The organism is Streptomyces sp. VRA16 Mangrove soil, assembly GCF_017377775.1.
Taxonomy (GTDB): Bacteria; Actinomycetota; Actinomycetes; order Streptomycetales; family Streptomycetaceae; genus Streptomyces.
The window spans coordinates 284,487-326,006 of sequence record NZ_JAFVLN010000010.1 but is presented as its reverse complement, the minus strand read 5'-3'; the positions used below and the strand labels follow the sequence as shown (position 1 = coordinate 326,006).

General features: G+C 71.8%; 42 protein-coding genes and 1 riboswitch (1 of these 43 cut by a window edge). Of the genes, 21 read left to right on the top strand and 21 right to left on the bottom strand.

Annotated features, from left to right (window positions below):
* Nucleotides 1-194: 194 nt before the first annotated feature.
* A complete protein-coding gene (locus J3486_RS27000; RefSeq protein ID WP_207824750.1) occupies nt 195-1,028 on the bottom strand; it encodes a hypothetical protein in 834 nt (277 codons plus the stop codon).
* 169 nt (nt 1,029-1,197) lie between these two features.
* Here J3486_RS27000 and J3486_RS26995 point away from each other — a divergent pair, with 169 nt between their 5' ends.
* Nucleotides 1,198-1,473 (top strand): hypothetical protein, encoded by a 276-nt coding sequence (locus J3486_RS26995; RefSeq protein WP_229378677.1) that lies wholly within the window; start codon nt 1,198-1,200, stop codon nt 1,471-1,473.
* Between the two features lie 30 nt (nt 1,474-1,503).
* A complete protein-coding gene (locus J3486_RS26990) occupies nt 1,504-2,688 on the top strand; it encodes a glutathionylspermidine synthase family protein (protein WP_207824689.1) in 1,185 nt (394 codons plus the stop codon).
* A 16-nt stretch (nt 2,689-2,704) separates the two neighbouring features.
* Here the strand turns inward: J3486_RS26990 and rocD are convergent, their stop codons facing one another.
* Complete coding sequence (rocD, locus tag J3486_RS26985) at nt 2,705-3,919, bottom strand: ornithine--oxo-acid transaminase (RefSeq protein ID WP_207824744.1); 1,215 nt, start codon at nt 3,917-3,919, stop codon at nt 2,705-2,707.
* Between the two features lie 127 nt (nt 3,920-4,046).
* Nucleotides 4,047-4,133: riboswitch (ZMP/ZTP riboswitch) on the top strand.
* A 32-nt stretch (nt 4,134-4,165) separates the two neighbouring features.
* On the opposite strand from rocD, the gene J3486_RS26980 reads away from it, so the two are divergent.
* Nucleotides 4,166-5,614 carry a glycine hydroxymethyltransferase gene (locus J3486_RS26980; protein WP_207824687.1) on the top strand — a complete coding sequence of 483 codons (1,449 nt, stop codon included), beginning with the start codon at nt 4,166-4,168 and terminating at the stop codon, nt 5,612-5,614.
* 18 nt (nt 5,615-5,632) lie between these two features.
* Here J3486_RS26980 and J3486_RS26975 read toward each other — a convergent pair whose 3' ends face one another.
* Nucleotides 5,633-6,307: a hypothetical protein gene (locus tag J3486_RS26975; RefSeq protein ID WP_229378620.1), complete on the bottom strand. Its 675-nt coding sequence runs from the start codon at nt 6,305-6,307 to the stop codon at nt 5,633-5,635.
* Nucleotides 6,308-6,454: 147 nt separating this feature from the next.
* Here J3486_RS26975 and trpS point away from each other — a divergent pair, with 147 nt between their 5' ends.
* Nucleotides 6,455-7,468, top strand: a complete 1,014-nt coding sequence (gene trpS, locus J3486_RS26970) for a tryptophan--tRNA ligase (protein WP_207824685.1) — start codon at nt 6,455-6,457, stop codon at nt 7,466-7,468.
* 59 nt (nt 7,469-7,527) lie between these two features.
* Nucleotides 7,528-8,127 carry a 2'-5' RNA ligase family protein gene (locus J3486_RS26965; RefSeq protein ID WP_207824683.1) on the top strand — a complete coding sequence of 200 codons (600 nt, stop codon included), beginning with the start codon at nt 7,528-7,530 and terminating at the stop codon, nt 8,125-8,127.
* Between the two features lie 221 nt (nt 8,128-8,348).
* Here the strand turns inward: J3486_RS26965 and J3486_RS26960 are convergent, their stop codons facing one another.
* Entirely contained in the window at nt 8,349-9,104 is a 756-nt protein-coding gene (locus J3486_RS26960) for a decaprenylphospho-beta-D-erythro-pentofuranosid-2-ulose 2-reductase (protein WP_207824682.1), read from the bottom strand.
* A gap of 23 nt (nt 9,105-9,127) precedes the next feature.
* Nucleotides 9,128-10,525 carry an FAD-binding oxidoreductase gene (locus tag J3486_RS26955; protein WP_207824680.1) on the bottom strand — a complete coding sequence of 466 codons (1,398 nt, stop codon included), beginning with the start codon at nt 10,523-10,525 and terminating at the stop codon, nt 9,128-9,130.
* 132 nt (nt 10,526-10,657) lie between these two features.
* Here J3486_RS26955 and J3486_RS26950 point away from each other — a divergent pair, with 132 nt between their 5' ends.
* From J3486_RS26950 to J3486_RS26935, 4 genes are read left to right on the top strand one after another with little or no spacing between them, the layout of a single operon-like run.
* On the top strand, nt 10,658-11,176 hold the full coding sequence (locus J3486_RS26950) for a phosphatase PAP2 family protein (protein WP_207824678.1): 519 nt from the start codon (nt 10,658-10,660) through the stop codon (nt 11,174-11,176).
* On the top strand, nt 11,173-12,126 hold the full coding sequence (locus J3486_RS26945) for a decaprenyl-phosphate phosphoribosyltransferase (protein ID WP_207824675.1): 954 nt from the start codon (nt 11,173-11,175) through the stop codon (nt 12,124-12,126). The genes J3486_RS26950 and J3486_RS26945 overlap by 4 nt, the downstream gene beginning before the upstream one ends.
* Nucleotides 12,120-12,614, top strand: coding sequence for a GtrA family protein (locus J3486_RS26940; protein ID WP_229378674.1), 495 nt, complete (start codon nt 12,120-12,122; stop codon nt 12,612-12,614). Before J3486_RS26945 ends, J3486_RS26940 begins: the two co-directional genes overlap by 7 nt.
* Entirely contained in the window at nt 12,602-13,525 is a 924-nt protein-coding gene (locus J3486_RS26935) for a YihY/virulence factor BrkB family protein (protein ID WP_207824671.1), read from the top strand. Before J3486_RS26940 ends, J3486_RS26935 begins: the two co-directional genes overlap by 13 nt.
* On the opposite strand, the gene J3486_RS26930 is transcribed toward J3486_RS26935, so the two are convergent.
* Complete coding sequence (locus J3486_RS26930) at nt 13,446-14,666, bottom strand: D-alanyl-D-alanine carboxypeptidase family protein (RefSeq protein ID WP_374194775.1); 1,221 nt, start codon at nt 14,664-14,666, stop codon at nt 13,446-13,448. The genes J3486_RS26935 and J3486_RS26930 overlap by 80 nt on opposite strands.
* A 145-nt stretch (nt 14,667-14,811) precedes the next feature.
* Here J3486_RS26930 and J3486_RS44385 point away from each other — a divergent pair, with 145 nt between their 5' ends.
* From J3486_RS44385 to J3486_RS26920, 3 genes are all read left to right on the top strand, one after another.
* Nucleotides 14,812-15,054, top strand: coding sequence for an SCO4848 family membrane protein (locus J3486_RS44385; protein ID WP_229378618.1), 243 nt, complete (start codon nt 14,812-14,814; stop codon nt 15,052-15,054).
* A 12-nt stretch (nt 15,055-15,066) separates the two neighbouring features.
* Nucleotides 15,067-16,296: a metallophosphoesterase gene (locus J3486_RS26925; RefSeq protein ID WP_207824667.1), complete on the top strand. Its 1,230-nt coding sequence runs from the start codon at nt 15,067-15,069 to the stop codon at nt 16,294-16,296.
* Between the two features lie 140 nt (nt 16,297-16,436).
* Nucleotides 16,437-16,835, top strand: a complete 399-nt coding sequence (locus J3486_RS26920) for an ATP-binding protein (protein WP_207824665.1) — start codon at nt 16,437-16,439, stop codon at nt 16,833-16,835.
* On the opposite strand, the gene J3486_RS26915 is transcribed toward J3486_RS26920, so the two are convergent.
* Together J3486_RS26915 and J3486_RS26910 are read right to left on the bottom strand one after the other, a co-directional pair.
* Complete coding sequence (locus tag J3486_RS26915; protein WP_229378616.1) at nt 16,799-18,325, bottom strand: HAMP domain-containing sensor histidine kinase; 1,527 nt, start codon at nt 18,323-18,325, stop codon at nt 16,799-16,801. The two genes, J3486_RS26920 and J3486_RS26915, sit on opposite strands and share 37 nt — an antisense overlap.
* A gap of 20 nt (nt 18,326-18,345) precedes the next feature.
* Nucleotides 18,346-19,065 (bottom strand): response regulator transcription factor, encoded by a 720-nt coding sequence (locus J3486_RS26910; RefSeq protein ID WP_207824662.1) that lies wholly within the window; start codon nt 19,063-19,065, stop codon nt 18,346-18,348.
* A 163-nt stretch (nt 19,066-19,228) separates the two neighbouring features.
* On the opposite strand from J3486_RS26910, the gene J3486_RS26905 reads away from it, so the two are divergent.
* Nucleotides 19,229-21,625 carry an MMPL family transporter gene (locus tag J3486_RS26905; protein WP_207824740.1) on the top strand — a complete coding sequence of 799 codons (2,397 nt, stop codon included), beginning with the start codon at nt 19,229-19,231 and terminating at the stop codon, nt 21,623-21,625.
* Nucleotides 21,626-21,900: 275 nt separating this feature from the next.
* Here the strand turns inward: J3486_RS26905 and J3486_RS26900 are convergent, their stop codons facing one another.
* The 6 genes from J3486_RS26900 to J3486_RS26875 all read right to left on the bottom strand — a co-directional run bounded on the left by J3486_RS26900 (nt 21,901) and on the right by J3486_RS26875 (nt 26,290).
* Nucleotides 21,901-23,076, bottom strand: coding sequence for a D-alanyl-D-alanine carboxypeptidase family protein (locus tag J3486_RS26900; protein ID WP_207824660.1), 1,176 nt, complete (start codon nt 23,074-23,076; stop codon nt 21,901-21,903).
* A 54-nt stretch (nt 23,077-23,130) separates the two neighbouring features.
* Nucleotides 23,131-23,835, bottom strand: coding sequence for a TetR/AcrR family transcriptional regulator (locus tag J3486_RS26895; protein ID WP_374194774.1), 705 nt, complete (start codon nt 23,833-23,835; stop codon nt 23,131-23,133).
* Nucleotides 23,831-24,295: a DCC1-like thiol-disulfide oxidoreductase family protein gene (locus J3486_RS26890; RefSeq protein ID WP_307804951.1), complete on the bottom strand. Its 465-nt coding sequence runs from the start codon at nt 24,293-24,295 to the stop codon at nt 23,831-23,833. The genes J3486_RS26895 and J3486_RS26890 overlap by 5 nt, the downstream gene beginning before the upstream one ends.
* Before the next feature lie 86 nt (nt 24,296-24,381).
* Nucleotides 24,382-24,789 (bottom strand): hypothetical protein, encoded by a 408-nt coding sequence (locus J3486_RS26885; RefSeq protein ID WP_207824656.1) that lies wholly within the window; start codon nt 24,787-24,789, stop codon nt 24,382-24,384.
* A gap of 123 nt (nt 24,790-24,912) precedes the next feature.
* Nucleotides 24,913-25,314, bottom strand: a complete 402-nt coding sequence (locus J3486_RS26880; RefSeq protein ID WP_207824654.1) for a VOC family protein — start codon at nt 25,312-25,314, stop codon at nt 24,913-24,915.
* 46 nt (nt 25,315-25,360) lie between these two features.
* A complete protein-coding gene (locus J3486_RS26875) occupies nt 25,361-26,290 on the bottom strand; it encodes an SMP-30/gluconolactonase/LRE family protein (protein ID WP_207824651.1) in 930 nt (309 codons plus the stop codon).
* Nucleotides 26,291-26,360: 70 nt separating this feature from the next.
* On the opposite strand from J3486_RS26875, the gene J3486_RS26870 reads away from it, so the two are divergent.
* Genes J3486_RS26870 through J3486_RS26860 form a run of 3 tightly spaced genes read left to right on the top strand, consistent with a single transcriptional unit; the run spans nt 26,361 to nt 29,746 of the window.
* A complete protein-coding gene (locus tag J3486_RS26870) occupies nt 26,361-26,822 on the top strand; it encodes an Lrp/AsnC family transcriptional regulator (protein WP_207824649.1) in 462 nt (153 codons plus the stop codon).
* 30 nt (nt 26,823-26,852) lie between these two features.
* On the top strand, nt 26,853-27,248 hold the full coding sequence (locus J3486_RS26865; RefSeq protein ID WP_207824647.1) for a hypothetical protein: 396 nt from the start codon (nt 26,853-26,855) through the stop codon (nt 27,246-27,248).
* Nucleotides 27,248-29,746 (top strand): DUF4132 domain-containing protein, encoded by a 2,499-nt coding sequence (locus J3486_RS26860; RefSeq protein WP_229378615.1) that lies wholly within the window; start codon nt 27,248-27,250, stop codon nt 29,744-29,746. The genes J3486_RS26865 and J3486_RS26860 overlap by 1 nt, the downstream gene beginning before the upstream one ends.
* Nucleotide 29,747: 1 nt before the next feature.
* Here J3486_RS26860 and J3486_RS26855 read toward each other — a convergent pair whose 3' ends face one another.
* The 6 genes from J3486_RS26855 to J3486_RS26830 all read right to left on the bottom strand — a co-directional run bounded on the left by J3486_RS26855 (nt 29,748) and on the right by J3486_RS26830 (nt 34,814).
* Entirely contained in the window at nt 29,748-30,368 is a 621-nt protein-coding gene (locus J3486_RS26855; RefSeq protein WP_207824645.1) for a Uma2 family endonuclease, read from the bottom strand.
* A gap of 145 nt (nt 30,369-30,513) precedes the next feature.
* Nucleotides 30,514-31,278 carry a succinate dehydrogenase iron-sulfur subunit gene (locus J3486_RS26850; RefSeq protein ID WP_207824644.1) on the bottom strand — a complete coding sequence of 255 codons (765 nt, stop codon included), beginning with the start codon at nt 31,276-31,278 and terminating at the stop codon, nt 30,514-30,516.
* The gene (gene sdhA, locus J3486_RS26845; RefSeq protein WP_207824642.1) at nt 31,278-33,032 is read right to left on the bottom strand and encodes a succinate dehydrogenase flavoprotein subunit; all 1,755 of its coding nucleotides are present in this window, start codon (nt 33,030-33,032) and stop codon (nt 31,278-31,280) included. The genes J3486_RS26850 and sdhA overlap by 1 nt, the downstream gene beginning before the upstream one ends.
* A 19-nt stretch (nt 33,033-33,051) precedes the next feature.
* Complete coding sequence (locus J3486_RS26840) at nt 33,052-33,540, bottom strand: succinate dehydrogenase hydrophobic membrane anchor subunit (RefSeq protein WP_207824640.1); 489 nt, start codon at nt 33,538-33,540, stop codon at nt 33,052-33,054.
* Nucleotides 33,541-33,548: 8 nt separating this feature from the next.
* A complete protein-coding gene (sdhC, locus tag J3486_RS26835; protein WP_111663982.1) occupies nt 33,549-33,929 on the bottom strand; it encodes a succinate dehydrogenase, cytochrome b556 subunit in 381 nt (126 codons plus the stop codon).
* Nucleotides 33,930-34,079: 150 nt separating this feature from the next.
* Nucleotides 34,080-34,814, bottom strand: a complete 735-nt coding sequence (locus tag J3486_RS26830; protein WP_374194772.1) for a 2-oxo-4-hydroxy-4-carboxy-5-ureidoimidazoline decarboxylase — start codon at nt 34,812-34,814, stop codon at nt 34,080-34,082.
* A gap of 135 nt (nt 34,815-34,949) precedes the next feature.
* Here J3486_RS26830 and J3486_RS26825 point away from each other — a divergent pair, with 135 nt between their 5' ends.
* The 5 genes from J3486_RS26825 to J3486_RS26805 all read left to right on the top strand — a co-directional run bounded on the left by J3486_RS26825 (nt 34,950) and on the right by J3486_RS26805 (nt 40,528).
* Nucleotides 34,950-36,569 carry a glycoside hydrolase family 20 protein gene (locus J3486_RS26825; protein WP_207824638.1) on the top strand — a complete coding sequence of 540 codons (1,620 nt, stop codon included), beginning with the start codon at nt 34,950-34,952 and terminating at the stop codon, nt 36,567-36,569.
* A gap of 108 nt (nt 36,570-36,677) precedes the next feature.
* Complete coding sequence (locus J3486_RS26820) at nt 36,678-37,526, top strand: DUF4328 domain-containing protein (protein WP_207824636.1); 849 nt, start codon at nt 36,678-36,680, stop codon at nt 37,524-37,526.
* A gap of 96 nt (nt 37,527-37,622) precedes the next feature.
* Nucleotides 37,623-38,141: a hypothetical protein gene (locus J3486_RS26815; RefSeq protein ID WP_207824634.1), complete on the top strand. Its 519-nt coding sequence runs from the start codon at nt 37,623-37,625 to the stop codon at nt 38,139-38,141.
* A gap of 97 nt (nt 38,142-38,238) precedes the next feature.
* Nucleotides 38,239-38,799, top strand: a complete 561-nt coding sequence (locus J3486_RS26810; RefSeq protein ID WP_207824632.1) for a hypothetical protein — start codon at nt 38,239-38,241, stop codon at nt 38,797-38,799.
* A gap of 181 nt (nt 38,800-38,980) precedes the next feature.
* Nucleotides 38,981-40,528, top strand: coding sequence for an MFS transporter (locus J3486_RS26805; RefSeq protein WP_207824630.1), 1,548 nt, complete (start codon nt 38,981-38,983; stop codon nt 40,526-40,528).
* Here J3486_RS26805 and J3486_RS26800 read toward each other — a convergent pair.
* Nucleotides 40,488-41,520, bottom strand: partial view of an FAD-dependent oxidoreductase gene (locus J3486_RS26800; protein WP_374194771.1) — the 3' portion only. Its footprint extends 584 nt past the window's final position; only the last 1,033 of its 1,617 coding nucleotides appear in the window; its start codon lies beyond the right edge, outside the window; it ends in the stop codon at nt 40,488-40,490. The two genes, J3486_RS26805 and J3486_RS26800, sit on opposite strands and share 41 nt — an antisense overlap.

The window sequence follows — 41,520 nt, the reverse complement described above, 5'->3', positions numbered from 1 at the left end:
CCGACTTGGGCAATCTGCCGCCATGGGCGGCAGGGTGGGCAAGGCGGCACCCCAGCGCCGGGCAGGCGCTCCCGCAGGCCCCCGCCCACGGCCCGGCTCAGCCCTCCGGCCCAGCCCACGGCCCGGCTCAGCCCTCCGGCCCCGGCTCAGGCCCAGGCCCAGGCCCAGGCCCAGACCCCGGCCCCGGCCCCGGCTCAGCCCTCGGACTCCGCCTCCGGCGCCTCGCCGAAGCGGGCCAGCAACAGCGCCCCCACCACAGCCACCCCGAACCCGACGACCGCCAGCCACCCCAGACCGGCCCGCGTCCGATCCCCGAGCCACACCACCCCCACCAGCGCCGGCCCCACCGTCTCCCCGACCACCATCCCCGCCGTGGCCACCGTCACGGACCCCCGCTGAAACGCCGACGTCAGCAACATGAATGCCGCACCCCCACCGACCAACAGCGCATACGTCGCCGGATTCGTCAGCAGCGCCCGGGGCGCCACCGAGTCCACCAGCCGCACGCTCACCTCGACCACCCCGAACCCCACACCCGCCCCGAGCCCCAGCGCCAACGCCCGCCCCCGCCCCGGCAACCGCCCGGCCAGCACCCCCAACCCGAGCACTCCCACCGCCACCCCGAGCATCACCCAGCGCAGCACCTCGGACCCGCCCCGATCCCCCTCGGCCCCCGACGCGAGCCCCAGCATCGCCAGCCCCGCGCACACCGCCCCCACGGCCCCCCACTCGGCCCCGCGCAGCCGCACCCCCAGCAGTCGCGCCGCGACCACCGCGGTGACGGCCAGCGAGGCGGCGAGCGCCGCCCCCACCGCGTAGATCGGAATGCTGCGCAACGCCACGACCTGCAACACGAATCCGAGCCCGTCGAGCCCGAGCCCCGCGACATAACGCCACTGTCGCAACGCCCGAACCAGCAGCGCCGGATCGACCCCCGCCCCGGTCCCCGGCGACGCCGCCCGTGCGGCCATCGCCTGCAGCACGGACGCCGTACCGAAACACACCGCGGAACCCAGCGCGCAAAGCATTCCAAGAGTCACACAGGGAATCTAGGGGTACTCGGACGGCCGGACCCGCACGACGCCCTTCTACCCTGAACACCAGACCGGCCACGACATCACACACGGGGGACACCGAGTGACGGACATCAACGCGACCCGACGGCGCCTGCGCTCCGGCACCGTCGTGCTCGGCGGCATGGGCCTGCTCGCCGCCACGCTCGCCGCCTGCGACTCCGACCCGGACAAGCGCTGCGTCGAGCGCGACAGCTACACCTCGGGCAAGGGCTACAAGGTCGTCGACGACAAGTACTGCAAGGACGGCTCGACGTCCGGCCACACCTGGTACTACGGCGGCTCGAAGAGCGGCAGCCGCGTCAAGAGCGGCTCCTTCAGCAAGTCGTCGGGCGGCTCGGGCGGTTCGGGCGTCTCGCGCGGCGGATTCGGCGGCGGCAAGGGCAGCTCCGGCGGCTGAGACACCGGACGGCGGAGCGAACGGACCATCATGCGCCGACACACCATCACCCCGCGCCCCGGCTGGCAGCAGACCGTCGAGGAGCAGGGCCTCATCTACCCGCTGACCCGCTACCCGGACGACTCGCTGCGCCCGTACTGGGACGAGAGCGCCTACTACGCGTTCTCGCTGCCCGAGGTCGAGGCGCTGGAGGAGGTCGTCGAGGAACTGCACCGCATGTGCCTGGCCGCCGCCGCGCACATCGTCGACCACGACCGCTTCGCCGACCTCGGCCTCACCGACCCGCGCGTCGTGCGCGCGGTCACCGAGTCCTGGCACCGGCGGGCCGAACTCCCGTCCCTGTACGGGCGTTTCGACCTCCGCTACGACGGTACGGGCCCGGCGAAGCTCCTGGAGTACAACGCCGACACCCCCACCTCCCTCGTCGAGGCGGCCAGCCCCCAGTGGTTCTGGATGGAGGAGCGCTTCCCCGGCGCCGACCAGTGGAACTCCCTGCACGAACGGCTCGTCGACGCCTGGAAGCGGCAGGCGGCCCTGCTGCCGCCCGGCAGTCCGCTGTACTTCGCGCACTCCGCCGCCGACGAACTCGGCGAGGACCTGATGACGGTCGGGTACCTGAAGGAGACCGCCGAGCAGGCGGGCCTGCCCACCGACTGGATCTCGATGGAGGAGATCGGCTGGGACAGCCTCTCGGGCCGCTTCGTCGACAACCAGCTCCACTACATCCGCAGCTGCTTCAAGCTGTACCCGTGGGAGTGGCTGACCACCGACGCGTTCGCCGAGCACGTCCTGGACACCCTCGACAACGGCGGCGGCACCGGCTCCACCCTGTGGATCGAGCCCGCCTGGAAGATGCTGCTCAGCAACAAGGCACTGCTCGCGATCCTGTGGGAGCTGTACCCGGACCACCCGAACCTGCTGCCCGCCTACGTCGACGGACCGCGCGAACTCGCCACCGCCACCGGGTACGTGGCCAAGCCGCTGCTGGGCCGCGAGGGCGAGGGCGTCACCCTCCACGCGCCCGGCTCCCCGCCCCCGGTGAGCGAAGAGCCGTGCTGCTACCAGGAGTTGGCGCCGCTGCCCGACTTCGACGGCAACCGCACGGTCCTCGGCGCCTGGGTCGTCGACGGCGAGTCGGCGGGCCTCGGCATCCGGGAGTCCGCGGGGCCGGTCACGGACGAGTACGCCCGCTTCCTGCCCCACGTCATCCTCTGACGACAGGCGCCGGGCATCAGGCGCCGAGCACCGCCCGCAGCTGGTCGAGGCCCCAGTCCAGGTCCTCCTTGCTGATCACGAGCGGCGGCGCGATCCGGATGGTGGAGCCGTGGGTGTCCTTCACCAGGACACCCCGCTCCAGCAGCTTCTCCGAGATCTCCCGGCCGGTCCCGTACGCGGGATCGATGTCGACGCCCGCCCACAGGCCGCGGCCGCGCACCGCGCTCACCTTCCCGGCGCCCGCGAGGAGCCGCAGCTCGGCGTGCAGGTGCTCGCCCAGCTCGGCGGCGCGCTGCTGGTACTCGCCCTCCCGCAGCATCGCGATCACCTCCAGGCCCACGGCGCAGGCCAGCGGGTTCCCGCCGAACGTCGACCCGTGCTCACCGGGCCGGAACACCCCGAGCACGTCCCGGTCCGCGACCACCGCGGACACCGGCACGACCCCGCCGCCGAGCGCCTTCCCCAGTACGTACACATCGGGTACGACCCCTTCGTGCTCGCACGCGAACGTCTTCCCGGTCCGCCCGAGCCCCGACTGGATCTCGTCCGCGATGAACAGGACGCCACGCTCCCGCGTCAACTCCCGTACGCCCGGCAGGTATCCGGGCGGCGGCACCAGCACGCCCGCCTCGCCCTGGATCGGTTCGAGCAGCACCGCGACCGTCTCGTCGGTGACCGCGGCCCGCAGCGCGTCCAGATCCCCGTACGGGACGATGTCGAAGCCCGGCGTGTACGGGCCGTAGTCCGCCCGTGCCTCCGGGTCGGTCGAGAAGCTGACGATCGTCGTCGTACGCCCGTGGAAGTTGTCGCTCGCCACGACGATCCGGGCCCGGCCGTCGGGCACCCCCTTGACCCGGTACCCCCACTTCCGTGCCGTCTTCACCGCGGTCTCCACGGCCTCCGCGCCCGTGTTCATCGGCAGCACCATCTCCTTGCCGCACAGCTCGGCGAGCTGGGTGCAGAAGGCGGCGAACCGGTCGTGGTGGAAGGCGCGCGAGGTCAGCGTCACCCGCTCCAGCTGCGCCTTGGCCGCGTCGATGAGGCGCCGGTTGCCGTGCCCGAAGTTCAGCGCCGAGTAGCCGGCGAGCATGTCCAGGTAGCGGCGCCCCTCGACGTCGGTCATCCACGCGCCCTCGGCCGTCGCGACGACGACCGGCAAGGGGTGGTAGTTGTGCGCGCTGTGCGCGTCGGACGCGGCGATCAAATCCTGCGTGGCGGGGGCGGGAGTCACAGAAGTCACGGGATCTCCGTTCGTACGGCTCGTAGCGCTCTGTGCGGGACGGGCTTGTGGCCCGTTCCTATCGTGGCTCGCATCCTGGACGTGGAAACCTCGGCCGACGGCGCGCCCGGTAATGTGAGAGCAGAGCCGTGACTGGCGCGCTGGGATGGGACCGACCATCGGGGAGCGGCTCGTGAACTGTGTGCCGTGCGCCTGGGCCGACCACCCCGTGATCCACCGTGTCCGGAGGCAGTCCCCATGAGCAAGCCCGACCTCACCCCCGAATCCACCGCGTACCGCGCCGCCCTCGACGTCGTACGGGCCGTCGAGCCGCGTGTCGCCGACGCCATCGGGCAGGAGCTCGCCGACCAGCGCGAGATGCTCAAGCTGATCGCGTCCGAGAACTACGCGTCCCCGGCGACGCTGCTCGCGATGGGCAACTGGTTCTCCGACAAGTACGCCGAGGGCACCGTCGGCCGCCGCTTCTACGCCGGCTGCCGCAACGTCGACACCGTCGAGTCGCTCGCCGCCGAGCACGCCCGCGAGCTGTTCGGCGCCCGGCACGCCTACGTCCAGCCGCACTCCGGCATCGACGCCAACCTGGTCGCCTTCTGGGCCGTCCTCGCCGACCGCGTCGAGGTGCCGTTCCTGGCGAAGACCGGCGTGCGGCAGATGAACGACCTGACCGACGCCGACTGGGCCGAGCTGCGCCAGGCCTTCGGCAACCAGCGGATGCTGGGGATGTCGCTCGACGCCGGTGGCCACCTCACCCACGGCTTCCGCCCCAACATCTCCGGCAAGATGTTCGACCAGCGCTCGTACGGCACCGACCCGGCCACCGGCCTCATCGACTACGAGGCCCTGCGCGCCCAGGCCCGTGAGTTCAAGCCGCTGATCCTCGTCGCCGGCTACTCCGCGTACCCGCGCCTGGTGAACTTCCGCATCATGCGCGAGATCGCCGACGAGGTCGGTGCGACGCTCATGGTCGACATGGCGCACTTCGCCGGCCTCGTCGCCGGCAAGGTGCTGACCGGCGACTTCGACCCGGTCCCGCACGCCCAGATCGTGACGACCACCACCCACAAGTCGCTGCGCGGCCCGCGCGGCGGCATGGTGCTCTGCGACGACTCCCTCAAGGACCAGGTCGACCGCGGCTGCCCGATGGTGCTCGGCGGCCCGCTGCCGCACGTCATGGCCGCCAAGGCCGTCGCCCTCGCCGAGGCCCGGCAGCCCGCCTTCCAGGACTACGCGCGGCGCATCGTCGACAACGCCAAGGCGCTCGCCGAGGGTCTGACGCGCCGCGGCGCCACCCTCGTCACCGGCGGCACCGACAACCACCTCAACCTGATCGACGTCGCCTCCTCCTACGGCCTCACCGGCCGCCAGGCCGAGTCCGCGCTGCTCGACTCCGGCGTCGTCACCAACCGCAACGCGATCCCGGCCGACCCGAACGGCGCCTGGTACACCTCCGGCATCCGCATCGGCACCCCGGCGCTCACCACGCGCGGCCTCGGCGCCGCCGAGATGGACGAGATCGCCGCGCTCATCGACCGGGTCCTGACCTCGGCCGAGCCGGGCACCACCAAGTCCGGCGCCCCGTCCAAGGCGAGCCACACCCTCGACCAGAAGATCGCCGACGAGGTCGCCCAGCGCGCCTCCGACCTGCTCAAGCCCTTCCCGCTCTACCCGACGATCGACCTCGGCTGAGACACCGGCCGGATCGCCTCACCCGACGAGCTGCTGCCGTGGTTCCCGCGGCGGCAGCTCGCCGCGCATCCGGGTGCGGCGCCACAGCCACCCGGCCACCGCCGCCCCGGCGACCCCGGCGCCCAGACCGAGCGCCGCCCACCGGGCCTTGTCCTCGCCGCTCGGCCCGGCCGGGGCCGGAGCGGCCGCGAACAGCCCGGCGCGGGTGAGCGCGGCGACGTCCTCGCGGGACGCCCGGTGCCAGCGGATGTCGTCGTCGTTCACGTCGAGCGCCGGGTCCGTACGGATCCAGGGCGTGCCGTCGTCCGCGTAGAACACCTGGTCCTGGCGCTCGACGGCGGTGTCGCCGCCCGGCGCCCGGTGCGTCTGCGGCCAGCCGCCGATCCCGGTCAGCCCCCACACGACCGTGCCCACCACCGGCGGGATGTGCCCCTCCTGCCAGGCGTCGGGCACCTGCTCGGTCACCGTGGCGAACGACGTCGTGAGCCGCTCCAGACGGTCGAACTCGGCGTCCTTCTCGTGCACGCTGACGGTACGGCCGGTGCCGCCCGCGATCACCACCGCCAGGTCGGGGACGTCCATGCCGCCGGGACCCACGGGACGGGCGCTCGCGCCGCCGCCTCCCCCGAGCACCAGCAGCACCGCGGCCAGCACGGCGCAGCCGCTCGCCCGCCACCTTCGCGTCCCGCTCATCGCCCACCCCCGACGCCGCCCCCGTGTGACTCCTGTCACCGGATCAAGCTAGCGGCGCCCACGGACACATGAACAGACGGACGACCGCGCCACGGCCGCGCGACACCTGCCCCCGACCAATGAGAGACACCTGAGACAATGGAGGACATGGCCTCTGATCGTCCTCGCGTGCTCTCCGGAATCCAGCCCACAGCAGGCTCGTTCCACCTCGGCAACTACCTCGGCGCGGTCCGCCAGTGGGTGGCGCTGCAGGAGTCCCACGACGCCTTCTACATGGTGGTGGACCTGCACGCGATCACCGTTCCGCAGGACCCGAAGGTGCTGCGCGAGAACACCCGGCTCGCCGCGGCCCAGCTGCTCGCGGCCGGTCTGGACCCGGAGCGCTGCACCCTCTTCGTGCAGAGCCACGTCCCCGAGCACGCGCAGCTGGCCTGGGTGATGAACTGCCTCACGGGCTTCGGCGAGGCCTCCCGCATGACGCAGTTCAAGGACAAGTCCGCCAGGCAGGGCTCGGACAAGGCCAGCGTCGGCCTGTTCACGTACCCGATCCTCCAGGTCGCCGACATCCTCCTGTACCAGGCCCACGAGGTGCCGGTCGGCGAGGACCAGCGCCAGCACATCGAGCTGACCCGTGACCTCGCGGAGCGGTTCAACGGCCGGTTCGGCGAGACCTTCACGATCCCGAAGCCGTACATCCTCAAGGAGACGGCGAAGATCTACGACCTTCAGGACCCGTCGATCAAGATGAGCAAGTCGGCGTCGACGCCGAAGGGCCTGATCAACCTGCTCGACGAGCCGAAGACGACGGCCAAGAAGGTCAAGAGCGCGGTCACCGACACCGAGACGGTCATCCGCTACGACGCCGAGAACAAGCCGGGCGTCAGCAACCTCCTCAGCATCTACTCCACCCTCACCGGAACCGGTATCCCGGAACTGGAGCAGAAGTACGAGGGCAAGATGTACGGTGCGCTCAAGACGGACCTGGCCGAGGTCATGGTCGACTTCGTGACGCCGTTCCGGACCCGCACCCAGGAGTATCTGGACGACCCGGAGACGCTCGACGCGATCCTGGCCAAGGGCGCGGAGAAGGCGCGGACCGTCGCCGCGGAGACCCTGGCCCAGGCGTACGAGAAGGTCGGTTTCCTGCCCGCCAAGCACTGAGTACGCGCGCCTTGCGTACCGCCGCCCGCACGCCCGCCACACGACGACAGGAGTACGACGTGGGGACCGTAACGATCGGTGTCTCGATCGCGGTCCCGGAGCCTCACGGCAGCCTGCTCCAGGAGCGGCGCGCGGGCTTCGGCGACGCCGCGGCGCACGGCATCCCCACGCACATCACGCTGCTGCCGCCGACCGAGGTGGACGGCGGGCAGCTGCCGGCCATCGAGGCGCATCTCGCGGAAGTCGCCTCCGCGGGGCGGCCGTTCGCGATGCGGCTGTCGGGGACGGGGACCTTCCGGCCGCTGTCCCCCGTGGTGTTCGTGCAGGTCGTCGAGGGGGCCGAGGCGTGTACGTGGCTGCAGAAGCAGGTGCGGGACGCCTCCGGGCCCGTGGCGCGGGAACTCCAGTTCCCGTACCACCCGCATGTCACCGTCGCGCACGGGATCGCCGAGGAGGCGATGGACCGGGCGTTCGCGGAGCTCGCCGACTACGAGGCGGCGTGGCCGTGCACCGGGTTCGCCCTGTACGAGCAGGGGGCGGACGGTATCTGGCGCCGACTCCGGGACTTCGCCTTCGGCGTTTCCGGGGTGCCGGGGCAGGGGCCTCGCAAGGGCCGCGGCCCGGTCCGGACCGCCGACCGGAACCCCGGCACCCGCTGACCCACCGACTGTGGCCGTGCCCCGTCAGGGGCGCGGGGAACTGCGCGACCAGCCCCCACCGGACCCGCACCCGGCAATGGCGCGGCGGGACCGAGCTGGAGGCCGGCTGGAAGCGCTCACCCCGCGCCGGGGCGCCGCCCTGCCCACCCTGCCGCCCATGGCGGCAGATTGCCCAAGGCGGCGGGTGCTGCCCGGGGCGGCGGGTGTTGCCCGGGGCGGTGCTACACCGGGAGCTTGCGGAACAAGGGGCGCGGGACGTGGCGCAGGCCGGCCATGACGAGGCGGAGGGTGCCGGGGACCCAGACCGTTTCGGAGCGGCGACGCAGACCCAGCTCGATGGCGGAGGCCACCGCGTCGGGCGTCGTGGCCAGCGGCGCCTCGGCCAGCCCCGCCGTCATCTTCGAGCGGACGAACCCGGGACGTACGACCATGACGTGCACCCCGGTGCCGTGCAGCGCATCGCCCAGCCCCTGGGCGAACGCGTCCAGGCCCGCCTTGCTCGACCCGTAGATGAAGTTGGAGCGCCGGGCCCGCTCGCCCGCGACCGAGGAGAGGACGACGAGCGAGCCGTGGCCTTGCGATTGCAGGGCTCGCGCGCACACCAGGCCGGCCGAGACCGCGCCGGTGTAGTTCGTCTGGGCGACGCGCACCGCGGACAGCGGCTCGCCCTCGTCACGGGCCTGGTCGCCGAGGATGCCGAAGGCCAGCAGGACCATGTCCACATCGCCCTCGGCGAAGACCTTGCCGAGCGCCTCCTCGTGCGACGCGGAGTCGAGCGCGTCGAAGGCGACGGTGTGCACGTCGGCGCCCATGTCGCGCAGCTGAACCGCGGCCTCGTCGAGCGCCGGTGACGGACGGCCCGCCAGCCACACCGTGCGGGTGCGCCGGGCGACCAGACGGCGGGCGGTCGCGAGCCCGATCTCGGACGTGCCGCCGAGGACGAGCAGGGACTGGGGGATGCCGAAGGCGTCCTTCATGAGCAGGGGCTCCAAACGAGAGGTCAGAGAGACAGACGGCGGGAGAGGTCCGAGCGGAAGACGCCCTCGGGATCGAGCCGGGCCCGCAGCGCGCGGAAGTCGGCGAGCCGCGGATACATCGCGTCGAGCAGCTCCGGCCGCAGCCGCGAGTCCTTCGCCAGGTAGACGCGGCCGTCCGCGGCGGCGACCTCCTCGTCCAGCTCGTCGAGGAACGGGCCGAGCCCCGGCAGGTTCGCGGGGATGTCGAGGGCGAGCGTCCACCCCGGCAGGGGGAACGAGAGCCAGCCGGGGTCCCCGTCCCCGAACCGCTTGAGCACGGCGAGGAAGGACGGGCAGCCCCGCTCCGAGATGCGCCGCACGATCCGGCGCAGGGCGTCCTCCTGCCCGTACCCGACGACGAACTGGTACTGCACGAAGCCGCCGCGCCCGTAGACGCGGTTCCAGTGCGGCACCCCGTCCAGCGGGTGGAAGAAGGTGGAGAGCCGCTGGATCTCGCCGGTGCGCGACCTGGGCGCCCTGCGGTACCAGAGCTCGTTGAAGAGGCCGACCGTGGTGCGGCCGAGGAGCCCCTCGGGGACGAAGGAGGGCGCGGCGGGCAGCCGGCCGGGGCGGAAGGCCAGCGGGGCGCGGCGGGCCTTCGCGGGCAGCGCGTCCAGCGGGGCGTGGTCGCCGCGGGTCAGCACCGAGCGGCCCATCGCGGCGCCGCGCGCGAGCAGGTCGATCCAGGCGACCGAGTAGCGGTAGCAGTGGTCGGTGGCGGTGAGGCGGGCCATCAAGTCGTCCAGGTCCGTGGCCCGTTCGGTGTCCACCGACATCAACGAGGTCTCCACCGGCTGGAGTTGGATCGTCGCCGTCAGGATCACGCCGGTCAGGCCCATGCCGCCGGCCGTCGCGTCGAACAGCTCGGTGCCGCGCTCCACGACCCGGACCTCGCCGTCGGCGGTGAGCAGTTCGAGGGCGGGCACGTGCCGGGAGAACGAGCCGGAGACGTGGTGGTTCTTGCCGTGGATGTCGGCGCCGATCGCGCCGCCGACCGTCACATAGCGGGTGCCGGGGGTCACCGGCACGAACCAGCCCAGCGGCAGCAGCACCTCCATCAGCCGGTGCAGGGAGACCCCCGCGTCGCACAGGACGGTGCCCGCGGCGGCGTCGATGGCGTGGATGCGGTCCAGGCCGGTCATGTCGAGGACCGCGCCGCCCGCGTTCTGCGCGGCGTCCCCGTAGGCCCGGCCCAGGCCGCGGGCGATGCCGCCGCGCCGTCCGGTGACGGCGCACTCCCGGACCGCGGCCACCGTCTCCTCGTAGCTGCGGGGGCGGACGAGATGCGCGGCGGTCGGGGCGGTGCGGCCCCAGCCGGTGACCGGCACGGTGTCGTAGCCGGGGCTCGGGCGGACGGCGGGCGTAACAGGGGCGGCAACCATGAATGCGACCGTATCGCCCGGTCACGGCCGCTTTGCCCCAAACCTCATATCCCCTCACCGAAATGGGTGATTGAGGGGGTGTCAGCCGGAATGGGCCGGGCTGTACGGCAGTCGGCCCCCACAGTGGGCCACATGGACGACATGGACCGGCGATTGCTCACGGCGCTGCGCGAGTGCGGCACCGACCGGCGCGTGGCGGCGGCCGCGCGCGCCCTGTCCTGGGCCGGTGAGCACGGGGCGCTCTGGCTGGCGGCCGGGCTCGTGGGGGCCGCCGCCGACCGGGAGCGGCGCCCGGCCTGGCTGCGCGCCACGGCGCTGACCGCGGGCGCGCACCTGGCCAGCATGGGCGTGAAGCGGGTGGTGCGCAGGCCCAGGCCCGAACAGGGGGCCGGGATCGAGCCGTTGGTGCGCACCGCGGGCCGGCACTCCTTCCCCAGCTCGCACGCCACGTCGGCGGCGGCCGCGGTCGTCGCGTACGGGGCGGTGCGGCCGGTCGGCGCGCGTCTGCTGCCGCCCGTCGCCGCCGCGATGTGCGTCTCACGCATGGTCGTCGGGGTGCACTACCCGTCCGACGTGGCCGCGGGCGCCGCCCTGGGTGCGCTGACCGCGCGGCTCGGGGTGCGCTGGGCGGCCGGGGGTGCGACGCGATGACGAAGACGTCGGGCACGGCCCTGCTGGAACGGCCCGCCGAGGCCGCCGCGCAGCGGCGGCTCACGGCCCTCGGGCTCTGCGTCGGCCTGCTGCGGACCGCGCGCCCCCGCCAGTGGGTGAAGAACGTGCTCGTCGTGGCCGCCCCGGCCGCCGCGGGCGAGCTCTTCTCGCGGCAGGCGCTGGCCCAAGTGGCGCTCGTCTTCTGCCTGTTCACGACCGCGGCGGCCGCGGTCTACCTGATCAACGACGCGCGGGACGCCGAGGCCGACCGCGCCCACCCGGTGAAGCGGAACCGGCCGGTCGCCGCCGGACAGGTGCCCGTCCCGGTCGCCTACGGGGCCGGGGCGGTCCTCGCCGCCCTCGCGCCCACCGTCGCCGCGGCCCTGTGCAACCCGATGACGGCGGCGCTGCTGACCGCGTACGTCGTCATGCAGCTCGCCTACTGCGTCTCCCTCAAGCACGTCCTGGTCGTCGATCTGACCATCGTCACCACCGGATTCCTGATGCGGGCGATGATCGGCGGGCTCGCGCTCGGCATCCCGCTGTCGCGCTGGTTCCTGATCACCACCGGGTTCGGCGCGCTGTTCATGGTCTCCGCCAAGCGCTACTCCGAGGCCGTGCAGATGGCCGGCAAGGACGGCGCCACCCGGGCCCTGCTCAACCAGTACACGACCGGATACCTGCGCTTCGTGTGGCAGCTGGCCGCCGGTGTCGCCGTGCTCGCCTACTGCCTGTGGGCGATGGAGGAGGGCGGCGTCGCCCGCACCAGCCTGCTGCCGTGGCGGCAGCTGTCCATGGTGGCGTTCATCCTCGCCGTGCTGCGCTACGCCGTCTTCGCCGACCGGGGTACCGCGGGCGAGCCGGAGGACGTCGTGCTGCGCGACCGGGCGCTCGCCGTCATCGGTCTGGTGTGGCTCGCCATGTACGGGCTCGCGGTCGCGGACTGGTGAGCCGGTTGAGGAAGCTGGGGCCCGAGGTCGCCGCCTTCGCGGCCGTCGGGATCTGCGCGTACGCCGCCGACCTCGGCCTGTTCGTGTGGCTGCGCGGGCCCGTGGGGCTCGACCCGCTCACCGCCAAGTCCCTGTCGTTCGTGGCGGGTTGCTCCGTGGCGTACGCGGGAAACGCCCTCGGTACGTACCGGAAGGAGGCGGCACAGGTCTCACGGCTTCGCCAGTACGGGGTGTTCTTCGCGGTGAACGTGGCCGGGGCGCTGGTGCAGCTGCTGTGCATCGCCGTGTCCCACTACGGGCTCGGGCTCACCTCGCGGCGCGCGGACACCGTGTCCGGGGCGGGGGTCGGCATGGCCCTTGCCACGGTGCTGCGGTTCTGGGGTACTCGCACCCTGGTGTTCCGCGCGAGCGCCTCCGGCGTGAAGACGATCCGTACGAAGACGGTTGAGATCGCCGATCAGGGCAGGCTTGGATCATGGACTGGCTGAAGAAGCTTCCCGTCGTCGGGCCGTGGGTGAGCCGGCTGATGCTCACCCACGTCTGGCGGGCGTACGAGCGGCTCGACGCGGTGCGCTGGGCGCGGCTCGCCGCCGCGATGACGTTCATCAGTTTCCTCGCGCTGTTCCCGCTGCTCACGGTGGCCGCGGCGATCGCGGCCGGCACCCTGTCCACGGCCCAGCAGCAGAACCTGGAGAACAAGATCAGCGACCAGGTGCCGGGCATCTCCGACCAGCTCGACATCGGCGCGCTCGTCGACAACGCGGGCACCGTCGGGGTCGTCGCCGGTGCGCTGCTGCTGTTCACCGGCATCGGCTGGGTCGGCTCGACACGAGAGTGCCTGCGGGCCGTGTGGGAGCTGCCCGACCCCGAGGAGAACCCGGTCCTGCGCAAGCTCAAGGACGCCGGGGTGCTGATCGGCCTCGGGGGAGCGGGGCTCGCCTCGCTGGCCGCGTCCACCGTCGCGTCGACCGCGGTGGGCGCCACCGCGGACCGGCTCGGCATCGACCAGCAGGGCTGGGGCGGGGCCCTGCTCCAGGCCGCGGCGTTCGCGGTCGCGGTCCTCGCGGACTTCCTGCTCCTGCTCTACGTCCTGACACTGCTGCCCGGTGTCGCGCCGGAGCGCCGCGACCTGGTGATCGCGGCGCTCATCGGGGCCGCGGGCTTCGAACTGCTGAAGCTGCTGCTCGGCGGCTACATGAAGGGCGTCGCCGCGAAGAGCATGTACGGCGCGTTCGGCACGCCCGTCGCACTGCTGCTGTGGATCAACTTCACGGCGAAACTGGTGCTGTTCTGCGCGGCCTGGACCGCCACCGGCGGCCTCAACTCCGCTTCTGAGCGGGCCACTTCTTCCGCACCACGAACACCGCACCAGCCAGCAGCACCAGCACCCCGCCCGTGATCGCCAGCGCGATCCCGACCCCGCTGGAGCCGCCGGACGTGCTGACCGCCGCGTGCGCGGCCGGCTTGTCCGGGCCCGCCTCACCCTTCGGGGACGCCGAGGCGGACGGGGCGGACGAGGCGGACGGGTCCGCGACCGTCCGCGGCTTGACCAGATGCCCGACCGGCGTGACCTTCCCGTCGGCGGCGAAGCCCCAGTCGAGCAGCCGCGCCGTCTCCTTGTAGACGGCGTGCGACTCCGTGGAGCTGGGGTTCATGACGGTGACGAGCAGCATCTTGTCGTTCCGCTGCGCGACACCCGTGAAGGTCGCCCCCGCGTTCGTGGTGTTGCCGTTCTTCACACCCGCGATGCCCTTGTACGGGGACAGGTCGCCCTCGCCCGTGAAGAGCCGGTTGGTGTTCTGGATCTCGAAGGTCTCGGTCGTCCTCCCGTGCTTCTGCTTCTTGGGCAGCTTCGCGGTGACCGTCGAGCAGTACTCGCGGAAGTCCTCCTTCTGCAGCCCGGAGCGGGCGAAGAGGGTCAGGTCGTACGCGGACGAGTGCTGGCCCTTCTCGTCGTACCCGTCGGGGGTGACCACGTGCGTGTCCATGGCCTGGAGGTCCTCCGCGTGGGCCTGCATGTCCTTGACGGTCTGCGGCACCCCGCCGTTCATCGCGGACAGCACGTGCACCGCGTCGTTGCCCGAGCGAAGGAACACCCCGAGCCACAGGTCGTGGACGGTGTACGTGTAGTCCTCCTTGATGCCCGCGACGCTGGAGCCCACGCCCATCCCCTGGAGGTCGGAGACCTCCACCTTGTGCTTCTGCGCCTTCAGGAACTTGGGCAGCAGGGTGTCCGCGAAGAGCATCTTCAGGGTGCTCGCGGGCGGCAGCTCCCAGTGCGCGTTGTGCGCGGCCAGCACGTCGCCGCTCCGGGCGTCGCTGACGATCCAGGACTTCGCCGTCAGGTCCTTGGGCAGCACCGGGGCACCCGTCCCGAGGTTCACCTGCGTGCCCGGCTTCCCCAGCTGATCGCCGCCGATCGTCGACATGGACGCGGGCGGCTTGTCCTCACCGGTGGCCGCGGCCGCGGGGGCGATCCCCGTCAGCGACAGCGCACAGGCCGCGAACAGCAGCGCGGCGTTCCGCGCCGGCTTCTTCATACAGGATGTCGGATACGTCTCTCGGGTGGCAGGCACGGACGAGAACGTACAGGTACCGGGCCCGTAAGTCTCCGCCGAGGTGTTCTGTGTCTGCGACTCCCCACCCCGGCGGCGGTGCGCGGAGCGGGCTGGCGATACTGAACGCATGAAGCTCAGTCGCCCCGTCTCCTGGTTCCTGCTCGCCTTCGGGGTGTGGTCCTGGTTCATCTGGATCACTTTCGTCAAGAACCTGGTCAAGGACGGGAGCGGCCTCGCCTTCGACGACGCCGGGGATCCGACCGCGTACTTCTGGGTGCATCTGACCCTCGCCGTCGTCTCCTTTGTCTTGGGGACGGTCATCGGGGGCATCGGGTTCCGCGGTGTGCGGGCCCTGCGCAAGAGCGCGTAGCGGCAGCGGGCCGTGATCGTCCTCTTCGTCCTGATCGCCGTCGCGGTCCTCGCGGTCCTCGCCGGGTTCCACCGGTACGCGTGGCGCCGTCTCGTGCGGGACACGACGGCCGGGCCCGGGTGGCCGCGCCGCCTCGGCACCGCGGTGTTCGTCGCCGGCCCGGTGCTGATGATCGGGGCGCTCGTCGCCGAGCGGGCCGGTGCGCCCTTCCTGCTCCAGCGGATGCTGGGTTGGCCGGGGTTCCTGTGGATGGCGTTCGCCCTCTATCTGCTGCTCGCGCTGCTGGTGGGGGAGGTCGTCCGGCCGCTGCTGCGGCGCCTGCTCGACCGGCGGGCGGCGTCGCAGCCCGCGCCGCTCCCGGAGCCCGGGAACCCCGAGAACCCCGAGAGCGCAGCAGCCCCCACACCCCCGGCCGCCCCCACCCGCCGCCTCGTCCTGGCCCGCACCGTGGGCGCCGCCGCGACCGTCGCCGCCGCGGGGATCGTGGCGGGCGGCACCTACGGTGTGCTGCGCGGCCCCGCGGTCAAGCGGGTCACCGTCCCGCTGGCCAAACTGCCGCGCTCCGCGCACGGGTTCAGGATCACCGTGGTCAGCGACGTGCACCTCGGCCCGGTGCTCGGGCGGGGCTTCGCCGAGCGCGTCGTGGACCTCGTGAACTCCACACAGCCCGATCTGATCGCGGTCGTCGGCGACCTCGTGGACGGCAGCGTCGAGGACCTCGCCCCGGCCGTCGCACCGCTGGCCCGGCTGCGGGCCCGGCACGGCACGTACTTCGTCACCGGCAACCACGAGTACTTCTCCGGCGCCGACCCCTGGGTCGAGCACGTCCGCGAGATCGGGCTGCGGCCGCTGGAGAACGCCCGGGTGGAGATGGGCGCCTTCGATCTCGCGGGGGTCAACGACATCACCGGCGCGAGCTACGGCGAGGGGCCGGATTACGCCAAGGCGCTCGGCGACCGCGACACCTCCCGGGCCGCCGTGCTCCTGGCCCACCAGCCCGTGATGATCCACGAGGCCGTACGGCACGGCGTCGACCTCCAGCTCTCCGGGCACACCCACGGCGGCCAGCTGTGGCCCGGCAACTTCGTGGCGGACGCGGCCAATCCGACCCTCGCCGGCCTGGAGCGCCACGGCGACACCCAGCTCTACGTCAGCCGCGGCGCGGGCGCCTGGGGTCCGCCGGTGCGCGTCGGCGCGCCCTCCGACATCACGGTCGTCGAGCTGGCGTCCCGCCGGGCCTGACCGAAACCCGACTGACGATCGGTGACCGCTGTGACACGGAGGGTGTTCATGGCGCAGGATCACGTGTCGAATCTGTGTTCCTTGTGTGTGTGAACAGGGGTAGGTGGATCGACGTGATGAAGGAAGGGAGGTGGTTACGTGTGTTGCGACGCAGTGCGTTCAGGCTGCCCCGGCATCCGGCCTCGGTGGGGCTCGCCCGTCACCGGGTCCGCGATCACCTGGCGGTCTGGGGGCACACGGGACCGGCCGATGCGCTCGACATCGCCATCCTGCTCGTGTCGGAGCTGGCGACCAACGCGGTCCGGCACGGACCCGTACGGGAGCGCGAGTTCGAGGTCGCGGTGACGGTCCTCGCGGACGGCTCGTGCTTCATCGAGGTGTCCGACGCGTCATCGGCCGACCCGGAGGTCAGACCTCCACGCACGGTCGACGACGAGAACGGCCGCGGGCTGCACCTGGTCGACGCGCTCGCGGAGGCATGGGGCGTGTGGCACCGGGGCCGCTACGGCAAGACGGTCTGGGCGCTCGTGCGCGCCTGACCAGGAACGGCAGTCTGCTCGAAGGAGTCGGGCCCTGTCCCCGCCCTCTCCGGTCCGTCACCCGACGACGCACCGGTCGACGCGGGTAGCGTGACCGTCACCGCGAGACCCGCCCCCTCCTTCGTGATCACCGTGACCTCGCCCCCGTGGGCGGCCACCACCCCCTGCACGATGGCAAGGCCGAGGCCGCTGCCCGCCCCGCCGCCCGCCCGGAAGAACCGGTCGAGGACGCGCGCCGCGTCCTGCTCCGCGAGCCCGGGTCCCTGATCGGCGACCGTGAGGCGCACCTCCCCGGCCTCCCGCACCACCGACACCGCGACCGGCGCCGCCACCGGCGTGTGCACCCGTACGTTGGTCAGGAGATTGCCCAGGACCTGGCGCAGCCCCGACTCGTCGGCGCGGACCAGGACCGCGCCGTCCGCGGTGACCGTCACCTCCCGCTCGGGCTGCTGCACCCGCAGATCGTCCGCCGCGTCCCGCGCGAGCCTGCTCAGGTCCACGTTCCGCAGCCGCAGTTCGGGCCGCTGGTCGAGGCGGGCCAGGGTGAGCAGCTCGTCGACGAGGCGCTGCATCCGGTCGGCCTCGGCGTTCACCCGGCGCCAGGCGCGGGCCCGCTCCTCGGGGGCGCGCAGCATCCCCTTGTCGTAGAGCTGGAGGTAGCCGCGGATCGCGGACAGCGGGGTGCGCAGCTCGTGCGAGGCGTCCGCGACGAAGCGGCGCAGCTGGGCCGCGCTGCGCTCGCGCGTCTCGAAGGCCGACTCGACCTGGTGGAGCATCGAGTTGAGGGCGAGGCGCAACTGCTCGGTCTCCTGCACCGGGTTGCCGTTGGTCGGCACCCGCCGGGTCAGATCGCCCTCGGCGATGGCGGACGCCGTCTCCACCATGTCCTCCAGGGGACGAAGGCGCCGGTGCGCCTCGATCATGGTGAGCACGGCGAGGAGCAGCAGCAGGACCGCACCGAAGGTGAGATCGAGCCGGAGCACCTTGCCGATCCCGGCGTGCAGATCGGCGGTGGAGGTCGCCATCAGGACGGTCGTGCGGTCGGCGAGCGAGGCCCCGGTCATCCGGTACGGGTCGCCGTCCAGGGTCACGTCCCGCACGGTGTCGTCGCGGGCGACGGCGGCCGGGTCGTCGACGGCGGCGGCCAGGGCGCGCTGCCGGGGCGTCGGCTTCAGGTCGCCGATGGCGACCGGGGTGCCGTGCGCGTCGACGGCGACGAACAGCGAGTCGGTGCGCACCAGCGAGCCGGCCGGGCCGGGGCCGCGGTCCGCCATCTTGTCCAGGACGAGCCCCAGCTCGCTGAGCGCCTGCACCTGTTTGAGGGTGATCCCGGTCCGCTGCACCGAGGAGCGGGACATCCTCAGCTCCTCGTCGACGCTGTCGAGGAGATAGTGCTTCATGGCCATGAGGCTGATCGCGGTCGCGGCGACGATGCCGAGGGCGAGCAGCACCACATTGGCGATCGTGAGCTTGGCACGCAGCGAGTGCATGCCCCGGCGACGTCGGTGCATCACAGAGCGGCCAGCCCGTAGCCGACCCCGCGCCGGGTCGTGATCAGCGGCGGACCGAGCGTGTCGAGCTTGCGCCGCAGATAGCTGACGTAGGTCTCGACGACGGTCGACTCGGCGGTCGCCGCGTGCTCGAACTGCCAGACGTGGCGCAGCAGTTGCTCCTTGGGCACGATCCGGCCGCCGTTGCGCACGAGGAACCGGAGCAGCGCGTACTCGGTCGGGGTGAGCTGCACCGCGCGGCCCGCCCGGTGGGCCGTGTACGTCGTCTCGTCCAGCTCCAGGTCGCCGTAGCGCAGCGGCGGCCGCTGCGGCAGCACGTCCGCGGGCCGGGTGCGGCGCAGCACGGCGGTGATCCGGGCGATCACCTCGTCGATGTTGAACGGCTTGGTGATGTAGTCGTCGCCGAAGCCGAGCGCGCCGACGACCTCGGCGGGCGCGTCCCGCGCCGTGACGAAGACCAGCGCCAAGTCGGGTTGACGGGCGCGCAGTTCACGGCCGAGGGCCCGGCCGTCGCCGTCCGGCAGCATGATGTCGAGCAGCGCCGCGTCGGGCCGGGTCCGCTCGGCGAGCGCGAGCGCCTGGCGCACGGTGCCGGCCGCCATCACCTGGAAGCGGTGGTAGCGCAGGGCGATGGCGAGGACGTCGGCGATGCTCGGCTCGTCCTCGACGAGCAGCACCGTGGCGGTGTCCCCGGCCGGTTCCGTGCCGTTGACCGTCATGAGCCCAGTATCCGCGCGCGGCCCGCCCCGACCACCCCTGCCCGTCTTGGAGTTCCTTGAGAGTCATGGCCGCGCCGGGGAGCCGGGGCGGCCCGGCGTCCGATGCTGAGGGCCATGCCCGGGGGACGGCCGACCATCGACAAGGAGCGAGCACGTGACAGCATTGGCGCGCTGGTGCTACCGGCACCGCCTGGTGGTCCTTGTGCTGTGGCTGGGGGCACTGTTCGGCCTCGGCGCCACGGGCAGCACGGCGGGCACCGACTACTCGAATGTCTTCTCCCTTCCCGACACCGACTCCAAGACCGCCTACGACCTCATGCTCAAGGCGTTCCCGAACGCCGCGGGCGACACCGACACCGTGGTGTGGAAGGCGAAGGACGGCTCGGTCACCGATCAGGCCGTACGGTCCCGGATCGAGCCCGCGCTCAAGGACATCGCCGCGATGAAGGGCGTCGGCGAGGTCACCAGCCCGTACGCCGCCGGAGGTGGACGGAGCGGCCGGATCAGCCGGGACGGCACCATCGCCTTCGCCCAGGTCACCTTCACCGAGCAGTCGAACTCGGTGCCCAAGGGCCTGGTCCAGGACGTGGTGGACCGCGCCCGGGCCGCCGAACGGTCAGGACTTCAGGTCGAGTTGGGCGGCCAGGCCATCACCCGCGTCCAGGAGCCGCCGCAGGGCCTCTCCGAGATCGTCGGCATCACCGCGGCCGCCGTCGTGCTCTTCCTCGCCTTCGGTGCGCTGTTCGCGATGGTCCTGCCGATCGCCATCGCCGTGATGGGGGTGGGCTGCGGACTGATGGCGACGGCGCTGCTCAGCCATGTCACGGACGTGCCCGAAGTCGCCCCGCTGCTCGGCTCGTTGATCGGGCTCGGGGTCGGCATCGACTACGCCCTGTTCATCGTGACCCGGCACCGGCGCGGCATCCAGCGCGGCCTGGACATCGAGGAGTCGGCGGTCAAGGCGCTCAACACCTCCGGGCGCGCCGTGCTGTTCGCGGGCGGCACCGTCTGCATCGCGCTCGCCGGCATGCTCGTGATGAACATGCGCTTCCTCGACGGCGTCGTCATCGCCACGTCCCTGACGGTCGTCCTCTCGGTCCTGGCGGCGATCACCCTGCTGCCCGCCCTGCTCGGCCTCATCGGCCCGCGCGTGCTCAGCCGCCGCCAGCGCCGCCGTCTCGCCGCGGACGGGCCCGAGTCGGCCGAGCCGAGCGGTCTGGCGGCGCGCTGGTCGGCGTACGTCCAAAAGCGCCCGCGCGCGGTCGGCGCCGCGGCGCTCGTCATCATGCTGATGCTCGCCGTCCCGGTGCTCTCGCTCCGCCTGGGCGCCACCGACCAGGGCAACAACAAGACGTCGACGACGACCCGGCAGGCGTACGACCTGCTGGCCGAGGGCTTCGGCCCCGGCTTCAACGGCCCGCTCCAGGTGGTGGTCCCCGGCGGCGCGGACGCCGCGGGCCTCGTGGCACGGATCCGTACGACGCCGGACGTCGCACAGGTGGCGGCGGCGCCGCCCGCGCACGGCGTCACCGTCGTCCAGGTCGTCCCGAAGACGTCGCCGCAGTCCGCACGGACCGACGACCTCATCGACCGGCTGCGCGACGACGTGATCCCGGCCGCCGGGGTCGAGGCGCACGTGGGCGGGGTGACCGCGGTCTTCAAGGACTTCGCGTCGGTGACGGGGGACCGGCTCCCGTACTTCATCGCGGCCATCATCGGCCTCGGCTTCGTCCTGCTGCTCCTCGCGTTCCGCTCGCTGGTGGTGCCGCTGACGGCGGCGGTGATGAACCTGATCGCGGCCGCGGCCTCGTTCGGCGTGCTCGTCGCGATCTTCCAGTGGGGCTGGGGGTCGGAGGCGCTCGGCCTCGGCAAGGAGGGCCCGATCACGGCGTTCCTCCCGGTCATCATGCTGTCGCTGCTCTTCGGCCTCTCCATGGACTACCAGGTGTTCCTGGTGAGCCGGATGCACGAGGAGTGGGTGCACACCAAGGACAACGCGCGGGCCGTGCGCGTCGGCCTCGCCGAGACCAGCCGCGTCATCAACTGCGCGGCGCTGATCATGGTGTGCGTGTTCTCCGCGTTCGTGCTCAGCGGTGACGTGGAGGGCGCCATGGCGGGCATCGGCCTCGCGGCGGCGGTCGCCCTGGACGCGTTCGTCCTGCGTACGGCGCTGGTCCCGGCGGCGATGCATCTGCTGGGCCGGGCCAACTGGTGGCTGCCTCGCTGGATGGACCGCAGGGTCCCGCACCTGGCCGTGGAGCCCCGAGAGAGCGCGTCCGCGCCTGCCGGGTTCACGGTGGTCCACGGAATCCTGCGCAGCCCGCAGGGTGAGCCGTTGTCCGGGGCGACGGTGACGCTGATCTCCCGCGGGGGGCGCCAGCTGGACCGGGTGGAGTCGTTGGCGGACGGCTCGTACATCGTGGCGGTGCCGGAACCGGGGGCGTACGTCCTGGCGGTGACGTGCCGTCAACTCCCGCCGGTGGCACGGCACATCACGGTGGGGGAGAACCCGTTGCCGTACGACGTGGAGGTGCCGGACGACGTGGACGTCGCGCCGTAGGACGGCCGGTTTGCTATTTGGGTGCGGGCCGGTGGGGGCTGATCGCGCAGTTCCCCGCGCCCCTGAAGCATGCGCTGCGCGCAGCTTCCCCGATGAGATGGCGCACCGCAGGTGCGCATCTCAGGGGCGCGGGGAACTGCGCGAAGCAGGACCACCGGCCCGCGGCTCGCGACGAGACCGTCACATGGCAGACGCATCCGAGGGGCGCGGGGAACTGCGCGATCAGCCCCCACCGGCCCGCGCCCGGCAACGCAACCGAACCGGGCAGACGGCGATCAGGCCCGCCGCCGCCCGGAGGGCCTGGACCGGCGGCGCAGCTTCAGCAACCCGCCGCCGGCGATCGCGGCCAACGCCACCGACCCCCCGAGCTCCCAGCCCAGCCCCCCACCGGCCCCGGACCCCGGCCCGGACCCGGCCGGAGAGGCCTTCGCGCCGGCCGCAGGCGACGCGGACCGCTTCGGCTGCTCGCTCAGCGGCACGACCAGCTCGCCGACCGCGCCGGCCTTGTCGCCCGCCTTGAAGCCCCAGTCGAGCAGCGCCGCCGTCTCCTGGTACACCGCCTCGTAACCGGACTTGGGGTGCATGACGGTGACGAGGAGGGTGCGGCCGTCGCGGGTCGCGGCGCCCGTGAAGGTGTTGCCCGCGTGCGAGGTGTAGCCGTTCTTCACGCCGATCAGGCCCTCGTACGGCGTGACGCCCTGGCCGGTCAGCAGACGGTCGGTGTTCTGGATCTGGAACGTCTTCTTGCCGCCCGCCGGGAAGTCGGCCGTCCTGGTGGCGCAGTAGCCGCGGAAGTCGGCGCTCTTCAGGCCCGCGCGCGCGAAGAGGGTCAGGTCGTACGCGGACGAGACCTGGCCCTTGTGGTCGAAGCCGTCGGGGCTGACGACATGCGTGTCGTCGGCCTGGAGGTCCTTGGCGCGGGCCTGCATCTGCGCGACCGTCGCGGGGACACCGCCGTTCATGTGGGACAGGACGTGCACCGCGTCGTTGCCGGAACGCAGGAAGACGCCCTGCCACAGCTGGTGCACGGAGTACGTGGTGCCCGCCTGGATGCCGACGAGGCTGGATCCGAAGGGGATGTCGGCCAGATCCTCGGCGGTGACCTTGTGCCTGTCGTTCTTGTCGAACTTGGGCAGGACCGTGTCCGCGAAGAGCATCTTCAGCGTGGAGGCGGGCGCCAGCTGCTTGTGCGCGTTGTAGGAGGCCAGCACCTCGCCGCTGTCGTTGTCGGCGATGATCCAGGACCGCGCGTTCAGCTTCGGCAGCTTCGGCGCCCCCGCCGCGAGCCGCACCTGTGTCCCCGGTGCGGCGAGGCGCGCACCCCCCACGGCGGTCGCCGCCGCGGCGCGCTGCGCGGGCAGGGCGAGCGCGGCGGTCGCGCCGGCGCCGAGGCCGAGTGCGGCGCGGCGGCTGAACGGTGTGGGCTGCGAGGGCGGGATTGTGCCGGGCATCTGGAGAAGGTACAGGTCAAAGCTGAGGCAAAGGTAAGAGGGGTGCGCCCCGGCCTACTTCGCCGGGCGCGTCATGCCCGGCAGGAAGTCGATGAACAGCTCGTGCACCTCCAGGACCAGCGGCCGCAGCACCCGGAACCGGGCGAGCGCCACGCCCCGCGTCGTGAGCCGTGCCCCGCGCGCCGCGAGCCGTCGGCTGCGCTCGCGCCCCTCGGACGAGTCGAAGACCCAGTACAGGACGAGCCCCATCTGTGAGAGCCACATCAGCTCCGGCAGGATCTCGGCGAGTTCGGCCGGGACCTTCGCCTTCGACCCGGCCAGCACCTCCCGGTGCAGCCCGATCGCGACCTCCCGCGCCCCCTCCGACTCCGGCGAGAAGGGGCTGAGCGGCGAGTCCGGGTCGGCCGCGTTCTTGAAGAACTGGGCCGCGAACTCGTGGTACGGCTCCGCGATCTCCAGCCACGCCCCGAGCACCCCCGCGAGCCGCGTCTCCAGATCGGTCTCCGTGTCCAGGACGGACCGGACCGCCGCCTGGTGCTCGGCGGTGATCCGGTCGTAGAACCCCTGGATGAGGTGTTCCTTGCCCGCGAAGTAGTAGTACGCGTTCCCGACCGAGACCCCGGCCTCCTGGGCGATGGCCCGCATCGTGGTCTTGTCGTAACCCCGCTCCCGGAACAGCCGCATCGCGGTCTCCAGGATCAGCGCCCGGGTCTGCTCACTCTTCACGGTCTTCTCTGCTGCCACGCCGACGAGCCTAATCGGCGGTCCGGCAGCCGCTGTCACAGGCGGCGGGCCCGGCCGCGGCGTCCTGGCGCGTGTAGTGCCAGCCGTCCTTGCGGTCGTACACCCAGCCGTCCTCGCGCCGGTACGCGTTTCCCCCGGCCCGCCGGTCCCAGCGGGCCTCCCGGTACTTGGCCGCGCCGAGCACCACCTGCTTGGCGACCTTCAGGCCGGCGGGCGTGGTCATCCGGTGCGCGGTCGGCCGGTACTGGCGCAGCGCCCACATGCACACCACCCAGGCGGCCGGGCCCCGGTAGAGCTGCCCGCCGTCCCCGATCACCGTGATGTCGCTGAGCGTCGCCGCGTGGTCGAGGCCGGGATAGCGGCCCCGGGCCGCGGCGCTGCCCGCCGGCACGAACTCCAGCGGCACCAGCTGCCGCTGCCGGGCCAGCCAGTCCCGTACGAACGTGCACAGGCCGCACTCCGCGTCGTACAGCACGGTCAGCCGGCGGACCGGGACGTCCCCCCGGGCGCCCCGGTCCGCACCCCCCTCTTTCTCCGGTCCCCCCGGACCCCCCACCGCACTCACGCCCCGGCGACCGGAGCGGCCCATCCCTGCGGCGGGACCGGCGGCTGCTGCTCGTTCTCCAGAACGCCGCGCCGCCGGATCTTGTTGAGGACGTAGACGTTCCCCAGGTGCATCACGCCGAGCACGAGGAGCACGACGCCCAGCTTGGTCGAGAGGGCCTCGAAGACCTCGCGGGTGCTGGCGATGGTCTCGTCGCCGCTCAGATACAGGGCCACGAACCCGAGGTTCACCAGATAGAAGCCGACCACCAGCAGGTGGTTGACGGCATCGGCGAGCTTCTCGTTCCCGTGCAGCACGTCGGCCAGGAAGATCCTGCCGTTACGGCTCAGGGTGCGTGCCACCCAGATGGTCAGCCCGATGCTGACGACGAGGTAGACGACGTACGCGACGACTGTGAGGTCCATGCCCCACCCTCCTTGAACGCGTTCAAAAACGCTGACAGGCATGAATGTAGACCTGTTTTTGAACACGTTCAAGCGAGAGTTGTCGTACGTGACGGGGGTCTCAGCCGGGGTGCCGGGAGGGGGTCAACTCCGGGCCAGCTCCGGCCGCTTGAGGTAGTCGGTGAATCCCACGACATTTCCCCATGGATCGGCGATCTCGACGACGTACCCGGTCGAGGTGGAGAAGGGGGGATCGAGGGGCTCGATCCCGGCGGCGGCCATGCCGTCCGCGACGGCGCGCGCGTCCGCGACCTCCAGCCACAGCCGGGCGGCGGGCCACGGCGGCGGGCGGTGCCCGTACCCGTCCTCGGCCCGCAGCAGCAGTCCCGGCGTCTCCTTGCCGACGCCGAGCAGGGCGATGCCGGCCTCGTCGAGACGGAACTTCACGGGGAAGCCGGCGCTTTCGTAGAAGGCGACGGCCTCGGCCAGGTCGCCCACGGGCAGCAGGGCGTTGTCGAAGCCGAGGACGTTCAGCTCGTGTGACATAACGTCAGATTAGCCATGTGGCACGCAAATCATGGCAATGCGCTCGTCATCGGATCCGTGGCGCCCCGGTCACCGCGGTCATCAGGCAGTACAGCGAGGTCGACGCGGCCAGGAACATCAGGTTGTTCTTGGGGCCGCCCCAGGCGATGTTGGCGACCGGCTCGGGCGTGAGCATCCGGCCGAGCAGGGTGCCGTCGGGGTCGTAGCAGTGCACGCCGCCGTCCATGGCCGCGGCCCACAGCCGTCCGCCGTCGTCGAACCGGATGTTGTCGAACCGGCCGAGCCCGTCCTTCATCCCGGCGAACACCTTGCCGTCGGAGAGCGTCCCGTCGTCGCGCACGTCGAAGACGCGGAGCACGCCGCCGCGGGTGTCGGACACGTACAGCTGCCGCTCGTCCGGCGAGAACACCAGCCCGTTCGGCGCCCCGAACCCGTCGGCCACGAGCCGCACCTCGCCGCTCACCGGGTCGATCCGGTAGACGTTGTTCGCCCCGATCTCGGACTCGGCGCGAAAGCCCTCGTAGTCGCTGGTGATCCCGAAGTCGGGGTCGGAGAACCACACCGAGCCGTCCGAGCGCACGACGGCGTCGTTCGGGCTGTTGAACCGCTTGCCCTCCCAGCGGTCGGCGAGCACGGTGACCCGCCCGTCGTGCTCGGTCCGCGTCACGCGCCGGTTGCCCTGCTCGCAGCTGATCAGCCGGCCCTGCCCGTCGAGGGTGTTGCCGTTGACGTGCCCGGCGGGGGAGCGGAAGACGCTGACGGCGCCGGTGGCCTCGTCCCACCGCAGCAGCCGGTCGTTGGGTATGTCGCTCCAGATCAGCTGGCGCCAGGCGGGCAGGTAGATCGGCCCCTCGACCCACCGGCCGCCGCTGTGCAGCACCTCGAAGAAGTGATCGCCGTTCATGCAGCGACCGGTGCGGAAACGCTCGTCCAGGATGTCGTACGTGACGGGGACGCGATCTGTGGACACGGTCATCCTCCAAAGGTGCGGAACCGAATGTGATTCAGCTGTGCTCGACTATGACAGAACCGGGTACGGTTACGCCATGGAGATCAGGGAGATCGTCGACGACATCGACCGGAAGCTCATCGCGGCCCTGCAGCGCGACGCGACGACGGCCTACGCGGCACTCGGCAAGGAGGTCGGGCTCTCGGCGGGCGCCGCCCACGAGCGCGTCCGCAAGCTGCGCGAGCGGGGCGTCATCCGGCGCACGACGATCGACGTCGACCCGGCGGCGCTCGGCCAGGGCGTGCTCGCGTACGTGATGGTGGACTCGTCGGCCTGGATGGGCGATTCGGCGGACGCCTTCGCGGCGATCCCGGAGCTCGTGGAGGCCCATGTCATCGCGGGCAGCGCCTCGGTCCTGGTGAAGGTACGCGCGGCGACCACCGGGCAACTTCAGGACGTGCTGCGGCGGTTGTACGGCATCGAGGGGGTGAGTGGGACGCAGGCGACGGTGGTGCTGGAGACGTTCTTCGAGCGGGGGGTCGCGGCCGGGGCCGGCTGATTGTCAGTGGTGGCCCGTACGGTCGTCGGCATGGGGATGGTGACGTTCGTCGACGAGACGACATCAGGGGACAGGGGCGCGACCTTCGGGCTGGAGATCGCCGAAGAGCGGCTGACGGTGCGGGAACTGATCCGGCGCCGGGTCTTCCAGGAGGTCGCGGAGTTCAACGCGCGCTCGGCTCCGCAGGTCTTCCAGGGCCTCGTGCAGCCCGAGAACACGGAGCGGGTGCTGAACGGGTACGCGTTGCGCACGCCACGCCGGATAGACCCGCAGGCGCAGGCGCAGCGAGCCCTCGCGGCCTTCGCGGGGAACGGGTTCCTGGTGCTCGTCGGCGACCGCCAGCTGACCGATCCCGACGAGGAGATCGAGCTGGCGCTCGGCGTCGAGGTGACGTTCCTGAAGCTCGTGGCACTGGTGGGTGGCTGATGATCGAGTCACCCGCCGAGTACGCGCGTCTGGTCGAGGTGATCCTCGGCATGGTCGAGCGCGAGGAGACCGAGGCGCTGATCCCCGAGCTGCTGGCGCTCGGGGCGATGGCCGACGACGACTGGGGGCATCTGGGCCGCAAGGTCGTGGACGCGGTGCGGGAGGCGGACGGGGCGTACCGCGTGGCGCTGGTGCACGCGCTGGCCCTCCGATACGACGTACCGGACACGGAGGCGACCGTGCGACGCAGCATCGTGGCCCTGCTGAACAGCCTCGCGCACGGCACCACCTCACCGGCGAACGAGCTGCGGGAGTCGCGGCACGCCCTGATGCGCCTCGCCGCGGATCAGGACACCCACCACGACCACGTCCAGCTGATCCGGCTCGCCGAGCTGGAGGAGGCCGACGGGCGGGAGCTGCCCGGCGAGTTCGTGGCCGTCGTGCGCCGCACCCACCTGACGTACTGGAACGGCAAGAAGGAACTGGGAGCGCTGGTGGCACGGCTGACCGACCCCGTGGTGAACCCCGGCGAGGCCTGGTCCGACCTGGCCCTCGCGGACGTGGCCGAACGCGGCCCCGCCTGGCGGGAGTTGCTGGCTCACGCGGTCACGGCGAGCGCGGCTCGCCCCTCCGCCAAGTGGAACAAGGCCGCGCGGGCCCTCATCGCACCGCTCGACGAGGACGCGGTGCGCGAGCGGCTGACCGGCTGGCTGCGGCTCGTGGGCAGACCGCGCACCCGCCCGCTCCTGAACCGACGCTGGGGCGTCGACCCGAACCTGGCGTTCGACCCGTACAACGCGGACGCGCTGCGCGGTCTGACCTGGATCCTCGCCCTGCTGCCCGCCCACCCGGACACGGCCCGCACGCTCGGCGCCCTCGTCGAGACCTCGCTCAAGAAGGTCGCAGGACTCGGCCCGGTCAACCCGAAGACGGCCAACGCCGGGGTGAACGCGCTGGCCCGGATCGACAGTGACGCCGCGCTCGCCGAGCTGGCCCGGCTCACCACCCGCGTCACGTACAAGGGCACCGTCAAACTGCTCGGCGCCGCTCTCGACACCCGCGCCGAGGCCCTCGGGCTGACCCGCGATGAGGTCGAGGAACTGGCCGTGCCCGCCTACGGACTGACGGACGTGGGACGCGCGGAGATCCAACTGGGCGACACCACCGCCCTGCTGGAGATCCACGGCGCCAAGGCGGCGCTGCGCTGGCGCACCGCGGCCGGCAAGGAGGTCAAGTCCGTCCCGGCCGCCGCCAAGCGCGACCACGCCGACGAGCTCAAGGAACTCAAGGCCGCCGCCAAGGACATCGACAAGATGCTCAGCGCCCAGGTCGAGCGCCTGGACCGGCAGTTCCTCGCCCGGCGCAGCTGGCCGTACGCCGCCTGGCGCGAGCGCTACCTCGACCACCCGCTGGTCGGCACCCTCGCCCGCCGCCTGCTGTGGGTCGTCGACGGCACAACGGTCGGGTACGCGGACGGGGAACTGCGCACCCTGACCGACGACCCGGTCACGACCGGGACCGACGTCACCCTCTGGCACCCCGTCGGCCGCGAACCCGCCGAGGTCGTCGCCTGGCGCGACTGGCTGGAGCGGCACGCGGTCACCCAGCCGTTCAAGCAGGCCCACCGCGAGGTGTACCTGCTCACCGACGCCGAGCGGGCGACGGGCACGTACTCGAACCGGTTCGCCGCGCACATCGTGCGCCAGCACCAGCTGCACTCCCTCGCGGCGGTCCGGGGCTGGCGCAACAAGCTGCGGCTGTGCGTCGACGACGAGGCGCCGCCCGCGACCCGCGAACTGCCGCAGTGGGGCCTGCGCGCCGAGTACTGGATCGAGGGCGAGGGGGAGGAGTACGGCGTCGACACCACCGAGTCCGGCAGCTATCTGCGGCTGCGCACCGACCAGGTCCGCTTCTACCCGATCGACGCCCCGCAGAACTCGGCGCACTGCTGCGGCGGCGAGTACCGCATGTGGCTGCGCGACGGCGTGGACCCGGTCGAGCCGCTGCCGCTCACCGACATCCCACCGCTCGTCCTGTCCGAAGTCCTGCGCGACGTCGACCTGTTCGTGGGCGTGGCCAGTGTCGGCAACGACCCGACGTGGCAGGACGGCGGCCCCGGCGGGCGCTTCCAGGAGTACTGGACCTCGTACGGCTTCGGCGAGCTGAACCAGAGCGCCGAGACCCGCCGCGCTCTCCTGGAGCGCCTCGTGCCGCGTCTGGCGATCGCCGACCGCTGCACCATCGAGGGCCGCTTCCTGCACGTCAAGGGCGAGCTGCACACGTACAAGATCCACCTGGGCTCGGGGAACATCCTGATGACCCCGAACGACCAGTACCTGTGCATCGTCCCGAAGTCGGGCACCGGCGCGAGCCCGCAGACCGGCTATCTGCCCTTCGAGGGCGACCGCACCCTGGCCGTCGTCCTCAGCAAGGCGATGCTGCTTGCCGACGACACGAAGATCACCGATCCGACGATCGTGAGCCAGATAGGCCGGTGAGTCACTCGGGCTTGCTCCGGCGGGCCGCCGCCTTGAGCAGAGCCTCGACATCGACGGTCACGGGGGCGCCGATCGACTCGGGGAGGGTGACGGTCTCGCCGGGAGCGTGCACACGGTGCTTGGCGTACTCGTTGTCCGACGGGTCGGTGAGCACGTGCAGGCGGTTGTGCTTGCGGTCGACGATCACATAGACCGGCACCTTGGCCTCGGCGTAGGCGGCGACCTTGGTCTTCAGGTCGTCCTTCCAGTTGCTGGAAGTGACCTCGAGGACGAGACGGAAGCAGACCGGGTCGTAGGCGTTGTTCTCGACGAAATGGTCGTCGATGTCGGAGTCCACCACGACGAGGTCGGGGATAGCGTAGTCCTCGGCACCGGTGGGCAGCCAGAGCCCCACGTTCTGGAGGACCTCGGTCTCGTCGCCGTGCAGGCCGGGGGCGATGAACGGGATCATGAGCTCGGTCAGGGCTCGGGCGTGCGGGGCATCCGGTGAGGGGGTCACGAGGAGGTGTCCTCCGATGATCTCGACGCGGTAGCCCGGATGGCGCTCCATGATCTCGTCGGCGATCGCCGTGAGCGAGAACGGCTCCTCGGCGAAGGGCTGCTCGATGGATGCAGCGGACATCGCGTGCCTCCTTGGGGCTGGTGTCGAGAGCATCATCGTAGGCCGGTCAGGACCCGAACGTCTGGATCCGAGCCGTTCACCGATACGGGCGAGGGCCCCGCTCCCACCAGGGAGCGGGGCCCTCGGGGCCGTACGACGACGAAGATCAGTAGCGGCGCGTGATCAGCGCGCGCTTCACTTCCTGGATCGCCTTGGTGACCTCGATGCCACGCGGGCAGGCGTCCGTGCAGTTGAAGGTCGTGCGGCAGCGCCACACACCGTCACGGTCGTTGAGGATCTCCAGGCGCTGCTCCCCGGCCTCGTCACGCGAGTCGAAGATGAAGCGGTGGGCGTTCACGATCGCGGCGGGACCGAAGTACTGGCCGTCGTTCCAGAACACCGGGCAGGACGACGTGCACGCGGCGCACAGGATGCACTTGGTGGTGTCGTCGAAGCGCTCGCGGTCCTCGGCGGACTGCAGGCGCTCACGCGTCGGCTCGTTGCCCTTGGTGACGAGGAACGGCATGACGTCGCGGTACGCCTGGAAGAACGGCTCCATGTCGACCACGAGGTCCTTGAGCACGGTGAGGCCCTTGATGGGCTCGACCGTGATCGGCTTCTCGGGGTTGATGTCCTTGATGAGCGTCTTGCAGGCAAGGCGGTTCTTGCCGTTGATGCGCATCGCGTCGGAGCCGCAGATGCCGTGCGCGCAGGAGCGGCGGAACGTCAGCGAACCGTCCTGGTCCCACTTGATCTTGTGGAGGGCGTCGAGGACGCGCTCCTTCGGGTCGATGTCCAGCTGGAAGTCGACCCAGTTCGCCTCGTCCGAGATCTCCGGGTTGAACCGGCGGATCCGGAAGGTGACGGAGATGAGGTGCGAGCCGTTGTCCGCCTCGAGCGCCTCGAGCTTGTCCATGGTCGGAGTAGCCATCAGTACTTACGCTCCATCGGCTGGTAGCGGGTCTGGACGACCGGCTTGTAGTCGAGACGGATCGTCTCCGTGCCGTCGTCGCCGACCTCGCGGTACGCCATGGTGTGGCGCATGAAGTTGACGTCGTCGCGGTTGGGGTAGTCCTCGCGGTAGTGACCGCCGCGGGACTCCTTGCGCGCCAGGGCGGAGGTCGCCATGACCTCGGCCAGGTCGAGCAGGTTGCCCAGCTCGATGGCCTCCAGGAGGTCGGTGTTGAAGCGCCGGCCCTTGTCCTGGATCGACACGTTCTTGTAGCGCTCGCGCAGCTCGGCGATCTTCTCGACCGCCGTCTTGATCGTCTGCTCGGTGCGGAACACCATCACGTTGGCGTCCATGCACTCCTGCAGCTCGTTGCGCAGGACCGCGACGCGCTCCGTGCCCGTCGAGTTGCGCAGCCGCTCGACCAGCTCCTCGACCAGCGACGCCGGGTTCTCCGGAAGCTCGACGTAGTCGGCCGTGTGGGAGTACTCGGCGGCGGCGATGCCCGCACGACGCCCGAAGACGTTGATGTCGAGCAGCGAGTTGGTGCCGAGACGGTTGGCGCCGTGCACGGAGACACAGGCGACCTCACCGGCGGCGTACAGGCCGGGGACGACGGTGGTGTTGTCCGCCAGGACCTCACCCTCGACGTTCGTCGGGATGCCGCCCATGGCGTAGTGCGCGGTCGGCTGGATCGGGATCGGGTCCGTGTAGGGCTCGATGCCGAGGTACGTGCGCGCGAACTCGGTGATGTCCGGGAGCTTGGCGTCCAGCTGCTCCGGCGGGAGGTGCGTGAGGTCGAGGTAGACGTGGTCGCCCTCGGGACCGCAGCCGCGGCCCTCACGGATCTCCGTGTAGATGGAGCGGGACACGACGTCACGGGACGCGAGGTCCTTCATGACCGGCGCGTACTTCTCCATGAAGCGCTCGCCGTCCTTGTTACGGAGGATGCCGCCCTCACCACGGGCGCCTTCCGTAAGGAGGATGCCCATGCGCCAGATGCCGGTCGGGTGGAACTGGAAGAACTCCATGTCCTCCAGCGGGATCCCGCGCCGGTAGCAGGCGGCCTGGCCGTCGCCGGTCAGGGTGTGCGCGTTCGACGTCACCTTGAAGAACTTGCCGGTGCCGCCGGAGGCGTAGATGACCGCCTTGGCCTGGAAGACGTGGATCTCACCGGTGGCCAGCTCGTAGGCGACCACACCGGCGGACTTCTTGACGCCGTCTTCCTCGACGATCAGCTGGTCCAGGACGTAGAACTCGTTGAAGAACTCCACGCCCTCCTTCACGCAGTTCTGGTACAGCGTCTGAAGGATCATGTGGCCCGTGCGGTCCGCGGCGTAGCAGGACCGGCGGACCGGCGCCTCACCGTGGTTGCGCGAGTGACCACCGAAGCGGCGCTGGTCGATCGTGCCGTCCGGCGTCCGGTTGAACGGCAGGCCCATCTTCTCCAGGTCGAGGACCGAGTCGATGGCCTCCTTCGCGAGGATCTCGGCGGCGTCCTGGTCGACCAGGTAGTCGCCGCCCTTGATCGTGTCGAAGGTGTGCCACTCCCAGTTGTCCTCCTCCACGTTGGCCAGCGCGGCGGCCATGCCGCCCTGCGCGGCGCCCGTGTGGGAGCGGGTGGGGTAGAGCTTGGTCAGCACGGCGGTGCGGCTGCGCTTCGTCGACTCGATGGCCGCGCGCATGCCGGCGCCGCCTGCGCCGACGATGACGGTGTCGTACTTGTGAATCTTCACGGTTTCGCTCGCCTCGGCTTTAACGGATGTTGGGGTCGAAGGTGAAGATCACCAGCGTGCCCAGCAGGACGGTGAAGACCGTCGCGGCGTACAGCAGGCCCTTCAGCCACATACGGGTCTGGGGGCGCTCGGCGTAGTCGTTGATGACGGTACGCAGGCCGTTCGCGCCGTGCAGCATCGCGAGCCACAGCATCAGCAGGTCCCAGCCCTGCCAGAACGGGGACGCCCAGCGGCCGGCCACGAAGGCGAAGCCGATCTTGGAGACGCCGCCGTCGAGCACGAGCTGGATCAGCAGGTGGCCGAGGACCAGGACGACGAGGACCACACCGGACAGGCGCATGAAGAGCCACGCGGCCATCTCGAAGTTGCCGCGGGTCGAGCGCGGGGTCTTCGAGGTGCGCTTGCGGGGGGCCTCGATGTACGGCGCCGGGTTGTCGACGTCGTAGAGCGAGACGCCCTCGACGGGGCCGACGCCGGACGTCGAGGCGGAGGTGGTGTCAGCGGACATGTCTGGCCTCAGCTCCCGAAGAGTTCACGGACGGCGTGGCCGAGCACGGGGTACAGGGCACCGACCATCAGGACGACCCAGATGCCCACGACGGTCCAGAGCATCTGCTTCTGGTAGCGCGGGCCCTTCGACCAGAAGTCGACGGCGATGACACGCAGGCCGTTGAGCGCGTGGAACAGGATGGCGGCGACGAGGCCGTACTCAAGGAGCGCGACGATCGGCGTCTTGTAGGTGGAGACAACATCGTCGTACGCCTCGGGGGAGACGCGGACGAGAGCGGTGTCCAGGACGTGTACGAACAGGAAGAAGAAGATGAGGACACCGGTGACTCGATGAGCCACCCACGACCACATGCCTTCCCGGCCGCGGTACAGCGTTCCAGCCGGCACGGAAGAACCCTCCGGGAGCGGGGACTGAGGGCCGCGCCGGCTTCGGTGTCGGTCGGGCCCGGCCGGGTACGGTCCACCGGCCGCTCGTCATCGTATCGACGAGTTGTCGGCTCGCTCGCCCGGGGGCCGCCGGTGTGATCAAACAGGCAATCAAACAGGCACGTACGGGCTATTGATGGGGGTTTTCCGTAGAGGTGACCGCAGCCGCGGGTCGCGGACGAACCGGGACAGGCGTCCCCGGGCGAGTCGCCGCAGCTCGTCGGCGGCCAGCACCCGCTCCTCCTCCCGGTCGTTGCCGAGACGGTCGCGCAGGGCGCCGAGCAGGTGGTTCAGGGCCTCGCCGGGCGCCGTCTCGTCCAGGCAGACGACGAAGGCGTGCCCGAAACGTGCCTGGTAGGCCGTGTGCGCGGCGGCCAGCGCGGTGTGCGCGGCCTCGTAGACGGTGGCGTCCGGCGGCAGCGGGAGCTCTTCGTGGGCCAGGGCCTCGGCGACGTCCGCGGGCGCCAGGTCGTACGACGCCTCGTCCGCGGCCGCGAGCAGCGCGTCGAGGTCCGGGTACGGGCGGTGCGCGGCGAGCCGGCGCGCCCAGGCGGGACTGTGGCAGCAGCCGAGCAGGGCCTCTTCGGCCGTGTCCTGCGGCAGCGCGTTGAACCGGGTGAGTCCCCCGTGCGGTGTGGCCTGGGCCGGTATGGGCAGGTGGCCGGGAACGTGAGGGGGGCGGAGCGCGGACAGCGGGTGCCTCCGGCGGAGCTGGCGGATTGTGTGCGGGATGCGGTGGTGCGGGGTGTTTGTTTGTGGCGCAACGGTAGCGACGGCTGATTGCGGGTGTCCGACGGATGCGCGAATTTCACTCGGACGGGGAGTTTGAGGGCGCGGCGTGGACAAGTGTGAGGGGGTGTCGGTGCGAGATGCGCCGTCCCGCCGTAGCGACGATGGTGGTCGGGCGGGTGCGGGTCTCGGCTCGGCGGATCGCGCCCCGCGGCGGAGCCGCCGACGCGCGGGGCCCCGCGCCGCCGAGGGATGTGGGGTGTGTCTGTGGAGAAAGAGCGGAAGGTCATCCTGGCCTCGGCCCTGGTCGTCGCCGGCGGGGCCGTGGCGCTGACCGCCGTGCTGTGGCCCGACGGCGGCGGCGACCGCACGGGTGCCGGGCGTGCGCCGTCCGACGGGACGTCCGCCGCCTCGTCCACCCCGGCGCCGTCGCCCTCCCGCTCCTACCCCCTCTCCTCGCCCCCGCGCACGATCCCCGCCGTCCGCGCGTTCACCCCGGCGCGCGGCCCCGGCTGGAAACCGGACGGCGGCCGGGTCGTCGTGCAGGACGGCGCGCTGGACGACGAGGGGCGGCTGATCGCCGACGAGCTGGGGCTCTCCTACGACGGGGTGGGCGGCAGGGCCGGGCCCGGGGACGTGGAGCTGGCGCTCGACGGGGCTGCGGGCGCGGGCCCGGAGTCGTACCGGATGACCGTCGGGGACGGACGGGTGCGGATCACCGGCCCGCGGGACACCGGCGTGTTCTACGGGACGCGGACCCTCAAGCAGGAGGTGCACGGCGGCGGCACCGCGCCGGAGGGCGTCGTCGAGGACGAGCCGGCCAAGCCGCAGCGCGGGTTCAGCCTCGACATCGCCCGCAAGCACTTCACCGCGGGCTGGATCGAGGACCGGATCCGGGAGATCGGGGACCTCAAGTACAACCAGCTCGGGCTGCACTTCTCCGACGACCAGGCGTTCCGGATCGAGTCCGACTCCCACCCCGAGATCGTCTCGTCCGAGCACCTCAGCAAGGCGCAGGTGCGGGACATCCTGGCGCTGGCCGACGAGCGGCACGTCACCGTCGTGCCGGAGATCGACTCGCCGGGCCATCTGGGCGCCGTCATCCGGGCCCACCCCGACCTCCAGCTGCGCGACGTGGGCGGGGTGCCCACGCGCGGCGCCGTCGACATCTCGAAGCCGGCCGCCGCGGACATCGTCGACGACCTGCTCAAGGAGTACGCCCAGCTGTTCAAGGGCGCGTACTGGCACCTGGGCGCCGACGAGTACCAGGCGCTGATGAAGACGAATCCGGAGGCGTCCTACCCACAGCTGGCGCGCGCCGCCCGCGCGAGGTACGGGGCGAACGCGCGCGTCCAGGACCTCGCCACGGGCTGGCTGGGCGACCGGGCCGCCACCATGGCCCCGTACGGCCGGAAGCTGAAGGCCTGGAACGACGGGTTCTTCGCGGGCGGGGTCGTCGGCGCCGACCGGGACCTGGAGGTCGCCTACTGGACCGGCAAGGAGTACGGCGCCCGGCAGCCGGTCGCGTATCTCAGCGAGGGCCGCAAGCTGACGAACTACAACGACGAGTACCTCTATTACGTGCTCGGCCAGCCGAACACCTTCGTCTACCCGACCGGGCAGCGGATCTACGAGAGCTGGACACCCCGCGTGCTGCGCGGCACCCGGCCGGTCCCCGAGCAGTACGACGACCAGATCCTCGGCGGTTCGTTCGCCGTCTGGTGCGACATCGCGCGGGCCCAGACCCAGGCGCAGGTCGCCCACGGGATCCGGATGCCGCTGCGGGCGACGGTGCAGAAGCTGTGGGACCCGGGGCGGCCGGAGCTGACGTGGGCGCAGTTCGTGCAGCTGGCGGACCGGTTGAGCGGCTGACCTGCGTATACCGGTGGACAGCGCGGTCCGTGGAGCCGTATCTTCCGCAAGTCGCGCGACCGGGGGGTCGAGAGTTCGCGGCGTTTCCCTGGGGAGGGGTGCGCGGCTGTGCTGTGCAAGAGATGTGGGGCGCGGAACGCGCTGGTCGAGGGCGGGCTGTGCGCGCCGTGCGCCGACTCGGCGTTCGCGACGCTGACGGGCGGGCCCCAGCGCGGCAAGGACCGGGGCGGGGACGGGGCGCAGCCACTGCCGCCGCCGCTGCCGTCCGCCCCCTACGACCCGTACGCCCCGTGGGTGCGGCTGAAGTCCCCGAACGGGCTCGCCTGGATGGTCGTCGCGCTGCTCGCCGTGACCGTCGCGCTCGACCTCGCTGCCGTGGCGGTGGGGATCGCCGAGTACCGCATCCTGGGCGATCTCACGGACGGCGCCTTCTCCGGGTACGGGGACCTCGCACGCTGGGACGACCTGTACACGCTCGCGGGGCGCGGCCAGTTGGTGCTGCTGGTCCTCACCGCGATCGCCTTCATCGTGTGGTTCGTGCGGGTGCGTGACAACGCCCAGGTCATGAACCCGCTCGGGCAGAGCAAAGCGCGCGGCTGGGCGATCGGCGGCTTCTTCGTCCCGATCGTCTCCTTCTGGTTCCCGCGCGTCATCGCGCACGACACCTGGCGCACCAGCGCGGACGAACTGGAACTGGCCGGGAAGAACAGGTCCGGGCTGATCGACCTGTGGTGGTGGCTGTGGGTGGCCGACCAGCTCGTGGGGCGCTTCGCCGGCAGTCAGTACTCGAGCGCCGAGGACTTCGAGGACATGGGGTCCGCCACGGGGACGATGGTCTTCAGCGACGCCTTGGACCTCGCCGCCGCCGTCGCCGCGATCTGCTTCGTCCGGTCCCTGACCCGGCTGCAGAACCAGAAGGTGCTGGCCACGACGCCGATGGGGGGCGAAAGGGGTTAGTTTGCGTTTCCGGTGGCGAAGTCCCTTACGTCTGTGGTCTATTCGGCCACAGCCGCGCGCAGAAATGCGCAGAAATTCCGGGACGGGGGCACGGGCATGGGCTACTGGGGTTATTACGTGGTGGCCAGAAGCGATCGTCCGCTCAAGGGGCTCGACGCGCTGGACGGGGTGCGGGACGAACTGGCGCTGTTGGAGGAGCGGGCCGGGGGCTGGCAGGTGTGGGAGTGCCCCGGCGGCGGGGGCGAGGGCGAGCAGGCGCCGGACGTCGGGAGCATGAACGCACTGGCGGCCGAGACGGGGTCGCCCGCGCTGTTCGCCTACGTCATGGACAGCCGGTGCGCCGTCGTGGAGGCCGCCGCGCCGCACAGCGGGGCCTGGACGTCGTGCCTGGGGCGGGCCGCGATGGCCGAGTACATCGGCGGCGACGAGCGCGCCCTGGAGGACTACTTCCTGCCGCCCGAGGACGCCGCGGAGCGGGCCGTCGCCTGGGCCGCGGAGGGCGGCCGCACCGTGGAGGCGCAGCCGCTGCACGACGTGCTGCGCGCCCGGGCCGAACCGTCGGCGGAGGAGCTGTTCTTCCGGTTCCTCGACCGGCTCGGCGTGGTCGCCATGTGACCGCGCGTGTGACGTTCTGGGCGGCCCCGACGCAGTAAGTCGCGTAACCCAAGGGGAATGGCCGGGTCCGCGTCGGGGAGTCTGGAGGCGTACGTCCATGAGTCTGGTGGAACTGATCGCGCAGGCCGACGAGCGGGGTCTCGCCGCGAGCGGCCTGGGCTGTCTCGACCGGTGTGTGCCGCTGCTCGGCGCCGACGCGGCCGACGACGAGGCGCTGCGCCCGCTGTGGACGAGCCTCGCCGAGGGCGGCGACGGCTGGGGCGAGCGCCTCGCCGCGGCGCGGAGCGCCCTCGACCGGGTCCCCGAGGGGGACGCGGCCCTGCTCGTGCGGCGGATGCTGGACGCGGCCCCCGACGACAGCGGCGCCGCGGAGCTGCGCGGCTGGGCCGACGCCTGCTCGGTGGCCGCGCTCCAGGTCCACCGGATGCTCGACACGACCGGCGCCGCGGACGCGGGGACGGGTGTCGCGGCCCGCCGCGAAGGACGTACGGACGGCATGTCCCCGTTGGTCGCGGCCGAACTGCGGCGCCAGACCAGGATTCTGGAACTGCTGGCGAACGGCGGCGCGGGCGGGCTTCGGCAGGCGCTCGACGTGTCGGTGGAGGGCCGCAGGGTGCTGCGCGCGGTGGTGGCCCGCAGGGCCAGGGGCCGCGGCTGACCTGGCACGGCCCCGGACCCGGCCGCCCCCTCCGACGGCCGGGGCCGGGCCCGTGGGACGTAGTGAGTATCCGATTGACGGCCCGTCACGCAAGCATGGGCGCAAATCGGGCACTTGGGCGGAGTATGGGGACGGGGACGAGGAACCCGGCCGTGCCACTCAACCCGAGGAGGCCGATCCCATGGCCGACAGCCGTTCTCTGCCCGGCGTTCCCGCAGCCGAGAAGCGGGCAGAGCCCGATCCGCGTCGTTGGTGGGCCCTTGTCGTCATCGCGCTCGCCCAGCTGATGGTCGTCCTCGACATGACCATCGTGAACATCGCTCTGCCGTCCGCCCAGGCCGAGTTGGGCATGTCCGACGGCAACCGCCAGTGGGTCATCACCGCCTACACCCTCGCCTTCGGCGGACTGCTGCTGCTCGGTGGCCGCATCACCGACCTCGTGGGGCGCAAACTCTCCTTCTCCGTCGGCCTGTTGGGATTCGCGGCCGCGTCCGCGCTCGGCGGTGCCGCGACCGGTCAGGCGATGCTGTTCGGGGCGCGGGCGCTGCAGGGCGTGTTCGCCGCGCTGCTCGCCCCGGCCGCCCTGTCGCTGCTGGCCACCACCTTCACCGAGCCGCGCGAACGCAGCCGCGCCTTCGGGGTGTTCGGCGCGATCGTCGGCGCGGGCGCGGCGATCGGCCTGCTCGCCGGCGGGTTCCTCACCGAGTATCTGGACTGGCGCTGGTGCCTGTACGTGAACGTGCCCATCGCCCTCGTCGCCTTCGCGGGCGCCCTGATGGTGCTGCACGACAGCGCGCGCCGCGCCGACGCGCATCTCGACGTGCCGGGCGCGCTGCTCGGCTGCGCGGGGATGCTGGCGATCGTCTACGGCTTCTCGGAGGCCGAATCCCGTTCCTGGGGCGACCCGTTGGTGCTCGCGCTGCTCGGCGGCGGTGCGCTGCTGCTGATCCTGTTCGGCCTGTGGCAGCGCCGGGCCCGGGTGCCGCTGCTGCCCCTTTCGGTGATCAGGGACCGGCAGCGCATCGGGGCGTTCCTGACCGTGCTGTGCGTGACGATCGGGATGTTCGGCGTCTTCCTCTTCCTCACGTACTACATGCAGCGCGTGCTCGGGTACTCGCCGGTCAGGACCGGTGTCGCCTATCTCCCCATCACCGCGGGCATGATCGTCGGCTCCACGCAGGTCGCGGCGCGGCTGCTGCACGTCGTGCCGCCGCGGCTGCTGATCGTGCCGGGCCTGGTGGTCGCGGCGGGCGGTCTCGCGATCGTCGCCCAGGTGGGCACCGAACCCGCCTACGCCTCCCACGTCCTGCCGGGCATGATCCTGCTCGGCCTCGGCATGGGTACGGCGATGATGACCTCGGTGTCGCTGGCCACGGGCAGCGTCGCCCCGCAGGACGCGGGCGCGGCCTCCGCCACCTTCAACACCGCGCAGCAGGTGGGCGGTTCGATCGGTACGGCGCTGCTCAACACGATCGCGGCGAGCGCCACGACCCGTTACGCGACCGCGCACGCCGGCCCGGGTGTCGACCGCCGCGCCCTGGCCGCCGAGGCCACCGTGCACGGTTTCAACGTCGCCACCTGGTGGGCGATGGGCTCGGTGCTGCTGGGCGCGCTGGTCGCCGGGATCGTGGTGAACGCGCCGAGCGCGCCCACCACGGCGACCGAGGCCCCCGCGGGCGACCGCGAGGTCACTCCCGCCGACCGAGCCAGCGGTCCAGGGACCGGCTGAGCCCGTCCGGCTCGGCCGCGCCCTTGTCGGCGGCCCAGGCCACGATGCCGTCGGGGCGTACGAGGACGGCGGCGAGATCGGCACGGGCCGGGCAGACGGCCGTACGGACATGGAGACGGCCGCCCTCGTACCCGGCCGCGCACGCGCGCAGCCCCGTATCGCCCGCGCCGCCGGTCAGGTCGAGGAGGAGGGCGCGGCCGGTGTGGAGGTGGTCGGCGAGCCGGGTGCCGTCGGCGAGTTCGAGGTCGGGGGCGCTCGCCCCGGCCAGCTCGTGCGCGCCGGCCTCCCCGAGGTCGTAGCGCTGCTCGACGCCGGAGATCTTCTTCACGAAGTACGTGGTTCCGGTGACGGTGCCGAGCAGGTCCCCGACGACGGCGCGCAGCGCGCGGGCGTGCCGGTCCGGGCGCATCACGGCGATCTGGGCCCGCGTCCACTCCAGGACCCAGGCGCCGAGCGGGTGCCGCTCGGCGGTGTACGTGTCGAGCAGTCCGTCCGGGGCGGTGCCGCGCACGGTCGCGGCGAGCTTCCAGCCCAGGTTCATGGCGTCGCCGATGCCGAGGTTGAGGCCCTGGCCGCCGAAGGGGGAGTGGACGTGGGCGGCGTCGCCCGCGAGCAGGACGCGGCCCTTGCGGTAGGTGGTGGCCTGCCGGGCGTTGTCGGTGAAGCGGGTGGCGGAGCGGATGCCGGTGACGGTGACGTCGACCCCGGTGACCTTGCGGATGCTCGCCTCCAACTCCGCTTCCGTGACCGGTGATTGACGGTCCCGGGGCGTCCCGTCGAACTCGACGGTGAGGATGCGCCCCGGCATCGGCCCGTACGCGTACACCCCGGTGTCGGTGGCGTGCCAGCCGAGCTTCAGGCCCTCCGTGCCGGTCATCTCGGCCAGCGCCTGGTGCCCGGTGATCTCCGGCGCGGTGCCGGGGAAGTCGAACCCGGCGAGCTTGCGCACCCGGCTGCGCCCGCCGTCACAGCCGACGAGCCAGGAGGCGCGC

Excerpts from the sequence above, each read along its gene's own strand:
- J3486_RS26960 (WP_207824682.1), bottom strand. The coding sequence starts at position 9,104 with ATGAAGGACGCCTTCGGCATCCCCCAGTCCCTGCTCGTCCTCGGCGGC.
- J3486_RS26840 (WP_207824640.1), bottom strand. The coding sequence starts at position 33,540 with ATGTCCGCTGACACCACCTCCGCCTCGACGTCCGGCGTCGGCCCCGTC.
- J3486_RS26850 (WP_207824644.1), bottom strand. The coding sequence starts at position 31,278 with ATGGCTACTCCGACCATGGACAAGCTCGAGGCGCTCGAGGCGGACAAC.
- J3486_RS26990 (WP_207824689.1), top strand. The coding sequence starts at position 1,504 with ATGCGCCGACACACCATCACCCCGCGCCCCGGCTGGCAGCAGACCGTC.
- J3486_RS26810 (WP_207824632.1), top strand. The coding sequence starts at position 38,239 with ATGAGTCTGGTGGAACTGATCGCGCAGGCCGACGAGCGGGGTCTCGCC.
- J3486_RS26855 (WP_207824645.1), bottom strand. The coding sequence starts at position 30,368 with ATGTCCGCTGCATCCATCGAGCAGCCCTTCGCCGAGGAGCCGTTCTCG.
- J3486_RS26910 (WP_207824662.1), bottom strand. The coding sequence starts at position 19,065 with ATGACGGTCAACGGCACGGAACCGGCCGGGGACACCGCCACGGTGCTG.
- trpS (WP_207824685.1), top strand. The coding sequence starts at position 6,455 with ATGGCCTCTGATCGTCCTCGCGTGCTCTCCGGAATCCAGCCCACAGCA.
- J3486_RS26995 (WP_229378677.1), top strand. The coding sequence starts at position 1,198 with ATGGGCCTGCTCGCCGCCACGCTCGCCGCCTGCGACTCCGACCCGGAC.
- J3486_RS26865 (WP_207824647.1), top strand. The coding sequence starts at position 26,853 with ATGGGGATGGTGACGTTCGTCGACGAGACGACATCAGGGGACAGGGGC.
- J3486_RS26880 (WP_207824654.1), bottom strand. The coding sequence starts at position 25,314 with ATGTCACACGAGCTGAACGTCCTCGGCTTCGACAACGCCCTGCTGCCC.
- J3486_RS27000 (WP_207824750.1), bottom strand. The coding sequence starts at position 1,028 with ATGCTTTGCGCGCTGGGTTCCGCGGTGTGTTTCGGTACGGCGTCCGTG.
- J3486_RS26930 (WP_374194775.1), bottom strand. The coding sequence starts at position 14,666 with ATGAAGAAGCCGGCGCGGAACGCCGCGCTGCTGTTCGCGGCCTGTGCG.
- J3486_RS26980 (WP_207824687.1), top strand. The coding sequence starts at position 4,166 with ATGAGCAAGCCCGACCTCACCCCCGAATCCACCGCGTACCGCGCCGCC.
- J3486_RS26870 (WP_207824649.1), top strand. The coding sequence starts at position 26,361 with ATGGAGATCAGGGAGATCGTCGACGACATCGACCGGAAGCTCATCGCG.
- J3486_RS26860 (WP_229378615.1), top strand. The coding sequence starts at position 27,248 with ATGATCGAGTCACCCGCCGAGTACGCGCGTCTGGTCGAGGTGATCCTC.
- J3486_RS26950 (WP_207824678.1), top strand. The coding sequence starts at position 10,658 with ATGGACGACATGGACCGGCGATTGCTCACGGCGCTGCGCGAGTGCGGC.
- J3486_RS26935 (WP_207824671.1), top strand. The coding sequence starts at position 12,602 with ATGGACTGGCTGAAGAAGCTTCCCGTCGTCGGGCCGTGGGTGAGCCGG.
- J3486_RS26900 (WP_207824660.1), bottom strand. The coding sequence starts at position 23,076 with ATGCCCGGCACAATCCCGCCCTCGCAGCCCACACCGTTCAGCCGCCGC.
- J3486_RS26955 (WP_207824680.1), bottom strand. The coding sequence starts at position 10,525 with ATGGTTGCCGCCCCTGTTACGCCCGCCGTCCGCCCGAGCCCCGGCTAC.
- J3486_RS26915 (WP_229378616.1), bottom strand. The coding sequence starts at position 18,325 with ATGCACTCGCTGCGTGCCAAGCTCACGATCGCCAATGTGGTGCTGCTC.
- J3486_RS26875 (WP_207824651.1), bottom strand. The coding sequence starts at position 26,290 with ATGACCGTGTCCACAGATCGCGTCCCCGTCACGTACGACATCCTGGAC.
- J3486_RS44385 (WP_229378618.1), top strand. The coding sequence starts at position 14,812 with ATGAAGCTCAGTCGCCCCGTCTCCTGGTTCCTGCTCGCCTTCGGGGTG.
- J3486_RS26945 (WP_207824675.1), top strand. The coding sequence starts at position 11,173 with ATGACGAAGACGTCGGGCACGGCCCTGCTGGAACGGCCCGCCGAGGCC.
- J3486_RS26825 (WP_207824638.1), top strand. The coding sequence starts at position 34,950 with ATGTGGGGTGTGTCTGTGGAGAAAGAGCGGAAGGTCATCCTGGCCTCG.
- J3486_RS26885 (WP_207824656.1), bottom strand. The coding sequence starts at position 24,789 with ATGGACCTCACAGTCGTCGCGTACGTCGTCTACCTCGTCGTCAGCATC.
- J3486_RS26805 (WP_207824630.1), top strand. The coding sequence starts at position 38,981 with ATGGCCGACAGCCGTTCTCTGCCCGGCGTTCCCGCAGCCGAGAAGCGG.
- J3486_RS26815 (WP_207824634.1), top strand. The coding sequence starts at position 37,623 with ATGGGCTACTGGGGTTATTACGTGGTGGCCAGAAGCGATCGTCCGCTC.
- J3486_RS26975 (WP_229378620.1), bottom strand. The coding sequence starts at position 6,307 with ATGAGCGGGACGCGAAGGTGGCGGGCGAGCGGCTGCGCCGTGCTGGCC.